The following is a 57,203-nucleotide window of genomic DNA, read 5'->3' on the forward strand; positions in this document are numbered from 1 at the left end:
AGGAAACCCTTCAGCAGGGTGTCGACGGCGTCCTCGTCGGCGACCTGCTCGAGCCGACGCAGGCTGGTGTCGGCGCGGGACGATTCGCGGCGGGTGAGGGTGTCGATGGGGCTGGTGGTGTTCTCCGATGTGTCGGTCGTGTGGATGGTGGTCGGGCTGCGGGTGTCGAGGGTGGTGTGAAGGGACATGGGGGCTCCTGACGGAGTGGCGTGTGATCGAGTCTCCTGCGCGCTGCGGACAGCTGCTGTCCTCGAAGCGCGCAGGAGAGTGCCCGCTGCTCGAGTGCGTCGGGCAGCGGGGATTCTCAGTAGTGCCGGCGGCAGGGCCGCACGGCATGGCGCGGAGCGGTGCGCTCCGTCAGCCGGCCACAGGCGCGGCGTGCCCGGCGGTGCTGCGGCCCCCACCGGCCGCTCGCTGAGCCACGGTGAGTCCGTGGGGCCGGGTGAGGGATGCGGCGAGGCCGAGCGACGACGCGGCCGGGCTGGCCGGGGTCGTGAACGGGGGCTGGTGCATCTCCATACGGAGAGTTGACCACCCTTCTCCGGTGGAGCACAACTGATTAAAAGTTCGCACGACGACGAAGACCCGGCCGCCCTCTGAGGGGCGACCGGGTCCTGGTCAGATGCTCCGCGGTGCGGAGCTGTGCTCAGCGCTCGATGCGGTAGGTGACGCCGATGGAGTGCGACTGGCCGGGCTCGAGGGCCACGTAGCCGTCCTTGGCGATGGCAGGCTCGATGCAGACGAACTCGGGCCAGGCCGTATCGGGGATATCGGCCATGCCGGTCACCAGCGTGTCCCAGGGATTCCAGACCACAGTCTTGGCGGTGCCGCGCGGTGCGGAGACGATGCGGCGGCCGGACTTCTCATCGTGGACAGTCACCACGGCGGTGGAGTCGACGACCCGGTCGGTGGCGGCGGTCAGCCGCAGCGGCCCGGCCGGGAGCACGTCGGGGGCCAGCCCGCGGGTGTTGTCGAGGAAGTCAGCGCCTTCGAGCCCGAGGATCTCGATCTCCCGCACATCGCCGACGGCGAGGTAGGTGTGCAGCGCTGCCTCGAGATCGAGCGGCCGGGGTCCGGCGGTGAGGGTGAGGTCCACCGACAGCTCGGCGCCGATGCGGAACTGGACGGACGCGGTCAGCGCCTTGACGTCCTCGGGGGTGCGGAGGGTGAGCACCACCTCGTCGCCCTCTCGCTCGGCCGAGGCGAGATCCCAGCGGAGGTTGCGCAGCCAGCCGTGCTTGACCTCCATCGCCAGGTCCCGGCCCGGTCCGAACCAGGGGCCGATCAGGGGGATGCCTCCGCGCACGGCCTCCCGCTCGCCGAAGGCGGAGTCCGGGCTCATCCAGAGCAGATCCGCCTCACCGGCGGGGACGTAGCTGGTCAGGTGCGCGCCGTCGAAGAGGAGCTCGGCCGTCGCAGCAGGGGTGTCGATCAGCAGGACGTCGACCCCGTGGGTCTGCCCGAGGCGCACACCTTCGGGAAGCGGGACGGAGGTGGTGGGGGCATCGGTGCCTGAAGAGTTCATGACGTCATGGTCGCACGTCACCGGGCCGCGGATCCGAGGACTCAGCCGGTTGCCGTCCCGGCGCAGCGGCCGCGCGGCTGGACTCTCTGGCCTGGGTCGAGTCCCGTTCCTCCGTGCCCTCCGCAGCCGCCGAGACTGTGCGGATGAACAGCAGCAGCCAGCCGTACACGATCGCCGCCGCCCCCATCTCGAAGGCAGTCATGTTCAGGTAGTCCACGCCCAGGTAGAGCACTGTGACGGTCACCAGCAGGGCGAAGGCCCCGGCGGTGACGGCGATCAGGGCGCCCGGCAGCCGGCGCAGCAGCACCGGCACCACGAGCAGGGTGAGCGCGAAGACGACCACGAGCGACTGGGCGACCACGTCGTGCCAGAAGACGCTCACGGTCCGGGAGATCACCGCGACCAGGGCGACCAGCACTCCGACTGCGCTCAGCAGCGAGCGCACGGCGGTGATCAGCCAGGCCGGCTCGCCGGCGCTGCGGGCCCAGCGGTCCAGATCATGGGCGAGGAACTCGGCCACGGTCACCAGCGCCACCCCGGTCAGCAGCAGGGTGAGGTTGAAGGTGAAGCTCGAGAGGCCGTCACCTTCGCCGAGCTCGGAGAAGTACCGCTCCCACCAGTAGGGATCCGAGGCGTTCATGGCACTGGCGAGCACACCGACCACGAGGAATGCCGCCAGCAGGGTGGCCAGGGACCGGCCGGTGAGCGAGGCCGCCGCCGCGGAGGTGATGTAGGCGGCGGCGCCGGCCGCAAGGGCGACCCAGAAGGTGCCGGCGAGGCGATCGAGCGCGACGCCCTGGAAGGCTTGTTGGAACACACCGAACAGGGCGCCGGTGAGGAACAGGCCGAGGATCCCGAAGACGAGGGAGAGCCCGAGGACATCGATCCCGCGGCGCCACCAGTGCCGGCCCCCGAACCAGGGCAGGGAGCGCCGGGTGAGGGTCGAGAGGGTGAGGGCGGCCGTCGCTGCGCCGCAGCCCAACACCGTCAGCGCGGCGACCTGGCCGATCGATCCCGATCCTGCCAACGGAACGGTCCCGCGCAGGGCGAGCAGTCCGACGACCAGACCCACCAGGGCGCCGGCCACGCCGACGGCGATATGCCGGGACTCCACACGCGAGGCCCGGGAGGAGCGGAATTTCCCGCGCAAGGCACGAGACTCCTGTGACTCCAGACGCGAGCCCCAAGGAGACCGAGACTCGCCGTCCGCGGCAGGGGAGGGATGGGGGTCGCCGCGAGGTATGGGCGCCACCCCGTCCCGGTTTCGGTCGCCCTGCACCGCTCAGCCGATCGCGGCGATCGGGACGGCCACCGGGGTCCCGGAGCCATCCCGGCGCCCGGTGGGCTCGGGCAGATCGATCGGCTGCCCCGCCTCGGACGAGGCGCGAGCGGGGTGAGGGACCACCCAGGCGCCGATCAGCGTGTCCTCGCCGCGCAGGAAGCGATGGCAGCGCATCCCAGCCGTCGCCCGACCCTTCGGCGGGTACTCGGTGAGGGCGGAGACCTTCAGCGAGCCGTTCTGGAGCAGCGGGAGGGTGCCGGAGCTGCCGGCGACGGTCACCACGTCGGCCGGGGCGGTCACATCGATCACCCCGAAGGACACCACCCGGTCGCCGGCGCCGAGCTTGATCCCGGCCACACCTCCGGCGCTGCGGCCCTGCGGCCGGACCCCGGAGGAGGGGAAGTGGAGCAGCTGCGCCTCGGCGGTGATGAAGACCAGGTCCAGGTCCTCGTCCTCCTCGAGGTCCACGACCCCGACCACGGTGTCACCGTCCTTCAGCGAGATGATCTCGAAGCCGTCGGCCTTCGGGAACTCGAGCTGCACCCGCTTGACCACGCCCTGCCGGGTCCCGAGCGCGATCGCCCCGCCCCGCGCGAGATCGTCCTCGCCGAGCCGGATCAGCCCCAGCGCGCGTTCCTCGCGCTCGAGGTCGATGAGGTCCGCAAGCCGCGTCCCGCCGGCGAGCGAGGGCGCCCCGGCAGTCGGTGCGAGCGAGGGCAGATCCACGACCGACAGCCGCAGCACGCGGCCGCTGTCGGTGACCACGCCGACGCTCGAGCGGGTGGTGGTGCGTACCTGGGAGACGACCACATCATGGGAGCTGCGGGCGCCCTCGCGCAGCACCGGGCCCTCACCGGTGACCCGCGCGACCAGTCCGGTCCCGGTGAGCAGCACGTGGCACGGCTCATCCGCCACCTCGAGGGAGCCGGCGGCCGAGATCACCGGCTTCTCCGCCGATTCGAGCAGGACCGTGCGGCGGGAATCCCCGTGCTCGGCGGCCACCGCGGCGAGCTCGTCGGACACCAGCGCACGCAGCACCGCATCCGAGCCCAGAATCTCCTCAAGCTTCTCGATCTCCCGGCGCAGGTCATCGCGCTCGGCCTCGAGATCGATCTGGGAGAACTTCGTCAGCCGTCGCAGCCGCAGCTCGAGGATGTACTCCGCCTGAACCTCGGAGAGGTCGAACACCGTCATCAGGCGGGTCCGTGCGGTCTCGGCATCATCGCTCTGCCGGACGATCTGGATCACTTCGTCGATGTCGAGGATCGCCAGCAGCAGACCCTCGACCAGATGCAGGCGGGCCTGGTGCCTGCTCAGGCGGTGCTCGGTGCGGCGGCGCACCACCCGCAGCCGATGATCGACGAACACCTCGAGCAGCTGCTTGAGGCCGAGCGTGCGGGGCTGCCCCTCGACGAGGGTCACATTGTTGATGCCGAAGGACTCCTCCAGCGGCGTGTACCGGTACAGCTGCTGCAGCACGGCCTCGGGGTCGAAGCCCGACTTCACCGTGAGCACCAGTCGCAGGCCATGGTGGCGGTCGGTGAGGTCCTGGTAGTCGGTGATGCCCTGGACCCGCTTGGCCTGCACTGCATCGCGCAGCTTCTCGGCCAGCCGCTCCGGACCCACCTGGTAGGGCAGCTCGGTGACGACGATGCCCTTGCGGCGGGAGGTGACGTTCTCGATCCGGGTCGTCGCCCTCATCTTGAAGGACCCGCGTCCTGTGCGATAGGCATCCCGGATGCCCTCGAGCCCCACGATCCGGCCGCCGGTGGGCAGATCCGGACCCGGCACGAAGCGCATCAGCTCGTCCAGCTCCGCCTCCGGATGATCGATCAGATGCCGGGCGGCGGCGATCGTCTCCACCAGGTTGTGGGGCGCCATGTTCGTGGCCATCCCCACGGCGATCCCCGAGGCCCCGTTCACCAGCAGGTTCGGGTACTGGGCGGGCAGCACCTCGGGCTGGAGGAGCTGGTTGTCATAGTTCGGGATCATGTCCACGACGTCCTCGCCGAGCGAGTCCGTCATCAGCAGCGCCGCCTTGGCGAGCCGTGCCTCCGTGTATCGCGGGGCGGCAGGTCCGTTGTCCAGGGAGCCGAAGTTGCCGTGTCCATCCACCAGCGGCAGGCGCATGTTGAAGCTCTGCGCCATCCGCACCAGGGCGTCGTAGATCGCGGTGTCGCCATGGGGATGGAGCTTGCCCATCACCTCGCCCACCACGCGCTGGCTCTTCACATGGCCCTTCTCGGGCCGCAGGCCCATGTCGGCCATCATGTAGAGGATGCGGCGCTGGACCGGCTTGAGCCCATCGCGCGCATCGGGCAGCGCCCGGGAGTAGATCACCGAGTACGCGTACTCGAGGAACGACGACTCCATCTCGCTGGTGACATCGATGTCGACGATGTTCTCGTCGACCGCGTCCTCACCGGCGGGCGTATTGGTGCTGCGTGATCGGGCCATGGAGAACATCATGGCGCATGACCGGCCATGATCCCGGGAGCCGGTCACCTGAAGGGACGTGAATCCCGTCAACTCCCCGCAACTCGACGATAGGATCCAGCCATGGCGGAAAGACGCGACGGCCTGCGGTCACTGCGCCGCCGTGCCCGGCCCGAGGATGAGCACGAGCCCAGCTATCCCTCTCACTGGGAGGCGGACATCGCCCTGCGCGACGGTTCCGCCGCACACCTGCGCCCGATCCTGCCGGCCGACGCCGACGCCCTCCAGGACTTCCATCAACGGCAATCGGAGCACTCCCGGTACCTCCGCTTCTTCGCCGCGATGCCGAAGCTGTCCCGCCGCGACCTCGAACGGTTCACGAACGTCGACCATGCCGACAGGGTGGCCCTGGTGGCGCTGGTCGGTGCGGAGATCGTCGCCGTCGGCCGTTACGACCGCACCGAGCCGCACTCCGCCGAGGTGGCGTTCAACGTCTCCGATTCCCGGCAGGGGACGGGCCTGGCCTCGGTGCTGCTGGAGCATCTCGCGGCCGCCGCCCGCGAGCGCGGCATCAACGAGTTCACCGCCGAGGTGCTCCCGCAGAACACCAAGATGATCAAGGTCTTCACTGAGACCGGCTTCGACGTCACCCGGGTGCTCGACGACGGCGTGGTGATGGTCTCCTTCCGGATCGACCCCACCGTCCGCTCTCTCGCCGTGATGTCGGAACGCGAGCACCGCGCCGAGGCGAGGGCCATGGAACGGCTCCTGCACCCGCAGTCGGTGCTGCTGATCGGCGTCTCCTCCCGCGCGGACTCCGCCGGCGGCCGCTTCCTCACCGCGCTGGAGGACTCGGGCTACGGCGGCACCGTGCACCTCATCGCCCGTGATGTCCTCGAGCTGAGGGGGCACCGCACCTGGGCCAGAGTGGGTGATGTGCCGGGCACCGTGGACCTCGCCGTGATCGCGCTGCGTCCCGAAGCCTGCCTGGACGCGATCGACGAATGCGCTGCGATCGGGGTGCGCAGCGTCCTGATCCCCACCGAGGGATTCTCCGACAGCGACGAAGGCCGCCTGCTGCAGCGCGAGCTGGTGGCCCGCGCCCGCCGCCACGGCATGCGCCTGCTGGGCCCTGGCTCCCTCGGCTTCCTGCGCACCGGGGAAGACGCCATCAGCCTCTCGCTGGCCCCTCGGATGCCGCAGCCCGGAACGGTCGCGCTCGCCGGGCAGTCCAGTGCGCTCTCAGCGATGCTGCTGGCAGGCACCGACGCCCGAGGCATCGGCCTGCACGAGTTCGTGGGCGTGGGGAACCGCGCGGACGTCTCCTTGAACGACACCCTCCAGCACTGGGAGGACGACGATCAGGTCGGCGTCATCGGGCTGGCCCTGGAATCGATGGGAAACCCTCGCAAGTTCACCCGGATCGCGCGCCGGCTGACGCGCAGCACCCCGCTGATCGTGCTGCGTCCCCCCGGCAGCGAGTCACACCTGCCGCCCGGTCACGACGTGCGCTCCTCGACCCTGCCCCGTCGCGCCATGGACCAGGTGCTCGACTCGGCCGGGGTGGTCCAGGCAACGGGAGTGGACCACCTGCTCGACGTGGTCGACGCGATCGGACGGCAGGGCCTCCCGCTCGGCCGACGAGTAGGGCTGCTCTCCAACACGGCCGCGCTCGGCGCCTCGCTGAGCGGGGCCGCCGGTCAAGCCGGCTTCGACGTGGTCGCGGAGAACCACAGCGTCCCGCTCTCCCCGGATCCGCGCCTCATCCAGCGCGCCTTCACCACGATGGCGGCGCTGGGCCAGGTCGACCTGGTGATCGCCGGCATGATCGACCCGCAGACGGCCGACATCACCGAGGTGCTGCGGCAGATGTCGATCGTGGCCCGTCATTCCGAGGTCGTGCTCCTGGTCTGCCTGGTAACCTCCGAGGACCGCTTCGCCGAGGTGCAGCGGGCGGTGCGCGCCGACCTCTCGCTGCCGCCGGTGCACGCCACCCCCTACGCGGTGGTGCGCGCCGGTGCAGGAATGCTCGCGGCCGCCCTGCGTCCCGAGGTGGATGACGCGGAGCCGGCCCAGCGGGAGGGCATCGATCGCGCGGCGGCCCGGGAGCTGGTGGAAGCGCTGACTCCCTCGCCCGCCGCGTCCGCCGTGGATCTCTCCACCGCGGAGATCACCGCGCTGCTTGCCGCCTACGGCATCGACCAGCTGAGCAGCCGCCGGATCACCGATGCCGAGGACGCCCTCGCCCAGGCGGCGGAGATCGGCTATCCGGTCGCGCTGAAGTCCACGGACCCCGTGCTGCGCCATCGCGCTGATCTCGGCGGGGTGCGGCTCGACATCCCCGACGCGGTCCAGCTGCGCCACGCCGTCGACTCGATGCGCCGTGACCTGTCCTATTCGAGCGCACCGCTCGAGGTCCAGGCGATGGCCCCCGCCGGGGTGCCGATGGTGGTGCGCAGCGTCGAGGATCCCTCTCTCGGCCCGGTGGTCTCGCTGTCGGTGGCGGGGGATGCCACCGATCTGCTCGATGACATCGCCTATGCGATCCCGCCCTTCAGCGAGAGCGCCGCGGCACGGCTGGTGGACGCTCCCGCCACGGCCGTGAAGCTCCGGGGAATGCGCGGCCTGCCCCCGGCGGATCGGGAGGCGCTCGCCGATCTGGTGGTCCGCATCGGCCTGCTCGCGGAGGACCTTCCCGAGGTGGCCTCCCTCGAGCTGTACCCGGTGCTGGTGGCGCAGGACGGCCTCACCGTGATCGGTGCCCGGGTACGGCTGGCACCCCCGCCCAACCGCACCGATGGGGCCCGACGCACGCTGTCCGGCCCACCGGGGTCCTGAGCCGCGCCGCCCATCGAGTCGGAGCGTGGAACAATGACGGGATGACCACCGCACTTCCCACCGATCTACTCAAGGCTCTCGAGACCGCCGGGTACTTCCCACAGGCGGCAGCCCAGAGCCTGGAGCGTTCGCTGCGAGGCCGCGCTCCGGTCGCCCATCTGGTGCGGCCCGAGACCACCTTCGACGGGCCGGAGGTGCGCCGCCACCTCACCGTCGTGGTGCTGACCCCCACGCACCTCCTGATCACACACCTCGATGACGATCCGGCCGATGCGCTCAACCCCAGCCAGGTGGTCTCCACCACCGAGCGGATCCGGCTGCAGCGGATCACCGCGACCGGCCTCTCGCAGGTCTTCGACACCGATGGGCAGCTCAACCCCGGCCGGGAGTCCGAGATCACCCTGGGCATCACCTGGGACGGCAGCCGCCGCCTGGACCTCGAGCGGGCAGTGTGCGAGGACCCCGGCTGCCAGCTGGATCATGGGTACACCGGCACCATCGCCCCCTCGGATCTCGCCCTGCGGGTCAGCGCCCTGGCCGATGGCGCCGGCGCGGTCGAGGAGGCCCTGGCCTTCCACGACCAGCTGATCGACGCGATCGACGCGGTCGGGGCCTGAGCCGGCGTGCGTGCCACAGGTCCCGGACCCCGCCACCGCGACGCACCCGGAGCGATGGAGGACTGGCCCGCCGACCTGCTGCCGCCGCCCTTCACCGGCGGCGCACGGCCCGGCCTCCTGGATGTCCTGCGCCCGCTGGTCGAGAAGCCGAAGCCCGGCCGGGACCTCGTGGTGCTGCTCGACGGGCTCGGCGCAGATCTGCTGCGTGAGCACCGGTCGCTCACGCCGACTTTGCGTCGCCTGGAGGCGCAGACCCAGCGGATCCGCACCGTGGCCCCCTCGACCACCTCCAGCGCCATGGTCTCGCTGCAGACCGGCGCTGCACCGCTCGAGCACGGGGTCCTCGGCTATCTCACCTACGACCCGCAGACAGGCCGCAGCCTCAATCAGATCAGCGGAGCGAATTGGATCGACCCGCGTGCCTGGATGCCGCTGCCGACCCTGGTCGGCTCCGGCTCTCGCCGGGCGGTGCAGGTGGGGCCGAGCAAGCACGCCGGCTCCCATCTGAGCGGCGTGGCCTACCGGGGCTGGGAGTTCCTCGGCCACGGGCGCACCGACCGTGTCGACGTCGTCCGTGCCGCCCTGCGTCGCGCTGGCGCCGACGGGCTGGTGCATCTCCATGTCGATGACGTCGACCACGCCGGACATCGCCACGGGGTCGACTCCATGCAGTGGCGTGACGCGCTGGCCGAGGTGGACTCCCTGATCGGGACGCTGCTGCGGCGACTGCCTCGCGGCACCCGGATCCACCTCACCGCAGACCACGGCATGGTCGACACGTCACCTGAGCTCACCACGGACCTCGCGGACCACCCGCAGATCCTGCGCCTCATCCATGAGGTCTCAGGCGAGGCCCGCGCGCTGGCGCTGCATGCGGTCCGCGGCGACGGTGCGGCTGAGGAGCTCGCGGCTCAGCTCGCAACGCTGCTGGGGGAGCGGGCCCTGGTGCTGCCGCGCGAGGACATCCTCGCCAGCGCCCTGCTGGGACCGGCCGGAGCTGAGGTGACCGAGCGGGTCGCGGGCCGCGTCCCGGATGTGCTGGTGCTGTCCCGGGGACGCTGGAGCGTCGACGACTTCTCCCGGCGACCGGACTCCGCACGGCAGATGGTCGGCGTGCACGGATCGCTCACCGCGGCCGAGTCCTGGGTGCCGCTGCTGCACACCGAGGTCTGAGCAACCCCTCCAGCTCAGGCCCAGCCCTGTTCGGGCTCAGTCCTGCTTCGAGCCGTTCGACCCGAAGACGATCTCGTCCCAGCTCGGCATCGAGGCGCGCTTGCTCTTCGGTCGCGGCTTCTTCGTGCTCTTCGATGGCGTGCCCGCGGCGTCTCCCGCAGGCTTCTCTGAGCTCGCTGAGCTCGCTGAGCTCGCTGAGCTCGCTGAGCTACCTGAGCCCTCTGAACTCTCCGCCGGTTCCGCGCCCGCGGCGCCGGGGATCACCGTACCGACGGCGTCGAATCCGGGCAGCGGGGTGAGATCGATCGTGTCCTGGTACTGGATCTCGTCTTCGGCCGTGTCGGCAGTGTGCCCTGCCTCAGGATCCAGGTCGCCCTGGTCCTCGTCGGTGCCGTCGGACTCCGGGGTCGCGGTGAGGTCGTCCTCGTGATCGCTCTGGGTGGAGTGCTCCTCCAGCGCCTCGAGGTCGGCGTCGTCGTCGGCGTGTCCCGACTCGACGGACTGGGCTGTGAGGTCCGTCTCGGGCGCCTGGAGCACGGACGTCTCCGTCTCGGACGGCTCGGGCTGGGAGTCCTCGTCGAGCCCGGACCAGACGGTCGCGGAATCGTCAGGTCGCGGCACGGAGCGCAGGCCGCGACGTGCGTTGAGGGCGTCGAGCTCCTGGTCGTCGATCACGGAGGCGTGATCGACGAGCGAGGGATGGTCCTCGGCGACGGGGCGGCGTGCATTCCAGCTGCGGGCGCGCGAGGGCGCCGCCGGGCTGCCCTCGAGGGATCCGTCCGCCTCGAGGTCGTAGACCGCGCTCTTGACGGCCTGGAGCCGTCCCCGGCCGCGCGACGGCTCGGAGGGTGCGTCCTCGTCGCTGATCCAGCGCGCCTCATCGTCCACCGGCGAGACGGTGCGGTTGTCGATGTCGGCGACCCAGTGCGCCTGCCGGGTGCGTCCACCGGCGGAGAAGGTCAGCTCGAGCGTCCAGGTGCCGTCCTGGCGCCGCCAGGCGTCCCAGGCGGTCTCCCCGGTCGCCTCCCGGGCGGCGAGCCGCTCGGCGACGACGTCCTGCAGTGCAGGACCTCCGCGGCCGACGGGGAAGGTGCGTGCGCGGGAGGCGGTCCACTCGCGCTCGGCGAGCACCGGGCCTTCGTAGCGGCGCACCCGCTCGAGCGGGATCTCGGAGGCGTCGGCGATGTCCTCGGCGCTGCGGCCGGAACGGAGCATCGCCTGGATCTCGCGCGGTCGGACGGGGGCGGAGTCCGCGGCCTGGATCATGTTCAGGGCCGGGCGGTCCGAACGGACCGCCGCCCTGAGCGCCCGATCGATGCGCAGCGTGTATCGCTCGCCGTCGGAGTCGACCAGGAGCAGATGTTCCCCGTCGTCATGGATCCCGTCGAGTTCGAGCTCGCGCATCGTCGTCCTCTCCGTCGGAGCCTGGTCGCTTGCATGCAGAAGTCTAGGCCGTGACCATATCGTGCACGGCCCTGCGGTGCCGGTTCCCGGGGGTGCGGACGTCGGCGTGTTGCGGTCTGCGGTGGACGCCGTGTTGTGAGTCGCAGGCCGCTCTGCAATAATGCCGCCGCATTCAGCGTTGAGACCCGGGCCGACAAGAAGTGGCCCGCGAGGACTCACCGGCGCGGAACTGCCCCAGCCACCCAGGTCGGATGAACCCCGATGACAACCAGGAACGGACCGTAGATGGCCACTGATTACGACGCCCCGCGCAAGAACGACGACGAATCGAATGACGACTCCATCGAGGAGCTGAAGGGTCGTCGGAACGAAGCGGCGACCCCCACCGTCGATGAGGATGAGGCGGACGCCGCCGACTCCTATGAGCTCCCCGGTGCCGATCTCTCGGGCGAGGAGCTCTCCGTGCGGGTGCTGCCCCGCCAGGCGGACGAATTCACCTGTGCGAGCTGCTTCCTGGTGAAGCACCGCAGCCAGATCGACCACGTCGAGGGCACTCTCATCATCTGCAAGGAGTGCGCCGCGGCGTGATCCTGCTCGTCCCATGACGACGACGGCGCCACCTCCCGACCGGGAGGTGGCGCCGTCGTCGTTCTACGCGGTGGTGCACCGCGGATGGCACATCGCGGAGCGCTCAGCGGCCCTCGCGCGCCTTCAGCTGCTTCGCGGTCCTCAGCGCGAGGGCCAGGTCCTCGGGACGGCGGGTCGAGGCGACCCAGGCCGTGATCGGATCCTCGGGGTCGAGCACCTCGACCCGGAGCCCGGAGCGGGTCCACCCACGGATGCAGTGATGGGCCAGTGGCTCGAAGCCCTGTCCGATCGTGCGAGCCCAGTCCTCTCCCTGGAGCGGCGTGGGATCGCCGAGCAGCTCGACCCCGATCTGCGCGCGGCCCAGGCGGAAGCGGCCGTTCGCCACCTCGAGCACGGGGGAGTACTGGTGGACCAGCACCAGCAGGGCGAGGATGCACACGGAGGAGAACACGATCGCGACCGTGAGGTTCAGCGGGACCAGGATCAGGCCGAGCGCGGCTCCGATGGCGACCGCGACCACCCAGACCGTGGGGCCGGGGAAGAGGTGCTCACGGAACAGGGCGGTGCTCTCGTCGGAGGCGGCGGGGCCGGCGGCCGCCGGGACGGGGGAGGTGTGATCAGCGGGGCGATCGGCTGCTGCGGACATGCCGCCATGGTCTCACGCAGCACCTGGACGTCCACGGCCCGCCCTGTGAGGCTCCGAGCTCGCTGGGAGCAGGGTGTCGCCACGGCATACCCTGTGCCCATGTCTGTCGATCACGCTGATTCCTCGTCTCACGATGCGACGGCCGCACCTGCGGCCGGAGACCCCGTCCTGCGCATCCGCCGCAGCGGCGCGACGGCGCTGCCGCATCGCGCTCATGCCGACGATGCTGGGCTGGACCTCGCCAGTGCGGAGGACCTCGTGATCCCCGCCGGTGGCCGGGCCCTGGTGGACACGGGCCTCGCGCTCGCGCTGCCGCCCGGCACCGTGGGCATGGTCTGCCCCCGCTCCGGCCTCGCGGCGCGCCACGGGATCACCGTCCTGAACGGCCCCGGTATCGTGGATGCCGGCTACCGAGGTCCCGTCAAGGTCTCGCTGCACAACACCGATCCGACGGAGCCGTTCGCCCTCCATGTCGGAGACCGCATCGCCCAGCTGGTGGTGGTGCCCTTCATCGCCCCGGTGCTGCAGGAGGTCGCGGACCTCGAGGAGACCGACCGGGCGCAGGGCGGCTTCGGCTCCAGCGGCGGTTTCGGAGCCGCCGCGACAGCTGAGCCGATGACGGCGGCTGCGACCGCCACGGCGGCCGTGACCGCCGACGAGACCACGGAGGGATGATCATGGGACTGTTCTCTCGCAAGAAGCAGCAGAAGGTCGAGGAGATCGACGGCCTGGATGCGCACGACTCCCAGGATTCGGGGATCTCGCAGAAGGCGACCGACCGGCCCGATGCCGAGGACGCCGAGAACGATGAGGGCACCGAGCGGGCAGAGGGCCGCGACGGCGACAGCGACTCCGCCGCCCCTCGCGGAGAGCACCTCGAAGACGGCCCCTATGACGAGTCCGAGGCACCCGCGGAAGAGCGGATCGACCTCGGAGCACTACGCGTCCCGGCCATCGACGGCATGGAGCTGAGGATGGAGGTCGATCAGCGCAGCGGCTCGGTCACCGGGGCGAATCTGGTGATCGCCGGCTCGTCCCTGCAGGTCCAGGCCTTCGCTGCGCCCAAGACCCGCGGTCTGTGGGAGGACGTGCGCTCCTCGCTGCGCGACTCCGTGGTCAAGCAGGGAGGGACCGCGGAGACCCGGCCCGGAGCCTTCGGCACCGAGCTGATCACCCGGCTGCCCGTGAAGCGGACCGATGGGCGCACGGGATACCGGCCGGCGCGATTCATCGGCATCGACGGACCGCGCTGGTTCGTCCGGGCGATCCTCACAGGCAAGGCGCTGGGCGACAAGGAGCAGTCACGCCGTTTCGAGACCCTCATCTCCCGCCTGGTGGTGGTGCGCGGGTCCGAGGCGATGGCTCCGCAGGAGCTGATCCCGCTGCATCTGCCCGGGGAGCGGCCGGGCCTGAGCCAGGTCGGTGCCGCACCGCTGGACCCGCTGGCACGGGGCCCAGAGATCACGGAGGTCGGGTGAGTCCCGCGGTGCCCGGCTCCGGCTCTGGCCCCGAGACCCACGGCCCCGAGCACGAAGCACCCGAGACCCAGGGGCCGGAGCCGCGAGGCGCCGAGCGCCCGGCGCCGGCGGCCCGAGGCCCTGAGCGCCAGGGTCCCGCAGCCGGAGGCCCCGGCATCGGTCCAGAGGCGGGCACGGGCCCAGCCGCCGAGGAGCACGAGCCGACGTCCCGCAGCGGGCTGGGTGCCGTGCTGCGGGATGAGGAGTTCTCCGTCTCCGACGCCATCGGCGGCCCCCGCGGCATCGTCGAGTCGGTGCTGCCCACGCTGCTCTTCGTGGTGCTGTTCGTGGTCACGCGCTCGGTCATGGTCGCGGCCGTGGCTGCGGTCATCGTGGTGCTGGGACTGCTGATCGCCCGGATCGTGCAGCGACAGAGCCCGTCCACGGTGCTCGGCGGCCTGCTCGGGGTGGCACTCGGCGCCGTGCTCGCGATCCGCTCCGGCGAAGGCTCTGACTTCTACTGGCCCGGTATCGTCACCAACGCCGTCGCCCTGGTGGTGCTGCTGACCACTCTGGCGCTGCGGCGACCGCTGGTGGGAATCTTCGTCGGCCTGCTCGATCCTCGGGTGAAGGACTGGACCGAGGACCCTGACGCACGCCGTGTCTACACCAGGGCCACGTTGCTCTTCGTCGGGCTCTACGCCGCGAAGCTGGCCGTGCAGCTCCCGCTGCTGCTGACGGATCAGGTCGCCGCCCTCGGCGCCGCCAAGATCGCCATGGGCCTGCCCGCCTTCGCCGTGATCGCGTATCTGGTGTGGCTCATGCATCGCGGACTGCTGGCGCGTCGCGAGCGACGTTGAGCACCTGCTCGGGCCGTGTGCGCAGGAGCGTCATCGGGTCGGGCACGCAGGAACGCCATCGGGCCGGGCGCCAGGACCGTCCACTGGATGAGACAATGGGCGGACGGTTCCCCGCACCCGACCGCAGGTCTGCGCGGGACCTCCCCATAGATCGAGCAGCCACGGTCCGCGTCGTTCCCCGCGCGGACGGGAAGAGAGTGGTCCGATGACCTCCGATGCCGAAACCGCGCCGAGCAGCTCCGCCCTCGGCGGGCGCCTCCTGACCCTCACTGTCGGCCCGCCCGCAGCCGGCGGCACCTTCGTGGCACGCCATGAGGGACGGGTCGTGTTCGTCCGCGGCACGACCCCGGGCGAGACCGTGACCGCCCGACTGCTCGAAGACCCCGAGGAGCGCGCGAACGCACGTTTCTGGCGCGCCGAGGCGCTCGACGTGCTCGAGGCAGGCCCGGACCGTGCACCGTCGGTCTGGGAGGAGGCCGGCATCGACGGCGTGGGAGGTGCCGAGTGGGCGCACATCGCACTGCCCGCCCAGCGCCGGATCGCCACCGAGGTAATGCAGGAGCTGCTCCGCCGCGCCGGGGTGACGAGCTTCCCGATCGAGCAGGTGCAGGTCGAGCCGGCGCCGCACGACGCCGAAGGGCTGGCCTGGCGCACACGCGTGCGCTATGCGGTCGATGCCGATGGCCGGGTGGGCATGCGCGGCTGGCGTTCTCATGAGGTTCGTCCGGTGGGCGCGGATCCCCTCTCGGCCCAGGCCATTCGTGACCTGCAGCTGGGGGAGTGGACCGCCCCCGAGGGGACCGAGGCGATCGATGCGGTCGCTCCGTCGGCCGGTCCTGCCTCCGTGGTGCTGATCGGGCGGGAGCTCGACCCGAGCGCAGTGGTCATCCCGGAGACCTGGGGGGATGCTGACGTCTCTGTCCGCACCGGGCGCGGCCTGGTCCCGCTGCGCGGGGACGGACTGGTCCATGAACGCCTCGGGGAGCGCATGTTCGCCGTCAGCGCGACGGGCTTCTGGCAGTCGCACCGACGCGCCGCGGAGCTCCTGAGCGAGGTCGTCGAATCGACGCTGCGCGCACCGCACGGCGGCAGCGCCTGGGATCTGTACGGCGGAGTGGGGGTCTTCTCCGCAGTCGCAGCGCGGCAGGTCGGGGACGACGGTTCGGTCGTCTCCGTCGAGGGGAACCGGCGCGCCTCGCAGCTCGCCGCCGAGAACCTCGAGGATCTTCCCCAGGTCTCGACCGCGACCGCGGACGTGACGGACTGGGTCCGTGCCCGCCGTGGCGGCGTCGACACGGTGGTGCTGGACCCGCCGCGCAGCGGTGCAGGCACCGAGCTGATGGACCTCCTGGCAGCCGCCGTCCGCCAGCGGATCGTCTACGTCTCCTGCGAGCCCTCCACGCTCGCCCGGGACCTCGCAGCGATCGAGAAGAAGGGGTGGCAGATCGCGGACCTGCGTGCCTTCGACCTGTTCCCGCATACCCACCACATCGAGTCGGTCGCGGTGCTGGAGCGAGTCTCGGCCTGAAGGGACGGGGCGGCGTCGCTCGGCCGCGCCAGGGCCGTCGCACCAGGGCCGTCGCACCAGGGCGCCCGCCGAGACGGCGAGCTTCGACACACCTGCAGATCAGCTGACGAGGTGTCAGGTCGAGGGTGCCTGACATGGTACTATTTATCTTGACTTCAAGATATATGCCGGATCGAGCCGGCGTCCCCTCGGTCGACCTGCATGAGCAGCGGTTCATCGCGAGGTGAGCGTTCGTCCGCCTGTCGCGGATTGCGCGCCTACGATGGAGGGGTCAACCCCACACCAAAGGAGTTCGCCTGATGAGCACTGTCGACTCATTCGCCGCGAAACAGGATCTCAGCGTCGGCGGCACCGACTACGAGATCTTCGCGCTCGACGCCGTGGAGGGCGCCGACAAGCTTCCCTACAGCCTCAAGATCCTGCTCGAGAACCTGTTGCGCACCGAGGACGGGGCGAACATCACCGCCGACCACGTGCGCGCCCTGGCGGGCTGGGAGCCCTCTGCCGATCCGTCGGTCGAGATCCAGTTCACCCCGGCCCGCGTGATCATGCAGGACTTCACCGGCGTGCCCTGCGTCGTCGATCTCGCCACCATGCGCGAGGCCATGCAGGATCTCGGCGGCGATCCCGAGAAGATCAACCCGCTCGCCCCGGCCGAGATGGTCATCGACCACTCGGTGATGATCGACGTGGCCGGTCGCCTGGACGCGCTCGAGAAGAACATGGAGCTCGAGTACGAGCGCAACCGTGAGCGCTATCAGTTCCTGCGCTGGGGCCAGACGGCCTTCGACGACTTCAAGGTCGTCCCCCCGGGCACCGGCATCGTCCACCAGGTCAATATCGAGTACCTGGCCCGCACGGTCATGACCCGTGAGGTGGGCGGCGCCCTGCGCGCCTACCCGGACTCCTGCGTCGGCACCGACTCCCACACCACCATGGTCAACGGCCTGGGCGTGCTCGGCTGGGGCGTCGGCGGCATCGAGGCCGAGGCCGCGATGCTCGGCCAGCCGGTCTCCATGCTGATCCCGCGCGTGGTGGGCTTCAAGCTCACCGGCGAGATCCCGCCGGCCGCGACCGCCACCGACGTGGTGCTCACGATCACCGAGATGCTCCGCGAGCACGGCGTGGTGGGCAAGTTCGTCGAGTTCTACGGCGAGGGCGTCACCCAGGTGCCGCTCGCCAACCGCGCGACTATCGGCAACATGAGCCCCGAGTTCGGCTCCACCTGTGCGATCTTCCCGATCGACGAGGTGACCGTCGACTACATGCGTCTCACCGGCCGCACCGAGGAGCAGCTCGCGCTGGTCGAGGCCTACGCCAAGCGCCAGGGCCTGTGGCACGACGCCTCCAAGGAGGTCGTGTACTCCGAGTACCTCGAGCTGGACCTGTCCACCGTGGTGCCCTCGATCGCCGGCCCGAAGCGTCCGCAGGACCGCATCGTGCTGACCGAGGCCAAGGAGTCCTTCCGCGAGGTGCTCCCGTCCTACGCGCGTGACCACGAGGCCTCCGAGAACGGCGCGGACACCGCTGGCACCTTCCCCGCCTCGGATCCCGCCAGCCAGGGTTCGGACAACGACTCCGGCGGCTCGGCTCCCGAGCACCAGCACGTCACCGGCCGGGCATCGAATCCGGTGCAGGTCAGCGGTCGGGACTTCTCGATCGATCACGGCATCGTCTCGATCGCCTCGATCACGTCCTGCACCAACACCTCGAACCCCTCGGTGATGATGGCGGCGGGCCTGCTCGCGCAGAACGCGGTGGATCGCGGACTGGTCGCGAAGCCCTGGGTGAAGACCTCCATGGCCCCCGGGTCCCAGGTCGTCACGAACTACTACACCAAGGCTGGGCTCTGGCCCGCCCTGGAGTCGCTCGGCTTCCACCTGGTCGGCTACGGCTGCACCACCTGCATCGGCAACTCCGGCCCGCTGGACTCGGAGATCTCCGACGCGATCGCGGAGAAGGATCTCGCGGTCACCGCGGTGCTCTCGGGCAACCGCAACTTCGAGGGCCGCATCAACCCCGACGTCAAGATGAACTACCTGGCCTCCCCGCCGCTGGTCATCGCCTACGCGCTCGCGGGCACGATGGACTTCGACTTCGAGAACGACCCACTGGGGCAGGACAAGGACGGCGCGGACGTCTTCCTGCGCGACATCTGGCCGAACCCCACCGAGGTCGAGAAGGTCATCGCGGAGTCCATCTCCCAGGAGATGTTCACCGAGGACTACAAGGACGTCTTCATCGGCGACGAGCGCTGGCGCAACCTCGACACTCCCGAGGGTGCGACCTTCGAGTGGGATGACGAGTCGACCTACGTGCGCAAGCCCCCGTACTTCGAGGGAATGTCGGCGACGCCGGAGCCCGTCTCCGACGTCTCCGGTGCGCGGGTGCTGGTCAAGGTCGGCGACTCGACCACCACTGACCACATCTCGCCCGCCGGTGCGATCAAGCTGGACTCCCCGGCTGGTCACTACCTCCAGGAGCACGGAGTTGCCCGCAAGGACTTCAACTCCTACGGCTCGCGCCGAGGAAACCACGAGGTGATGATCCGCGGCACCTTCGCGAACATCCGCATCAAGAACCAGCTGCTCGACGGCGTCGAGGGCGGGTACACCAAGAACCTGCTGACCGGTGAGCAGGAGTTCATCTACGACGCGGCCCAGGCCTACGCCGAGCAGGACATCCCGCTGGTGGTCCTCGCCGGCAAGGAGTACGGCACCGGTTCCTCCCGTGACTGGGCGGCCAAGGGCACCAAGCTCCTCGGCGTCGAGGTCGTCATCGCGGAGAGCTTCGAGCGGATCCACCGCTCGAACCTCATCGGCATGGGCGTGCTTCCCCTGCAGTACCCCGTGGGGGAGAACGCCGAGTCCCTCGGGATCGACGGCACGGAGACGTTCTCGTTCACCGGCGTGACCGCTCTGAACGACGGCTCCATCCCGAAGACGGTCAAGGTCGTCGCTGTGAAGGAAGACGGCTCCTCGGTGGAGTTCGACGCGCCCGTGCGCATCGACACCCCCGGTGAGGCGGAGTACTTCCGCAACGGCGGCATCCTGCAGTACGTGCTCCGCTCGCTGGTCGCAGCCTGACTGACGTGCTGCGAGGAACGAGCGGCAGGAAGCCAGGCAGACGGTAGAGCCTGACTGACGTGCTGCGAGGAACGAGCGGCAGGAAGCCAGGCAGGCAGTAGAGCCTGACTGACGTGTTGCGCGCAGCCGCCGCCTGATCGGCGCCATACGACGCCCCGGCCCTGAAGGGTCGGGGCGTCGTCGCGTCATGGCGCGTCCTGAGTCGGGAGTCCGGACCCCTGAAGCCTGAAGCCTGGGTCCTGGGTCCTGAGTCCTGAGTCCTGAGCGCCGATATGCGGCGCGGGCGAGTGCCCGAGTGCACCATTGCTCGGCCCCTCTGCACCGCGATGCACACCGAGGGCGGGACCCGTGAATCACCGGTGAAGATGTGCACAGATGTGATCACCTCGAGCGTCACCACAGGTCACGAGGACATAGGCTGGCCGAGTTCCGGCCCCGTCCCTGAGGGAGGACCACGCGTGTCCACCATTGAGCACCGTTCCGCCACCCCGCACCGCGGGCGAGCTGCAGTGACCCCGTCGGCACCGGCTGCGGATGCTTCCACCCCACCGTCAGAGGTTCCAATTCCGGGCGGCCCCGAGGCGCTGCGGGCGCTCGACGCCGCACAGCTGCCGGGGCTGGCACGCACTCTGCGTCGGCGTCTGCTGGAGATCTGCTCGCGCAGCGGAGGCCACCTGGGACCGAACCTCGGCGTGGTCGAGCTGACGATCGCCCTGCACCGCGAGTTCCGTTCCCCGGACGAGCCGATCGTCTTCGACACCGGTCATCAGGCCTATGTGCACAAGATGCTCACCGGGCGCGCCGATCTGCCGGGGCTGCGCACCGCGGGCGGCATCGCGGGCTACCCGGACCGCGCGGAGTCGGTCCACGATCTGGTGGAGAACTCCCACGCCTCGGGATCCATCGCCTGGGCCCACGGACTGGATCGCGCCCACCGGCTCGCCGGGGCCGACGGGGCCGCGGTCGCAGTCATCGGGGACGGCGCTCTCACCGGAGGGGTGGGCCTGGAGGCCCTCAACCTGCTCGCCTCCGATCAGGGCTCGCGCACTGTCGTGGTGCTCAACGACAACACCCGCTCCTATGCCCCCACCGTGGGCGGGATCGCCGAGCATCTCGCCGAGCTCCGCGCCGGCCGGATCGGTGCCGGAGAGGATCTCTTCACCTCGCTCGGGCTGACCTATCTCGGACCGGTCGACGGCCATGACCTCACCGCCCTCGCCGACGCCCTGACCGCAGCTCGACGTGCCGCGGAGGATCCCACGAGCTCCGGGGTGCTCGTCCACGTCCTGACCCGGAAGGGTGCCGGCTTCGCTCGCGCGGAATCGGACACCGTGGACCATTGGCATGCCACCAGTCCCTTCACCATCCAGGAGCAGGCCGCACCGGGAGCGCCGACGGAGACCTGGACCTCCCGGTTCGGCGCCGCGATGCTCGATGCCGCCCGCGCCGATGAGCGCGTGGTCGCGATCAGCGCCGCGATGATCGACCCCGTGGGCCTCACCCCGATGCAGCAGGAGCTGCCGGGGCGCGTGCTCGATGTCGGGATCGCCGAGCAGCTCGCGCTCGACACGGCCGCCGGACTCTCCGCCGGCGGCCGCAAACCCGTGGTCTCCCTCTACGCGACCTTCCTGAACCGGGCGATCGACCAGCTGCTGCTCGATGTCGCCCTGCACGGCGAAGACGTCACGATCACCTTGGACCGGGCCGGTGTCACCGGCGATGACGGGCCCAGCCATCACGGGATCTGGGACCTCGCCCTGGCGACGAAGGTGCCCGGTCTCTCGCTGTGGGCGCCCCGGGACGGAGTTCGTCTCGATGCCGCGGTCCCCGCCGCTCTCGGGACCCTCGGCCCGTCCCTGGTGCGCTTCCCCAAGGGAGCCTGCCCGCCGGAGCTGCCGGCTCTCGCGCAGCTGCCTGCCGGGGAGGTGCTCGCCGGTGACGCGCACGCACCCGTCGACATCCTGCTGGTCTCCATCGGTGCTCTGGCTGGCCGCGCCGTCGAGGCCGCCGCAGAGCTCGCTGCGGCGCATCCAGAGCTGAACCTCGTGGTCCTCGACCCGGTGCAGTCACTGCCGCTGGGGGAGGAGCTGCTGGACCTCGCCGCGACCGCGCGCGCGGTCGTCACGCTCGAGGACGGCCTGGCCGAGCACGGGATCGGTGCGGCCCTCGGTACGCGGCTCGCCCGGCGTGCCACGCTCTCCGCGCCCGGACCGGTCCTGCGCAGCCTTGGCGTCGACCTGGAGTTCATCCCGCATGGGAAACGCGATGCGATCCTCGCGGCTCAGGGCCTGGATGCCGCGGGCATCGCAGCGAGCATCCGCTCTCTCCTGCAGGGGAGCTGAGCCGCGGGGCTGCACCTTCACCCACGCGTGGGCCGGCGCTCCGTCTCAGCCCAGTGAGCTGCGCGGGGAGGGGTCGTCGGGCCGGGCGGTGAGGATGATCGGTGCGCCGGTGGTGACCTGCAGGGTGTGCTCGGCATGGGCCCCGCGGGAGCCGTCGGCCGAGAGCTGCGTCCAGCCATCTCGCTCGTCGACCTTGAGCTCCGAGGTGGTGGGCACCAGGAACGGCTCGACCGTGATCAGCTGTCCTGCCACCAGCGTGGGGCCACCGCCGGGGGTGCCGTGATTGGGCACGAAGGGTGCCTCATGCATGGTGCGCCCCACCCCATGACCGCCGAAGCGCTCATTGATGGTGTATCCGAGCGCGTGGGCCTCGTTCATCACCGCATGGCCGATGTCGCCCACGCTGTTCCCGGCGGTGACCTGGTCGATGCCGGCCCACATCACCCGCTCGGTGTCGCGGATCAGCTGGAGGTCCTCTTCGCGCGGTGTGCCCACGATGATCGAGAGGCAGGAGTCCGCGACCCAGCCCTCGACCTCGACGGCGAAGTCCAGGGAGAGCAGATCACCATCTTCCAGGAGCCGGTCGTAGGGACGGCCGTGCAACACCCCGTCGTTGACGGAGGTGCAGATCGCGTGCCCGAACGGGGAGGCCCCGAAGACCGGGTGGTACTCGATGTAGCAGCTGGTCGCGCCGGCCTCGCGGATCATGCGATGGGCTTCGGCATCCACTTCCAGGAGGTTCCAGCCGACGTCCACGACGTCGCGCAGGTGCGAGAGCACCGAGGCGACGAACTCTCCGGCCGGCCGGGCCTGGGCCAGGGTCGGCAGCTCCTGCGTGGAGCTGCGGCGGCGCTTGCCGAGGATCATCATGCCTCCGTGCTGAGGGGTGAGTCGCCGGCTGCAGCTGCAGCCGGGTGCGGTTCCTGCCAGGTGACCAGGCGGGCTCCCACCCATGCGATCCCGGCGCCGAACAGCGCCGCACCGATCAGGTGGAGGAACACGATCAGCTCCGGAAGGCCGAGGAAGTACTGGACATAGCCGATGATGCCCTGGACCACGGTCAGGACCACCAGCCACCAGGCCGCGACGATCGCCTCACGCCGCGCCGCGGATCGGTGGAGCACGACCAGCAGGACTGCGAGCAGGGCGCAGAACGCATAGACCGACAGGGCGTGGATCCGGGAGGCGATCATGGGGTTCAGCGCAATCCGGGTGACGTCTCCGGCGTCCCCGGAATGAGGTCCGGTGCCGGTGACGATCGTGCCCAGGACCAGCACTACGAAGCCCACCACCGCGAGGGGTACGAAGACTTGGAGAGCACGCACCGGGACTGCCCGCCGGATCGCACCGTCGCCGTCATAGAGGCGCACCAGCAGCACCATCGAGACCGCGGCCAGCACTGGGGAGAGCAGGAAGTGGGGGCTGACGATGCCCGGGTGTAGATCCGCGAACACCACGACCATGCCGACGATCGCCTGCACAGCGGTGCCGATCAGGGGGACGCAGGCCAGGCGGCGGAAGCCGGTGCCCTTGTGCCCGAGCCAGCGCCAGCTCACCAGCAGCAGTGCGACCGCGAACACGGTCAGCACCCCGGTCAGCGAACGGTTGCCGAATTCCACGAAGGGGTGGATGCCCGCCTCCATGGTGAGCACCGGTGTGAACTGCCCTGGCTCGCAGTTCGGCCAGGTGGAGCATCCCAGCCCGCTGCCGGTCAGCCGTACGGCGGCGCCCGAGAGGATGATCCCGATCTGCGAGAGCAGGTTCCCCCAGAACACCACCGCGGCCACCCGGGCACGGCGCTGCGGGCCCCAGGAGGGCAGGCGGGGATCGGGCAGGGTGGTCAGGCGCCGGTAGCGCTCAGGGGCGCGCGGCGCGGCTGCGACGGGACTGGACATGCTCCGAGTCTAGATTCTGCCGCGGTGAGAACGCTGGGCGCAGCGGACGGATGCGACCGACGACGCATCCTGGGCGTCCCGCAGCCGCTCTGCTGTTGCTCTGCAGCCGCTCAGCTGTCCGTCCAGCGGAACCAGCGCATGACGGCGAGCACCCCGCCGACGGCCCAGACCAGCAGCACCACGACGGAGCCGACGGAGAACGGTCCGGAGGCCAGACATGCGCGCATCAGCTCACCGAGTGCACCGGAGGGCAGCAGATCGACCAGGCCTCCCAGGATCCGCGGATAGGCGGCGGTGGGGAAGGCGACGCCGCCGGCCGCGATCATCAGCACGAACACCAGGTTCGAGACGGCCAGCACCGCCTCGGTGCGCAGCGTGCCAGCGATCAGCATGCCCAGCGAACCGAAGGCGACGGTGCCCACGAGCCACACCGGGATCAGCCCGAGCAGCCCCGACAGCTCGGGCCGCCAACCGATGATCAGCGCGATCAGCCCGAGGACGATCACCTGGAGGACATGGGTGGTCAGTGTCGCGAGGATCTTGCCGGCCAGGTACCCGCCGCGTCCCAGCGGTGTGGTCGCCACCCAGCGCAGCACGCCGTTGCGGCGGTCGAAGCCGGTGAGGATGGCCTGCGAGGTGAAGGAGGTGGAGATCAGCGCCGTGGCGAAGGTCGCGGCGACGGCGGTGTCGACCGCGGCGACGCCCTCGAGCCTGCCCAGCGGCAGCAGCCATAGCCCGATCAGCACCATCGCCGGCAGCGCGACGGCAACGGTGAGCTGCTCCCCGTTGGAGAGCAGAACCCTGGCCTCGAGCCCGGCGTGGGAGAGGATCCGACGCAGCGCGGGCGCAGGACGGGGGCTCCGCTCCGGCCGCACTGGTGCAGGGGAGGCGGGCGCAGGAGAGGTGGGGTTGGTCATCGGTGTTCCTCTCGGGAGGTGGAGAGGCGTGCCGCGGGTTCAGGCATCTCGGGATCGGGCTGTCCGGCGCTGAGGTCCTCGACCCGGTGGCTCTCGACGCTGTGGTCCTCGGCGTCGTGCTGCTGAGCCGCGTGCTCCTCGGCCGCGTGCTCTTCATCCATCAGATCCAGCAGCACGGATTCCAGATCAGCCGCGCCGCCCGAGGTCACTTCCAGCCGCACGCCATGGCGTGCGGCGGCTGTGCGCAGATCGGCTTCGAGCGCGGGTGCCACCTGAGGGTCGACGCCCGAGGCGGTGGCCTGCACGACCATGGCACCGTCGGCCGAGCGGTGGTCGTTGATCACGTCCTGGACGGAGCCGGAGGCGAGGACCTGGCCGCGGGAGATCACCCGGACCGCGTCGGCGAGGCCCACCACGTCATCCATCAGGTGGGTGGTGAGCACGACGGCGGTGCCGGTGCGGGCGAGCCCACGGATCAGCTCGCGCACCCGGCGGCGGATCGACGGGTCCATCCCTGCGGTGGGCTCGTCCAGGAAGACCAGGTCCGGGCGGCCGATGATGGCGAGCGCGAGGGCCAGGCGCTGACGCTGGCCGCCGGAGAGACGCCGCACCAGGGTGCGCGCGAAGGTGTCGATGCCCAGATGCTCGGCCACCTCCTCGACGTCCAACGGTGCGGCGTGGAGGGCCGCGCCGTAGCGCAGCAGCTGCATCGCCCCGGCACCCGAGGCGAGCCCGCCGTCCTGGATCATCACCCCCACCCGGGCGCGATGCTCCGGGCTGGAGCGCCAGGGGTCGACACCCAGCACCCGCACGCTGCCGCTGTCAGGGCGCAGCAGGCCCGTGGCGCAGGAGATGGCGGTGGTCTTACCGGCACCGTTGCTTCCCAGCAGCGCGGTCACGGCACCGCGCTCTGCGGTCAGGGTGAGCCCGTCCAGCGCGCGGACGGAGCCGTAGCTGAGGGAGAGGTCGGTGGCGACAAGGGCAGGGGAGTGGTCGTCCATGGCGCTCACCATCGTAGGCCGCGGCCCGCAGAACCAGCACCCGACGTGAGCGACCGGTCATGCGCGCCGGGCAGAGAGGTTCTCAGCGGCCGGTCACCTGCAGAGGGGTGTGCGCGGGATCGACCACCTCGGCGGCCAGCGGTGCCGCCGGGGCAGTGCCTCCGGGGCCCCAGGTGTCGGTCTCGAAGCGGTCGCGATCGTGGGGGTCCAGCAGCGGTTCGAGGGCCGGGCCCAGCGGCACCACCTGGGTGGGGTTCAGGTCCTCGTGCACGAAGTAGTAGTGGCGCTTGATCTGCTCGAAGTCGACGGTGTCCCCGAAGCCGGGGGTCGTGAACAGGTCCTTGGTGTAGTTCCACAGGTTCGGCATGCTCGAGAGCGTCTGCCGGTTCGCCTTGAAGTGGCCGTGGTACACGGGATCGAAGCGGATCAGGGTCGGGAACAGGCGCACATCCGCTTCCGTGATCGAGGGACCCAACAGGTAGCGGCTGCGGCCCAGGCGCTCCTCGAGCTCGTCGAACGCCTCCCACAGTGCGCGGTACTCCTTCTCGTACGCCTCCTGGGAGCCCGCGAAGCCGACTTTGTACACGCCGTTGTTGACGTGGTGGAGCATCCACTTGTTCAGCGCGTCGATCTCCTCGCGCTGCGCCTCGGGGTAGAGGTCCGGCGCACCCGCGCGGTGGTGATCGCTCCACTCCGTGGCGAAGTCGAGGGTGATCTGCTGGAAGTCATTGGTGACGACCGCCTTGGTGGGGACGTCCACCACGGCGGGGACGGTGATACCGCGGGGGTAGTCCGGGAATCGCGCGAAATACGCCTGCTGGAGTCGCTCGTAGCCGAGCACCGGGTCGACTCCGCCCTCGTCGAGATCGAAGGTCCAGGAGCGCTTGTCGTGGGTCGGGCCGGGCATGCCCACGGAGAGCACGTCCTCCAGGCCGAGCAGGCGACGGGAGATCAGGGTGCGGTTCGCCCAGGGGCAGGCGCGCGCCGCGACCAGGCGGTACCGGTCCTTCTCCACGGGCCAGCCGTCGCGGCCATCACGCGTGATCCGGTCATCGATGTAGTTCATGTCGCGGTCGAAGGATCCGCCGACGGTGACATAGGCGCCCCGCGTCGAATGCTCCTCGGAGGCAGTCGGTGCGGCAGTGGGCGGGGGAGTGGACGAAGCAGCGGGCGCGGCAGTGGACGAAGCAGCGGATGAGGCGGTGGCTGGGCCGGCGGGGTGCGTGCTCTCAGCAGGCATGGGATGGTCCCTTCAGATCGGGGCGGCGTCCCTCGAAGGGTAGTTGAAAACGGCACCAATTGGAAGCGCGGCCCGTCGGCGACGCCTTTCGTGGCAGTTGCGGGCGGCTGCGGAAGGCGTGTCTGCCCAGGTAAGGGGATCCTTCGTGCTGTGGCGCACAGGGGTCCGTACGTATTTGGCAACACTTATGTTGTAAAATCGAAAAGGCGATGGACGGGAGGAGGCAGCAATGACCGCATCAGGCACAGCACCAGGCATCGAGACGGCCGTCACGCAGACCACGCGCGACCGCCTCGTGGATGCGATCTCGACCCACGGCCCGATCACCGCACGTCGGCTGGCCGAGCAGTTCGGCCTCACCAGTGCTGCGGTGCGCCGCCATCTGGCGGCGCTCGAGGCGGAGGGGGTCATCGCCGAGCACGACCTCCCCATCGCCCCGCGCGGCCGCGGGCGGCCCAGCAAGTCGTTCGTGCTCTCGCCCTCGGCCCACGAGGATCTGCCCGGTGGGTATGACGAACTCGCCGTGATGGCGATGGACGAGCTCGCCCGACGGGGCGGAAGCGAGGCGGTGACCGCCCTGGCGGAACGCCGCATCGCCGACTGGGAGAGCGTGCTGGCCGAGCGCGTCGCACAGCGTGAGGAGGCGGGGGAGGACATCACCGTCACCCGTAAGCTCGAGCTGCTCTCCGAACTGCTCACGGAGCGGGGGTACGCCACTTCGGTGCGCCCACTCCATGTGCCGCTGCCCGGCAGGGGCCCCCAGGCGGGAGCCGCTCCGCGTACCCTCGTCACGGCCCAGCTGTGCCACGGGCACTGCCCGGTCCTCGACGTCGCCGCAGATCACCCCGAGCTGTGCGAAGCCGAATCCCGCGTCATCTCCCGAATCATCGGAGCGCCTGTCCAGCGTCTTGCCACGCTGGCGCAGGGGGCTCACGTCTGCACGACTCATATTCCGCTCACCGAGGGAAGGACACCATGACGAGCGCACCAGAAAAGCTCACACAGGACGAGATCATCGACTCCATGGGCCAGTACGCCTATGGATGGCATGACGAGGACTCCGCCGGTGCCAGCGCGCGCCGCGGTCTGTCCGAGGACGTCGTGCGCGACATCTCGGCCCGCAAGGACGAACCGGAGTGGATGCTCGAGCGCCGCCTGAAGGCACTCAAGCTGTTCTATAAGAAGCCGCTGCCCACCTGGGGTCCCGACCTCTCGGGCATCGCCTTCGACCACATCAAGTACTTCGTCCGCTCCACCGAGAAGCAGGTCACCTCCTGGGAGGATCTGCCTGCGGACATCAAGGAGACCTACGACCGCCTCGGCATCCCCGAGGCCGAGAAGCAGCGTCTGGTCTCCGGCGTCGCCGCGCAGTACGAGTCCGAGGTCGTCTACCACCAGATCCGCGAGGATCTGGAGGAGCAGGGCGTCATCTTCCTGGACACCGACACCGCGCTCAAGGAGCACCCGGAGCTCTTCAAGGAGTACTTCGGCACCGTCATCCCCTCTGGTGACAACAAGTTCTCCGCACTGAACACCGCGGTGTGGTCCGGCGGCTCCTTCGTGTACGTCCCCAAGGGCGTCCATGTGGAGATCCCGCTGCAGGCCTACTTCCGGATCAACACCGAGAACATGGGCCAGTTCGAGCGCACGCTGATCATCGCCGACGAGGGCTCTTACGTGCACTACGTCGAGGGCTGCACCGCGCCGATCTACAAGTCGGACTCGCTGCACAGCGCCGTCGTGGAGATCATCGTGAAGAAGGACGCACGCGTCCGCTACACGACGATCCAGAACTGGTCGAACAACGTGTACAACCTGGTCACCAAGCGCACGATCGTCGAACAGGGCGGCGTGATGGAGTGGGTCGACGGCAACATCGGCTCCAAGGTCACCATGAAGTACCCGGCCGTCTGGCTGATGGGCGAGCACGCCCGCGGCGAGACCCTCTCGGTCGCCTTCGCGGGCGAGGGCCAGAACCAGGACACCGGTTCGAAGATGGTGCACATGGCGCCTCACACCTCGAGCTCGATCGTCTCGAAGTCGGTCTCCCGCGGTGGTGGACGCAGTTCTTACCGAGGTCTCGTGCAGGTCATGCCGGGCGCGGAGCACTCCGCCTCGACCGTGCTGTGCGATGCGCTGCTGGTGGACACCATCTCCCGCACCGACACCTACCCCTACGTCGACGTCCGTGTCGACGATGTCCAGATGGGCCACGAGGCCACCGTCTCCAAGGTCTCCGAGGAGCAGCTCTTCTACCTGATGAGCCGCGGCATGGACGAGACCGAGGCGATGGCCATGATCGTGCGTGGGTTCATCGAGCCCATCGCCCGCGAGCTCCCGATGGAGTACGCACTGGAGCTGAACCGCCTGATCGAGCTGCAGATGGAAGGAGCAGTCGGTTGATGACGACCACTGATGTGAAGGGTGCCGAGAACGCTGGGGATCCGGCCGCGAACGAGGCCGTGGGCCACGCCGCAGGAGCCGCCCCCGTCGTCGCCCAGTCCGCCCTCGACGATGTCGAGACCACCGCGGCGCCGGAGCTGGAGGAGGAGAATCTGACCCTGCCGGGACAGGACGTCTCCGCCGCCCATGCCGCGTCGAACCGAGGCGCGCGAAAGCGTTCCTTCGAGGTCTCCGACCACGAGGTCCCCAAGAGCGACATCGAGGAGTGGCGCTTCACCCCGCTGCGCCGTTTCGCGCCCCTGTTCCAGGACGTCGCGACCGACGACCGCGAGGGCGATCCTGCGGTCGATTACCAGGTCACGGTGCCCGAAGGGGCTCCCGAGATCTCCACTCTGGCGCCCGGCGAGGCTCCCCGCGGCACCGTCCTGGTGCCCGAGGACCTGGTCTCCGCGGTCGCGTCGGCACGCACCGAGCAGGCACTGCACCTGGTCGCCGCGAAGAACGCCACCTATGACACGCCGTTCCGCGTGGACATGACCGGCCGGGGCGCCGAGCGTCGCGCCAACGCGCACATCGTGCTCGAGGCGAAGGAGTCGAGCTCGGCGACCTTCGTGCTCAACCACGCCGGTTCCGCGCAGTATGCGCAGAACGTCGAGATGATCGTCGGCGACAACGCGCAGATGACCGTCATCACCCTGCACGACTGGGATGACGACGCGGTGCACATCGCGACCCATCACGCCCGCGTGGGTCGTGACGCGAAGCTCAAGCATGTCGCCGTCACCCTGGGTGGCAGCGCGGTGCGCTTCAACGCGATCGGCGAGTATGCGGCAACCGGTGGCGAGATCGAGAAGCTCGGCCTGTACTTCTCCGATGAGGGGCAGTTCTTCGAGAACCGCCTGTTCATCGACCACAGCGCCCCGCGCTGCACCTCCAACGTGGCCTACAAGGGCGCGCTGCAGGGCAAGAACGCCCGCTCGGTGTGGGTCGGCGATGTGCTGATCCGCAAGGAGGCCGAGGGCACCAACACCTACGAGCTCAACCGCAATCTGCTGCTCACCGAGGGGGCACGCGCCGACTCGGTGCCGAACCTCGAGATCGAGACCGGTGAGATCGAAGGCGCGGGCCACGCCGCTGCGACGGGTCGTTTCGACGACGAGCAGCTGTTCTACCTGCGTTCTCGCGGAATCGACGAGATCGAGGCGCGTCGTCTCGTGGTGCGCGGCTTCTTCGCCGAGATCATCCAGCAGATCGACGTCCCCGAGATCCGTGAGCGGCTCTCGGCCTCGATCGAGGGCGAACTCGCACGGAGCATGAACTGATGTCGGACGCCTTCGTCCCCGTCGCCGCCCTGGCAGACCTCGCCCCCGGCGAGGCGATCGATGTCGTCGTCGACGGCATCGAGATCGCCCTGGTGCGCGCCGAGGACGGGGGCGTCCACGCCCTCGAGGACATCTGCTCGCACGACGAGATCGCGCTGAGCGATGGCGACGTCGAGGGCTGCACCATCGAATGCTGGAAGCACGGCAGCCAGTTCGACCTGGTCACAGGTCGTCCCCTGCAGCTTCCTGCGGTCCTTCCCGTGCGGGTCTTTCCCGTGCGGATCGACGAGAGCAGCGGCGAGATCCTGGTGGATCCGACCGTAGCCCCCGGCACCTGATCACTCCGGGCGCCTCTCCACGGCGCCCTTCCGACTTCACGAACCCACCAGCATCCCTGGTCAAGGAGAACCACCTATGTCGATCCTCGAGATCAAGAACCTCCACGCCACCGTCGATACTCCTGATGGCACCAAGGAGATCCTCAAGGGCGTCGACCTCACCATCAAGGCCGGCGAGACCCACGCCATCATGGGCCCCAACGGCTCCGGCAAGTCGACCCTCGCGTATGCCGTCGCCGGTCACCCCAAGTACCAGATCACCGAGGGCGAGGTCCTCCTCGACGGTGAGAACGTGCTCGAGATGAGCGTCGACGAGCGCGCCCGTGCGGGTCTCTTCCTCGCGATGCAGTACCCGGTCGAGGTCCCCGGCGTCACCGTCTCGAACTTCCTGCGCACGGCCAAGACCGCGATCGATGGCGAGGCCCCCGCGCTGCGCACCTGGGTCAAGGACATGAAGGGCGCGATGGCGGATCTGAAGATGGATCCCGTCTTCGCCGAGCGCAACGTCAACGAAGGGTTCTCCGGCGGCGAGAAGAAGCGCCACGAGATCCTCCAGATGCAGCTGCTCAAGCCCAGCATCGCGATCCTCGACGAGACCGACTCCGGTCTCGACGTCGACGCGCTGCGTGTGGTCTCCGAGGGCGTCAACCGCGTCAAGGAGAACTCCGAGGTGGGCATCATGCTGATCACCCACTACACCCGCATCCTGCAGTACGTGAAGCCGGACTTCGTCCACGTCTTCGTGAACGGCCGGATCGCCGAGCAGGGCGGCCCGGAGCTGGCCGAGCGCCTCGAGGCCGAGGGCTACGACCGCTTCCTCGTCGGCGCCTGACGCCATTCGTCGGTCCGGCTCGGGAGGAACTCCCGGGCCGGACCGGCCCCACCCCTTTCGGGAGCAGCACCTGCGCTCCCTATCCCCTCGGGAGGATGCGATGACCGAACAGAAGACCCCTGACGCGACGGTGAGCTCCGCCGACGTCATCGAGGCGATGAAGGACGTGATCGATCCCGAGCTCGGGATCAACGTCGTCGATCTCGGCCTCGTCTACGGCGTCACCGTCGAGGACGGCAATGCCGTCGTGGACATGACACTGACCTCCGCCGCCTGCCCGCTGACGGACGTGCTCGAGGAGCAGACCTTCGCGGCGCTGGACCCCATCACCGAGACGCACCGCATCAACTGGGTGTGGATGCCGCCGTGGGGCATGGAGAAGATCACCGAGGACGGCCGCGAGCAGCTGCGCGCGATCGGCTTCAACCTCTGAGCTGAGGCTCAGCACGCCAGCGCCGTCCCGCGCCGCCGTGTACTCGGCTGTGCGCTCGGCCGGCAGCAGAAATGTCCCCGGAGGACCGATGCGATGATTCGCATCCGTCGTCCGGGGACATTTCTCGTTGAACCCCGGCCAGTCTCAGGCGATGATCTGCTCCGCTGAGGTGACCTCGAGACCGTGGGCCTCGCCGGTGCCCGCATGGGCGAGCATGCCCTCGTGGGTGTGCAGGCCCTTGGCGAGCGCATCGTCGGAGCGCATCGCGTCGCGCCAGCCGGCCCCGGCGATCTTCAGGATGTACGGCAGCGTGGCATTGTTCAGCGCCGCGGTGGCGGTCACCGGCACCGAGCCCGGCATGTTCGCCACGCAGTAGTAGACGGTGTCGTGGACGCGGAAGGTGGGATCGTCGTGCGTGGTGGGACGGGAGTGCTCGAAGCACCCGCCCTGGTCGATCGCGACATCCACGAGCACCGAGCCCGGCTTCATCGTGGAGACCATCTCATCGGTCACCAGCTTGGGCGCACGCTTGCCCGGGATCAGCACCGAGCCGACCACGACGTCCGCCCGCCTGATCTCCTCGGTCAGGTCCAGGGCCGTCGAATAGCGGGTGCGGATGTCGCCATGGTGCATGGTCGCGATCTGCCCGAGGCGGGAGACGTTCAGATCCATCACGGTGACATTCGCATGTAGGCCGTTGGCCATCATCGCGGCCTGCTCACCGACCACACCGCCGCCGATGACCAGCACGTTCGCCTCGCTCGTCCCGGGGACTCCGCCCATCAGCACCCCGGCGCCGCCGAGCGGCGCCATCAGGTGGTAGGCGCCGACCTGCGTGGCGAGACGACCCGCGATCGCGCTCATCGGCGCGAGCAGCGGCAGTGAGCGGTCGGGGAGCTGCACCGTCTCGTACGCGATCGCCGTGGCCCCCGAGGACAGGAGCGCCTCGGTGAGCTTCTGATCCGCGGCGAGGTGGAGGTAGGTGAAGAGGATCTGCCCCTTCCTCAGGTAGTCGTGCTCCTCGGGGAGCGGCTCCTTCACCTTGATGATCATCTCGGCCTGCGCCCAGACCTCCGCGGCCGAGTCGAGGATCGTGGCTCCGGCGGCACGATAGTCCTCGTCGGTCACTCGCGAACCGATGCCGGCGCCCGTCTCGACCACGACTTCGTGGCCACGGGCCACGAGCTCATGGACGCCGGCAGCGCCCAGACCCACACGATTCTCATTGTTCTTGATCTCCCGGGGTACCCCGATCCGCATGGCGCGCCTCTCTGCTGCGTTCTTCGGTCTCGATCGTGACCGCTCGGGCCAGCATCTCACCAACTCGGCACCTGGGGGAGCTGAGCTGTGGAACGCGGCACCGTCGGCGCAATTCTCGTGCTCTGGGAGAGGCGGCGGCCCTAGAGTGGTCCAGGCTCCGCGCGGGCCCGTCCGTCGCTCCGCGCAGGAGCGTCCGTCCGCTGCGCACCGAGCCGCCGCACCCTCGAACAGGAGCATCATCCAGTGGTCACCGTGCACGACCTCGCCATCCGCGTCGGCGCCCGGCTGCTCATGAGCGACGTCTCCTTCCAGATCACCGCTGGCGACAGGGTGGGGCTGGTGGGCCGCAACGGCGCCGGCAAGACGACTCTGACCAAGGTGCTCTCGGGAACGCTGGACCCGTCCGAGGGCAGTGTCGAGGTCACCGGCGAGCTCGGCTACCTGCCTCAGGACACCCACAGCGGGGAGGACACCGAACCGGTGCTGTCCCGCATCCTCTCCGCCCGCGGGCTCGACGGGATCTTCAAGAAGCTCCGCCGCGCCGAGGAGGAGATGGGGGACATGAGCCTCACCGAGGCTCGCCGCGAGAAGGCCATGAACCGCTACCCGCGGATCGAGGCCGAGCTCGATGCGGCGGGCGGCTACGCGGCCGAGGCCGAGGCCAAGCGGATGTCCGCGAACCTGGGGCTGCCCAACCGGCTGCTCGAGCAGGAGCTGGGCACCCTCTCGGGTGGCCAGCGGCGCCGCGTAGAGCTCGCCCGGATCCTGTTCTCCCAGGCCACCACCATGATCCTGGACGAGCCGACCAACCACCTCGATCACGACTCGATCGTCTGGCTGCGGGAGTACCTGATGGGCTACCGCGGCGGGCTGATCATCATCAGCCACGACGTGGAGCTGGTCGAGCACGTCGTGAACAAGGTCTTCTACCTCGATGCCAATCGCGCCTCGATCGACATGTACAACATGGGCTGGAAGCTGTACCAGCGCCAGCGCGAGGATGACGAGAAGCGTCGCAAGCGCGAGTGGACGAACGCCGAGAAGAAGGCCACCCAGCTCACCGCCCAGGCCGAGAAGATGCGTGCGAAGGCCACCAAGGCGGTCGCCGCGCAGAACATGCTCAAGCGCGCCGAGCGGATGCTCGACGGGCTCGAGGGGGAGCGCCAGCAGGACCGCGTCGCCTCGCTGCGCTTCCCCAAGCCCGCCCCCTGCGGCAAGACACCGCTGATGGCGGAGGACCTCTCGAAGTCCTACGGCAGCCTCGAGATCTTCACCAGCGTGGATCTCGCGATCGATCGCGGCTCGAAGGTCGTCATCATCGGGCTCAACGGCGCCGGCAAGACCACTCTGCTGCGGATCCTCGCCGGAGTCGATGAGCCGGACACCGGCGGGCTGCTCCCCGGCCATGGCCTGCGGATCGGCTACTACGCACAGGAGCACGAGACCCTCGATCTGGACCGCACGGTGCTCCAGAACATGATGACTGCCGCCTATGAGCTGCCCGAGGTCGAGGCCCGCAAGATCCTCGGCTCCTTCCTCTTCACCGGGGAGGATGTCCACAAGCCGACCCGGGTGCTCTCCGGCGGCGAGAAAACCCGTCTCGCGCTCGCGACCCTCGTGGTCTCCAGCGCGAACGTGCTGCTGCTGGACGAGCCGACGAACAACCTCGACCCCGCCAGCCGTGAGGAGATCCTCGGAGCGCTCGCGGCCTTCGAGGGCGCCGTGGTGCTGGTCTCGCACGATCCCGGCGCCGTAGCGGCACTGAACCCCGAGCGGGTGCTGATGATGCCCGACGCGGTCGAGGACCTGTGGAACGCGGAGTACCAGGAGCTCATCGAGCTGGCCTGAGCAGGGCACGGCACGGAAAGCGACACGAGGGACGGCACCCGCATGCCGTGAGTCAGCGATAAATCGCTGTATCGTCACGAACACCTGATATTCATCGTTCCTGACGTCAGTCCTCGAGGAGTCGCCGTGTTCGTCCTGTCCCTCTCCGGCCGTCGCGGCCACGGCCGCGACGAGGGTGATCCGATCCCCGCCCTGCTCGCCGCCCTGGACGGGCTCGACGTGTCGCTGCCGCCCGAGCGCACCATGGGCCCCGACGCCCTGGTCCTCGCCGGGCGGGCCGAGGTCGCGCTCGAGGTGCTCCTGCGCGCGGCGGAGATCGGCCCGCTCGCGGCAGGCCTGGGCATCGGCGCCGTGACCCGCCCGCTGCCCGGCTCCGTGCGCGAGATCTCCGGACCCGCAGTCGTGGCCGCGACTGCGGCGCTGCAGGCGGCAGTCACGACCTCGCAGGTCCCCGTGGCTGTGCGCGCGGCTGATGACCGTCACCGCGACACCGCCGCGGACGCCGAGGCCGTGCTGCGCCTGGTGGTCTGGATGATCCGCACCCGCAATCGCCGCCAGCGGGAGACCGTCGGCGAGCTGCGCGAGGATCCCGGCGCCACCCAGGCGCAGCTGGCCCAGCGCCTCGGGGTCACCCAGCAGACGGTCTCGCGGGCCGTGAAGACCAGCGGTTGGCGCGAGGAGAGCGCCGCGCATCCGCTGGCCGTGAGGCTGCTGAGCATGATCGACCTCACGTCGGCTCGCTGAGTGCCCTTCCGACCCCGGCGCAGCCGTGCCTGCGCGCTATCCTGGGCACGCCCAGACGACTACCGAGGAGACTCATGGCGACGACGAACGATCTGAAGAACGGGATGGTCCTGGTGCTGGACCAGCAGCTGTGGAGCGTGGTCGAGTTCCAGCACGTCAAGCCCGGCAAGGGCCCGGCCTTCGTGCGCACCAAGCTGAAGAACGTCATGTCCGGCAAGGGCGTGGACAAGACCTTCAACGCAGGCCTCAAGGTCGAGACCGCCACGGTCGATCGCCGCGACATGCAGTTCTCCTACCTCGACGGCGACATGTTCGTGTTCATGGACACCAGCAGCTGGGAGCAGACCAGCCTCACCGCGGAGACCGTCGGCGAGGCCAAGGACTTCCTGATCGAGGAGCAGGACGTGGTGATCGCCTTCCACGAGGGTGCGGCGCTGTTCGTCGAGCTGCCGGCCTCCGTGGTCCTCGAGATCAAGTTCACCGAGCCCGGCCTGCAGGGCGACCGCTCCAGCGGTGGCACCAAGCCCGCCACGCTCGTGACCGGACGCGAGATCCAGGTCCCGCTGTTCCTCAACGAGGGCGACAAGGTCAAGGTCGACACCCGCAGCGGCGACTACCTCGAGCGCGTCAAGTGACCTCAGACTCCCCACAGGAGGACTCCGGGGTCCCGGCGATGCGCCGGGTCCCCGGGCTGCCCCACCCCACCCGGGAAGGCGCGGAGGTCACCTTCGAGCGCACGATCCCCGCTCCGTCCGACCGGCTCCACAGCCGTTCGCGTGACCGGATCCGGGCGATCGACGTGCTCTTCGAGGCCGATGCCAAGCAGCGCGAGGTGCTCGGTGTGCTGGAGGAGCGGCTGCGCCGTACGGCGGCGCAGACCCCGCTGCCGCAGCGCTCCCGTGAGCTCGTCGAGCTCTATGCCCCGAATGCGGTGGACATCGACGAGGACCTCGCCACCCACTCCCGGGACTGGCCCCTGCACCGGATGCCCGCGGTGGACCGCGCGATCCTGCGCCTGGGCAGTGCGGAGCTGCTCTACGGCGAGGACGAGTCCGGCCGGGGAGCGATCATCGGCGAGTACACGAAGATCGCCGAGGTGCTCTCCACCGACGACTCACCGCGATTCGTCAACGGGCTCCTCCAGCGGCTGGTCGAAGTGCGCGGCCTGCTCTCCTGAGCTGACGGCGGCGCGACCCGCCCGGGTCGCCGCCGCCATCCCCGCCGTCAGTCCGAGGGGCGGTCACCCGGGCTTCGCCCGCTGCCCGCCCTCTAGACTCGGCACCGCTCGCATGAGCGACAGACCCTTTAACGACACGTCCTGAGAGGCGTCGAAGGGAGACGAACGATGAATGACGATCCCCACGCGGGCCGCTGGCCTGCGACGAACGATCCGGTGCCCGCCGTGGACAGCTCGCGCGTGCTCGGCCCCGAAGAGATCCGGCGGGCGCTCACGCGCATCGCCCACGAGATCCTCGAGAGCGGTCACGGCGCCGATGACCTGGTCCTGCTCGGCATTCCCCATCGGGGAGTGCCGCTGGCCCGGCGCCTCGCGGAGCAGATAGCGCGCGCAGAGGGCCGCCCCGACGGCGAGGACCTCACCGAGCTGTACGGCGCGCTGGACATCACCATGTACCGCGACGACCTGCGGAACAATCCCACGCGTGCTCCGAGCCCGACCCGGATCCCGCGCTCCGGCATCGACGGGCGCATCGTGGTCCTGGTCGATGACGTCCTGTACTCCGGGCGCACGATCCGCGCGGCCCTCGACGCCCTCGGGGCGATCGGGCGGCCCGCCGCGGTACGACTCGCGGTGCTGGTCGACCGCGGTCATCGGGAGCTGCCGATCCGTGCGGATCACGTCGGCAAGAACCTCCCCACCGCGCGCAACGAACGGGTGCACGTCCAGCTCGCCGAGACCGACGGGGTCGATGCCGTCGACATCGTGCGCCCGGTCGGCGCCCGGTCCGAGGAGGTGCAGGCATGAAGCACTTCATCTCCATCGCCGATCTCTCCCGGGATGAGGCGCTCGCAGTGCTCGCCACCGCAGAGCACATGGCACAGACCCAGTCCCGTTCGATCCGCAAGCTGCCCACCCTGGTGGGCACGACCGTGGTGAACCTCTTCTTCGAGGACTCGACCCGCACCCGGATCAGCTTCGAGGCCGCCGCCAAGCGGCTCTCGGCGGATGTCATCAACTTCTCGGCCAAGGGATCCAGCATCTCCAAGGGCGAGTCGCTGAAGGACACCGCGCTGACCCTGCAGGCCATGGGCGCCGATGCGGTGGTGGTGCGCTCCGGTTCCTCCGGCGCCGCGCACCTGCTCGCCCACGCCGGCTGGATCGAGCAGCCGATCATCAACGCCGGAGACGGCGCGCACGAGCATCCCACCCAGGCGATGCTCGATGCCTTCACGATGCGCAGGCACCTGCGGCCGGGGGATCCCACCGCGGACCTCGCCGGGACGCACGTGGTCATCGTCGGCGACATCATCCACTCGCGCGTGGCGCGGTCCAACGTGCTGCTGCTGACCCTGCTCGGCGCGCGGGTGACGCTGGTCGCCCCGCCCGCCCTGGTGCCGGTCGGCGCCTCCGCCTGGCCCTGCGAGATCAGCTACGACCTCGACCAGGCGCTCGCGACCGGGCCGGATGCCGTGATGATGCTGCGGGTGCAGAGCGAGCGCATGGTCGGCGGCGGCTTCTTCCCGACGGTGGGGGAGTACTCCCGCCGCTACGGACTGTCCACCGCCCGGGCAGCGGCCCTGCCCGACCACACCATCGTGCTGCACCCCGGACCGATGAACCGGGGGCTCGAGATCGCCGGGGCGGTGGCGGATTCCCCGCGCAGCGTCATCGTCGAACAGGTCGCCTCCGGCGTCTTCGTCCGGATGGCCGTCCTCTTCCACCTGCTCGCCACCGACGCCCGGGAGGCTCCCCGTGACCACTGAGAACCCCAGCACCATCGACGCCGGAGGCAAGGGCCTGCCCGCCCCGCTCCTGATCCGGGGCGGCCGCCCGTACGGCGAGGACGTCCAGGACGTGCTCCTGGTCGCCGGAAGCATCGAGGCGATCGGCGCCGACCTCGAGGCACCCGAGGGCACCGAGGTCATCGACGCCGACGGCTGCATCGTGCTGCCCGGGCTGGTCGACCTCCACACGCACCTGCGCGAGCCCGGCGGTGAGGAGGCCGAGACCGTCGAATCCGGCACCCGCGCCGCAGCCCGCGGCGGCTTCACCGCCGTGCACGCCATGGCCAACACCACCCCGGTCGCCGACACCGCCGGCGTCGTGGAGCAGGTCGCCCGGCGCGGCGACAGCGCCGGCTGGTGCTCCGTGCGCCCGGTCGGAGCGGTGACCGTGGGTCTGGCGGGCGAGCGGCTCGCAGAGCTCGACGCGATGGCGAACTCCCGCGCGAAGGTCCGGGTGTTCAGCGACGACGGCAAATGCGTGCACGATCCCGTGCTGATGCGCCGCGCCCTGGAGTACGTGAAGTCGTTCGACGGCGTCATCGCCCAGCACGCCCAGGACCCCCGCCTCACCGAGGGCGCCCAGATGCACGAGGGCGCCGTCTCCGCCGAGCTGGGGCTGGCCGGTTGGCCCGCTGTCGCCGAGGAATCGATCATCGCGCGCGACGTGCTGCTGGCGCAGCACGTCGGCTCTCGGCTGCATGTCTGCCACCTGTCCACCGCCGGCAGCGTCGACATCATCCGCTGGGCCAAGCAGCGCGGCATCGAGGTGACCGCCGAGGTCACCCCGCACCACCTGCTGCTGACCGACGAGAACGTGCGGCAGTTCGACGCGGTGTTCAAGGTCAACCCGCCGCTGCGCACCGCCGAGGACGTAGAGGCAGTGCGCGAGGGCCTGGCCGACGGCACGATCGACATCGTCGCCACCGATCACGCCCCGCACCCGCGCGACGCCAAGGACCGCGAGTGGGATCAGGCGGCGATGGGGATGACCGGCCTGGAGACGGCACTCGCGCTGGTCCAGCTGACGATGGTCGACGAAGGTCGCCTCAGCTGGCGGGATGTGGCCCGGGTGATGTCCGAGAAGCCGGCGCAGATCGGACGCGACGAGGAACAGGGACAGGCCCTTAAGCCCGGCGCCCCGGCCCACGTCCTGGTCTGGGATCCGCGGCCGGTGCGCGTCGCGGACCCGGCCCAGCACGCCTCGCTGAGCCGCAACTCGCCCTTCGCCGGCCTCGAGCTGCCCGGCCTGAACCGGCTCACCGTGCTCGCCGGCCGCCTGACCGTGCGCGACGGCGAGGTGGTCGAACGATGAGCGACCAGCTCATCCCCGTCCTGCTGCTCGCGGCGCTGTTCGTGCTGATCCTGGCCGCGATGGCCTGGGGCTGGCACCGACGCGGACGGTCCCAGCAGCATCTTCCCGTCCCGGAGGACGCCACCCTCGAACAGCTCGGGGAGGCCGTGGCCCACGGTCCGGTCGCTGCCGTCTACGTCGACACCGTGCTCGCCGAGCAGCCGCTCGAGCGGATCGTCGCCCATGGTCTCGGGCAGCGGGCCAACGCCATGGTCACCCTCGGCGACCAGGGCTCCTGGCGACTGGAGCGTGAGGGCACCAGCAGCTTCACCATCCCCGGCACGGTCGTCACCGAGCTCACCTCGGGCCCCGGCATGGCCGGGAAGTTCATCGGTGGCGACGGCCTCCTGATCATCCGCTGGCGCCTCGGCGACCAGCTCCTCGACACCGGACTCCGCCTCGCGCGACGTTCCGACCACGACCTCCTGCTCTCCCGGAAGGAGAACGCATGACCTCCCCCGCGTCCCCAGAATCCCTCGCCCCCACCAGGGCCCCCAGCCACCGCCTGCGCACGGAGAAAGCGCTGCTGATCCTCGAGGACGGCACCATCCTGCGAGGCTCCGCCTACGGAGCGCGAGGCTCCCGCCTCGGCGAGGTCGTCTTCACCACCGGTATGACCGGCTACCAGGAGACCCTCTCGGACCCCTCCTACGCCGGACAGATCGTCGTGCAGACCGCCCCTCATATCGGGAACACCGGGGCCAACGCCCAGGACATGGAGTCACGGAAGGTGTGGGTGCGCGGCTACGCCGTGCGCGACGCCAGCCGCATCGCCTCCTCCTATCGCGCCGAGCAGACCCTGGATGAGCTGCTGATCAGCAGCGACATCGTGGGCATCAGCGACATCGACACCCGTATGCTCACCCGCCGGCTGCGCGAGCATGGCTCCCTGCGCGGCGGGATCTTCTCCGGGGACGCCCTGGCGAGCTCCGAGCAGGAGCTGCTCTCCCAGGTCCGTGACCAGCCCGCGATGACCGGCGCGAGCTTCATCGAGGAGGTGACCATCGCCCAGCCCGTGACCCTCGAGCCCGAGGGCGAGGTGGTCGCGACCGTCGCCGCCCTCGACCTCGGCATCAAGAGCGCCGCCCCGCGCAGCATGCTCCTGCGCGGGCTGCGGGTGCACCTCCTGCCCGCCTCGACCTCGCTTGAGGACCTGGTGGCGCTGGCCCCGGATGCCGTGTTCTTCTCCAACGGCCCGGGGGACCCCGCGGCGGCGACCGCACCGATCGAGCTGCTGCGCGGCGTCCTCGACGCCGGCCTGCCCTTCTTCGGCATCTGCTTCGGCAACCAGCTGCTCGGCAGGGCCCTCGGCTTCGACACCTACAAGCTGAAGTTCGGCCACCGCGGCATCAACCAGCCCGTGCAGGACCGCGAGACCGGCGAGGTGGCGATCACCGCCCACAACCACGGCTTCGCCGTCGACCTCCCGATCGAGGGTGAGCACATCGCCCCCCACGACGGCGGCCGCTACGGACGCGTGGTGGTCTCCCATGTCGGCCTCAACGACCAGGTGGTCGAGGGCCTTCGCTGCCTCGACCGGCCCGCGTTCTCGGTCCAGTACCACCCCGAGGCGGCCGGCGGCCCGCACGACGCCTCGCCCCTCTTCGATCGTCTGGCAGAGCTCGCCGTCGCGCACCGCGCCGGCTCTGCATCCAAGGAGTCCTGATGCCCCGTCGCACCGATATCTCGTCCGTCCTGGTCATCGGCTCCGGCCCGATCGTGATCGGCCAGGCCGCGGAGTTCGACTACTCCGGCACCCAGGCCTGCCGGGTGCTGCGCGAGGAGGGCCTGCGGGTCATCCTCGTCAACTCCAACCCGGCCACGATCATGACCGACCCGGAGATCGCCGACGCCACCTACATCGAGCCGATCGACCCGGAGATCATCCGGACGATCATCGAGAAGGAGCGGCCCGACGCGCTGCTGCCCACCCTCGGTGGCCAGACCGCGCTCAACGCCGCCATCGCACTCGCGGAGAACGGGACCCTGGAGGAGTTCGGGGTCGAGATGATCGGCGCGAGCCTCGACGCGATCAACAAGGCGGAGGACCGCCAGCTGTTCAAGGAGGTCGTCGAGCGAGTCGGTGGCGAATCCGCCCGCTCGAAGATCTGCCACTCCGTGGAGGATCTGCTGGCCGGCGCCGAGGAGCTCGGCTACCCGATGGTGGTGCGCCCCAGCTTCACCATGGGCGGGCTCGGCTCCGGCATGGCCTATGACGAGAAGGACCTCCGCCGCATCGGCGGGGACGGCCTGCACTACTCGCCGACCTCCGAGGTGCTGCTCGAGGAGTCGATCCTGGGCTGGAAGGAGTTCGAGCTCGAGCTGATGCGCGACAGCGCCGACAACTGCGTCGTGATCTGCTCGATCGAGAACGTCGACCCGGTCGGCGTGCACACCGGCGACTCGGTGACCGTCGCCCCCGCCCTCACCCTCACCGACGTCGAGATGCAGACCCTGCGGGACCTCGGCATCGCGATCATCCGCGAGGTGGGGGTCGACACCGGCGGCTGCAACGTCCAGTTCGCGACCCATCCCGAGACCGGCCGCGTGGTGGTCATCGAGATGAACCCGCGCGTCTCGCGCTCCTCGGCACTGGCCTCGAAGGCCACCGGCTTCCCGATCGCGAAGATCGCAGCCCGCGTCGCGATCGGCTACACGCTCGACGAGATCCGCAACGACATCACCGGCACCACCCCGGCGAGCTTCGAACCCGCGCTGGACTACGTGGTCGTCAAGGTGCCCCGCTTCGCCTTCGAGAAGTTCCCGGCGGCGGATCCGACGCTGACCACGACCATGAAGAGCGTCGGCGAGGCGATGGCCATGGGCCGCAACTTCACCGAGGCGCTCGGCAAGGCGCAGCGCTCGATCGACGTCAAGGGCGCTTCCCTCTCGTACCTGGGGACCCCGCCGTCACCCGCGGAGGTCACCGAGCTGCTGGAGGCCTCGCGCACCCCCACGGCGGAGCGGCTGGTCGACATCGCTCGGATCCTGTGGTCCGCGGCCGAGGGGATCCTCGATCCGGCCGAGACGCTCGACCGGCTGGTGGAGGCCACCGCGATCGATCGCTGGTTCCTCGATCAGATGCTGCTGGTCGCAGAGATCGCCGCGGAGATCCGCGGCGCGGAGGTGCTGGACGCGCAGCTGCTGTCCCTGGCGAAGCGCCACGGGCTCTCGGACGATCAGATCGGTGCGCTCACCGGGCGCAGCGGTGACGTGGTCAAGGGCGTCCGTGAGGCGCTGGGCATCAACCCCGTCTACAAGACGGTCGACACCTGCGCCGCGGAGTTCGCCTCCGCCACCCCGTACCACTACTCCACCTATGACCAGGAGACTGAGGTCGAACCGCGCGAACGTCCCGCGGTGCTGATCCTCGGCTCGGGCCCCAACCGCATCGGTCAGGGCATCGAGTTCGACTACTCCTGCGTGCACGCTGCGATGGCGCTGGGCAACCCGGAGCTGCCCGGCGGCGGCTACGAGACGGTCATGATCAACTGCAACCCCGAGACGGTCTCGACCGACTACGACATCGCCGACCGCCTCTACTTCGAGCCGCTCACCTTCGAGGACGTCGTCGAGGTGTACGAGGCGGAGAAGGCTGCCGGCCCCGTCGCCGGGGTCATCGTGCAGCTCGGCGGCCAGACCCCGCTCTCGCTCGCCCGCCGCCTCGAGGCCGAGGGACTGCCCATTATCGGCACCAGCCCGTCGGCCATCGACAACGCCGAGGACCGCGGTCACTTCGGAGCGGTGCTCGCCGAGGCGAATCTGCCGGCTCCGCCCTATGGGACCGCCTGGGGGCTCAGCGATGCGACCGAGGTCGCCGCGAGGGTCGGCTATCCGGTGCTGGTGCGCCCGAGCTACGTGCTCGGCGGGCGCGGCATGGAGATCGTGTTCGACGAGGCGGGGCTCGTGGACTACGTGGCCCGCAACCTGCCCGACGGCGGCCGGGCCGAGGCCCCGATCCTCATCGACAGCTTCCTGGACACCGCGATCGAGATCGACGTCGACGCCCTCTACGACGGCACCGACCTCTACATCGGCGGCGTGATGGAGCACATCGAGGAGGCCGGCATCCACTCCGGCGACTCGGCCTGCACCCTCCCGCCGATCACCCTCAGCGATGCGGTCATGGACCGCATCCGCACCTCCACGCTCGCGATCGCCGAGGGCGTGGGCGTGCGCGGACTGCTCAACATCCAGTTCGCCCTCTCCCACGGGGTGCTCTATGTGCTCGAGGCCAACCCGCGCGCCTCCCGCACGGTGCCCTTCGTCGCGAAGGCCACCGGGGTGCCGCTCGCGCAGGCCGCGGCGCTGCTGATGGCCGGCACCTCGATCGCGGACCTGCGCCTCGGGGGAGTGCTCCCGCTCGAGGGCGACGGCATGGACCTGCCCGACGACTCTCCCATCGCGGTGAAGGAGGCGGTGCTCCCGTTCAAGCGCTTCCGCACCCGTGAAGGCAAGGCGGTGGACTCCGTGCTCGGGCCGGAGATGCGATCCACCGGTGAGGTGATGGGGCTGGACTCGACCTTCCCCCTCGCCTTCGCGAAGTCTCAGCTCGCGATCTCCGGTCAGGGCCTGCCCACCTCCGGCACCGCCTTCGTCTCTGTCGCGGACCGGGACAAGCGGTCGCTCGCACTCCCGGTGGCGCGCCTGGCGGCGCTCGGATTCGAGATCCTCACCACCGCGGGCACCGGAAGGGTGCTGCGCCGCTACGGCATCCCCTGCCGGGTGCTGCGCAAGGCCTCCGAGGCCGGCGACGAGGCGAGCGTCATCGAGCTCATCGAAGACGGCACGGTGGACCTGGTGATGAACACACCTTCCGGCTCCAACGCCCGGGTGGACGGCTACGCCATCCGCGCCGCCGCGACCAGCATGGACGTGCCGATGATCACCACCCTCCAGGAGTTCCAGGCCGCGGTGCAGGCGATCGAGGCACGACCGGTCGAGCCCTTCGAGGTGACGAGCCTGCAGGACCACACCGCACGGCTGAACGCGGTGCGTGCCGCCCAGGTCGGCGCATGACGCTGCAGGGGAGGAGCTTCGGCTCCCGGCTGCAGCAGTCCGTCGCGGAGCACGGCCGGCTGGTCGCCGGCATCGACCCCCACGCCTCGCTGCTGGAGGCGTGGGGGCTGCCGGACACACCGGAGGGCCTGCGGGAGTTCTCCCGGATCGTGCTGACCGCGGTGACCGGCAGGGTCGCCGCGATCAAGCCCCAGTCCGCCTTCTTCGAGCGCCATGGCTCCGCCGGGGTCGCAGTGCTCGAGGAGCTGCTGCAGGCCGCGCGAGAAGCCGGGGTGCTCAGCATCCTGGACGTCAAGCGCGGAGACATCGGCTCGACCATGGCCGCCTATGCGGACGCCCACCTGCTCCCGGGTGCCCCGCTCGAGGCCGACTCGATCACCGTCAGCCCCTTCCTGGGCACCGGGTCCCTCGACCCGGCGGCGCAGCTCGCGACCCAGCACGGCAAGGGCCTCTTCGTGCTGGCGCTGACCTCGAACCCGGATGGTCCCCAGGTCCAGCACGCCCTCACCTCTGCAGACACGCCGGTGGCGCAGGAGATCGCGCGACACGCCGAGGCGCTCGGAGCTGCGGCGCCGGGGGAGTGGTCGAGCATCGGCCTGGTCGTGGGCGCGACCGTCGGCGACAGCTATCGCCGGCTCGGCCTGGATCGCGTCGCACCCTCGGTCCCGCTGCTCGCACCGGGCTTCGGGGCACAGGGCGCCGGTCCCGCCCAGATGGGTGAGGTATTCGGCGAAAGTGCAGGTCACGTCCTGGTCTCACTCTCGCGAGGACTCTTGGCGGCAGGCCCTGACCCGGACGCCCTGAGCCGACGGGCCGAACAGCTGCGCTTCGAGTACGCCGGTCCTGCCGACGCCTCCTGAGGAACCGTCCGGGTGGGGGTCACGACCCCCGCTCGGACCCCCTCGGGAGTGACCGATCTGCACCGGACCAGCGACGAAGCCTGTCAAAAGTGCGCTCGACCACGAATATGGGGTTACGCTCTTCCCACATCGAGGTCCTCCCGGATCTCCCCGTCACCAGCAAGAGAACAAGAGGTAAGAACTGTGGCTCTCCCTCCCCTCACCCCTGAGCAGCGGGCCGACGCCCTGAAGAAGGCAGCCGAGGCTCGTCGCGAGCGCGCCGCCATCAAGGCCCGGCTCAAGGACAGCGCCGGACACCGCGGCGAGGAGATCAAGAAGGTCCTCAAGGAGGCCGAGACCAACGAGGTCGTCGGTCGTCTGCGCGTCTCCGCCCTGCTGGAGGCCCTCCCGGGTGTCGGCAAGGTCAAGGCCCAGCAGATCATGGAGGAGATCGGCATCTCCCCATCCCGCAAGATCCGCGGCCTCGGCTCCCATCAGGCTGAGAAGCTCGTCGCACACTTCTCCGAGTGATCGACCACTCCACCACCGGGGCCGGCGCCGTGAAGGCGTCGGCCCCGGTGACTGTGCTCGCCGGGCCCACGGCCGTCGGCAAGGGCACCGTCTCCGCAGCGATCCGCGCGCGATACCCGCAGATCTGGTTGTCCGTCTCCGCCACCACCCGCGCCCCGCGCCCCGGTGAGGTCGACGGCGTGCACTACCGCTTCGTGAGCGAGGAGGACTTCTCCTCGCTGATCGAACAGGGGCAGATGCTCGAGTGGGCCGTGGTGCACGGTCGCAACAAGTACGGCACCCCGCGGGGCCCTGTCGAGCAGAAGGTGTCCGAAGGGCGCCCGGTCCTGCTCGAGATCGATCTTGCCGGCGCCCGCCAGATCCGCGAGTCGATGCCCGAGGCACGCTTCGTGTTCCTGGCCCCGCCGGACTGGGACACCCTGGTGGACCGACTCGTCGGGCGTGGCACCGAGGACTCCGAGGAGCGCGAGCGCCGCCTGCAGACGGCGAAGATCGAGCTCGCCGCAGAGGGCGAGTTCGACGTCACCATCGTCAACGACACCGTGGACCGCGCCGCCGATGAGCTCGCCGGGCTGCTCGGCGTGCGCGACCTCACCTGACCCCGCACGCTCTCGCCCTCGCCCCTGAGCTCACAAGGGCGTATCCTGAAGCGTCGCACGCCGAAACTCATGAAGGGACATCCGTGGCCGGAACAGTCGCTCAGCCCGAAGGCATCACGAACCCCCCGATCGACCGTCTCCTCGAGACTGTCGATTCCAAGTACGCCCTGGTGCTCTACGCCTCCCAGCGCGCTCGCCAGATCAACGCGTACTACTCGCAGCTCTCCGAAGGGCTGCTCGAGTTCGTCGGTCCGCTGGTGGATGTCGACAACCAGGAGAAGTCGCTCTCGATCGCACTGCGTGAGATCGATGAGGGCCTGCTGACCGTCCGCGAGATCGACGAGGAGGAGTACGCCGCGCAGAACGAGCCGGATCCGAATGCTCCGGCCCCGCTGATGCTCGGCGACGACGCTCCTGAGGTCCCGCCCTCCGGCTTCACGCTCTGACTCGGCCATCGCCGGGTTGAACCGATGAGCATCCTGTCGCGCCCCCTCGCCGGGGCCCGCGTCCTGATCGGAGTCGGCGGCGGCATCGCCGCATACAAGACCGCGCACCTGGTGCGCGGTCTTGTCGGCGAAGGGGCGGACGTCCGCGTCCTCCCCACTCCCGCCTCCCTCGAATTCGTCGGGGCGGCGACCTGGGAGGCGCTCAGCCACCATCCGGTGCTCACCTCGGTCTTCGAGGACGTCGACGAGGTCGCGCACGTGCGCTTCGGCCAGGAGGCCGACCTGGTGGTGATCGCCCCTGCCACCGCAGATCTGCTCGCACGGATGCGGATGGGTCGTGCCGATGACCTGCTGACCGCCTCATTGCTGGTGACGCGTGCGCCCGTGGTGGTCGCGCCCGCGATGCACACCGAGATGTGGGAGCACCCCTCGACCCGCGAGAACGTGGCAGTGCTGCGCGCACGCGGCGTCACCGTGATCGAGCCCGCCGTCGGCCGCCTCACCGGCCCGGATTCCGGGCCCGGCCGGCTCCCGGAGCCGGCGGCGATCCTCGAGGCCGCGAGAGCGGCGATCACGGCCCCGCGCGACCAGCACGGAGCCGTGCGAAGGGACCTCAGCGGCCGCGAGCTGCTGATCACCGCCGGCGGCACCCGCGAGGATCTCGACCCGGTGCGCTTCCTCGCTAACCACTCCTCGGGCAAGCAGGGCTGGGCCCTCGCGCATGCGGCCCTCGTCCGCGGCGCCCGGGTGCGCCTGGTCGCCGCCAACGTCGACCTCGACACCCCGCCCGGTGCCGAACGTTTCGATGTGGGCAGCGCCGCCGAGCTCGCGAGCGTCGTCGCGGCGCATCGAGGTGAGGTGGATGCGCTGGTGATGGCCGCAGCAGTGGCCGATTTCACCGCTGCCGCGCGCGCGGACGCGAAGATCAAGAAGGACGACGGCGATGACGAGTCCGTGCCGGCCATCGCCCTGCGCCGCACCGAGGACATCCTGCGTCACAGTGTGCTCGACCGCGCAGACTCCCAGCGGCCCGCGATCGTCGGCTTCGCGGCCGAGACTGGCGGCGACGGCTCCACGGCTCTCGACCTGGCGCGCGCCAAAGCGCGACGCAAGGGCGCGGACCTGCTGGTCTTCAACGACATCAGCACCGGAGTGTTCGGCGCGCCCGACAACTCCGTGCGCATTCTCGACCGCGACGGTCAGGAAGTTGCCCGTGCCGAGGGCAGCAAGACCGCCGTCGCCCACGCGGTGCTCGACGAACTCGTCACCGCCCTCCCGGAAGTACCCTGATCCTCATGACCTCCAGCGAGCTGCGCACCTTCACGTCCGAATCGGTCACCGAAGGGCACCCAGACAAGATCTGCGACCAGATCTCCGACGCGATCCTCGACGATCTGCTGGCCCAGGACCGCGATGCGCGCGTCGCGGTGGAGACGCTGGTCACCACCGGGCTCGTCCACGTCGCCGGGGAGGTCCGCACCTCCGGATACAGCGACGTCTCGACGATCGTGCGCAATGTGATCCGGGAGATCGGCTACGACTCCTCCGAGAAGGGCTTCGACGCCGATTCCTGCGGTGTGCAGGTCTCGATCGGCGCGCAGTCCCCGGACATCGCCCAGGGTGTCGACAACTCGCTCGAAGCTCGCGGTGATTCCACGGCAGAGGCCTTCGCGCGGCTCGGCGCCGGAGACCAGGGACTGATGTTCGGCTACGCCTGCCGGGACACCCCGGAGCTGATGCCGCTGCCGATCCACGCCGCGCACCGCCTGACCCGCAACCTCTCGACCGCTCGCCGCGACGGGGTGCTGCCCTACCTCCGCCCCGACGGGAAGACCCAGGTCTCGATCGGCTACGACGAGGACGGCGTGGCCCGCAGCGTCGAGGCGATCGTGGTCTCCACTCAGCACAGCGAGGAGGTCGACCTGCTCACCCAGCTGGCACCGGCGATCTCCAAGGTTGTCATCGCCCCGGTGCTCGAGGATCTCGAAGCGCTGGGCCTGGACACCACGGATGTCACCACCCACATCAACCCCTCCGGCCGCTTCGTGCTCGGCGGGCCCAAGGGCGATGCGGGTCTGACCGGCCGCAAGATCATCGTGGACACCTACGGCGGGATGGCCCGGCACGGCGGGGGCGCGTTCTCCGGCAAGGACCCCTCGAAGGTCGACCGCTCCGGTGCCTACGCCATGCGCTGGATCGCGAAGAACATCGTCGCCGCCGGTCTCGCGGACCGCTGCGAGGTGCAGGTCGCCTACGCGATCGGGGTCGCCGAGCCGGTGGGTCTGTACGTCGAGACCTTCGGCACCGGCCACGCTCCCTCGCACCAGATCGCCGCTGCGGTGCGGAAGGTCTTCGATCTGCGCCCCGCCGCCCTGATCGACGCTCTGGACCTGCTGCGTCCGATCTACTCGCTGACCTCGGTGCACGGCCACTTCGGCCGTGAGCTGCCGGAGTTCACCTGGGAACGTGCCGACCGTGCCGAGGAGCTGGAGCGCGCACTGTGAGCACCGCTGATCGCGCCTCCGCTGACGGTGCCCTGCCCGTCTCCGGTCTCGACCGCGCCCTCGCCTCCCGCCTCAAGCGGGACGTCGACGGCCTGCTGACCGCTGTGGTGCAGGACGCCACCGACCAGCGGGTGCTGATGGTGGGCTGGATGGATGACGAGGCGCTGCACCGCACCCTCAGCACCGGCCGCGTCACCTACTGGTCCCGTTCCCGCGGGGAGTACTGGCGCAAGGGCGACACCAGCGGTCACGTCCAGTGGGTCCGCTCCGTCGCGCTGGACTGCGACGCCGATACCCTGCTGATCCGGGTGGACCAGGTCGGCGCGGCCTGCCATCGCGGGACCGACACCTGCTTCGACGGCGGCGATCTCGATGCCGTCGTCCTCGACCCCACGGAGCGCAGGCATGACTGACCTTCCCCTGACCGGCCCGGGCACCGACGGTACTGCCGAGCCCGCCGAGCCCGTCCGCGCGGCTGCCTATCCGGAGCAGGTCGGCGGCCGGGAGGGGGACGCGCTCGGCGTGATCACCCCGGACCGGGCGACCTTCCGTGAGCTCGCCGCCCGGCAGCGGGTAGTGCCGCTCAGCGTCCGCCTGCTGGCCGATGAGGACACCCCGGTCTCGCTCTACCGTCGGCTCACCGCCGATGGTGACACCCGTGGCACTTTCCTGCTCGAATCGGCAGGCGAGGGAGAGGCATCGCGGTACTCGATCATCGGCACCAGGGCGCGCGCCGTCCTCACCGAGCGCGACGGCGAGGCGCACTGGCGCGGCGACGTCCCGGCCGGGGTCCCCACCGCGGGCAGCCCGGTGGAGGCGCTGCGTGCGGTCACCAGCGCCTTCCACGCCGCCCGGCAGCCGCATCTGCCGCCATTCTCGGGTGGGCTGGTCGGCTTCATCGCCTACGACGCCGTGCGGCACTGGGAGAAGCTGGACGCCTCCCCACCGGACGAGATCGGGTTGCCGGACCTCTCGATGTTGCTCGCCCAGGACGTGGTGGTCCATGACGCCCATGACTCGACCGTGGTGCTGGTCGCCAACGCCCTGAACCTCAACGCCACGGCCGACGGGGTCGACGCCGCCTACGACGACGCGCTCGCGAGGCTCGAGAGGATGCGCGAACGGCTGCGCACCCCGGTGAGCACCGGGCCGATCGTCTATGACGCGTTGCGCGAGCTCGAGCCCAAGGCCCGCACCTCCCAGCTCGAGTACGAGCGGGCCGTCCACGAGGCCGTCCAGGACATCATCGACGGCGAGATCTTCCAGGTGGTGCCCTCGCAGCGGTTCTCGCTGCCGGTCTCCGCCGACCCGCTGGACGTGTACCGCGTGCTGCGGCGGATGAACCCCAGCCCGTACATGTACCTGCTGCGGACCGTCGACGCCGAGGGCGAGCCGATCGACGTGGTCGGAGCCAGCCCCGAATCCTTGGTGACGGTGCGCGGGACCACCGCCACCACCCACCCGATCGCGGGCTCGCGTCCGCGCGGCGCGACGCCGGAGGAGGACGAGCGCCTGGGCAGCGAACTGCTCGCCGACCCGAAGGAACGCTCCGAGCACCTGATGCTGGTCGACCTCGCCCGCAATGATCTGCAGAAGTTCTGCGCCCCGGGCACCGTGGTGGTGCGCGACTTCATGCACATCCAGCGCTTCTCCCACATCCAGCACATCGTCTCCACCGTCACCGGCCATCTGCGCGAGGGTGCACTGGCCTATGACGCGCTGCGCGCGACCTTCCCGGCCGGGACCCTCTCCGGTGCGCCGAAGCCCTCGGCGATGCGGATCATCGACCGCCTGGAGCCCGTGCGACGCGGCGTCTACGGAGGCACCGTCGGTTACATCGACTTCGCCGGTGACATGGACATGGCGATCGCGATCCGGACCGCGGTGATCAAGGACGGCACCGCTCACGTCCAGGCCGGTGGGGGAGTGGTCGCAGATTCCGACGCGACCATGGAGCACCGCGAGACCCAGTCCAAGGCCGCCGCCGCGCTGCGGGCCGCGGCCTCGGCCGAGACCCTCCGCCCGGCATGAGCGAGCAGCCCCCGGCCCGGCACCCTGCCCGCCTCGGTCGCCGCGCCACCGTGCTCGCCGCGACCGCAGCCTCCGCGCTGCTGGCCGGGGCGACCCGCACCACCTGGATCCACGCCACCGCACCCGATCTGACCGGCACCGCCCAGCAGGTCGAGGTGCTGGGGTCGGAGGCGGCTCCGGCAGTGCTCGCGCTCTCCCTGGCGGCGATCGCGGCCTCCCTCGCCACCTCGCTCTCGTCGGCCTGGCTGCGGTTCCTCACCGGACCGGTGCTGATCGTGACCGGCGTGGGAGCGGCCTTCGCCGCCTTCTCTGCGGCGCAGGCCCCGCAGGACGCCGCGGGCTCCGCAGTGGCTTCCGCGACCGGGGTGCTGGGAGCCGCGGTGCAGGCAGAGGCGACCTCCTGGCCGCTGCTGACCCTGATCCCGGCTCTCGCCGTCGCCGTGATCGGCGTGCTCGTACTCGTGGTCGGCCGGTCCTGGCCGACCGGCAGCCGTTATCGCAGCGCGGCACTGGCGGCGCCTGTGCGTCGCGGTGATCCCGCCGAGGACCCTGCCGCAGCGTGGGACGCGCTCACCCGCGGTGAGGACCCGAGCCTCAGCAGCGGTGAGGTGGACAGCGAGGACACCGCTCGCGGTGAGGGCGAGGGCGAGGACCGTCCCGAACCTCCCGTTCAGGGGCGGCCCGGCACTGCCGGGTGATCCTCCTCACCGGATGCGACGGGGCCTCGCGCCACGCCGCGGACCGGGCGCCTCGGACGGCGGATGACGTGGCACAATGGCCCCGACCGGGACCCTGACTGGAGAAGGATCATGCCGAAGACCTACGCTGTGCCGCCGCCCCCTCATCACAACGAGGGCAAGACCGTTGCGGGCTGGACCATGAACCTCGGCATCGTCCTCGGTTCGATCCCCATCGCGGCCGGCATGATCCTGTCGGACATGACGATTCTGATCTGGATCGGCGCCGGCATCATCGTGCTGGCCATCGTGGTCGGTGTTGTGCTCTCCCTGGCCGGGCTCGGCCAGCCCCGCGGCTACAGCCAGCTCTCCGCCGAGGTCACCGCCGATGGCGGCGCGAACGCGCGGGGACATGTGCCCGCCGATGGCGGCACCAACGCACGGGGCAATGTGCCCGCCGAGGCCGACGCCAGGTGATCGACGCGGCGAGGAGTGGGCACGGCGGCGCCGTGCTCCACGCTCCCGCCCGCAGCCCTCGTCGGGCTCTCCTGCCGCTCGCGATCGGCATCGGCGGCGTGGCCGTCGCGGCCGGGGTGCAGCTGGTCTTCGACCCGTTCCGCACCCACATCCCGCTGTGCATCCTGAATCACCTCACGGGGCTGGAGTGCCCCGGCTGCGGAGCGATCCGTGCCGTGCACTCCCTGCTCGCCGGTGATCTGTTGCTCGCGTTGCGGAGCAATGCGCTGGTGACCATTGCGATCCCTCTGGTCGCGGCCGGGCTCCTGACCTGGGCGGTGCGTCGTGCCCGAGGACTGCGCACCGACCTGATGCCCTCGAAGCCGGTGCTGCTGGGTCTGGTCGGCATCGCAGTCCTGTTCGCGGTGCTGAGGAACCTGCCAGCTTTCTGGTTCCTCGCCCCGATCTCCTTCGTCGGCGGCTGACCCCGCCCGCCGGCCACCCTTGCGGAACCCGCGGCACAGCGTGCCGTACCGCTCCGACCTGCTGCAGGAGGCATGCGTGACCACCACCGGAACCGTCCTCGATGAGATCATCGACGGCGTGCGCGAGGACCTCGCGCCGCGTCGCGCCGCCGTGCCCGATGTCGAGATCCAGCGCCTGGCCAGGGCTGCCGGTCCGGCTCTGGATGCCCGGGCGAGCCTGCGCGGTGATGGCACCACTATGGGCCTGATCGCCGAGGTCAAGCGTGCCAGCCCCTCCAAGGGAGCTCTCGCCGAGATCCCGGAGCCGGCCGAGCTCGCCGCCGTCTATGCCCGCGCAGGCGCCTCCGCGATCAGTGTGCTCACCGAACAGCGCCGCTTCCGCGGAACCCTCGCCGATCTCGATGCGGTCCGTGCCCGGGTCGAGGTGCCCGTGCTGCGCAAAGACTTCGTGGTCGAGCCGTACCAGGTGTTCGAGGCCCGTGCCCACGGTGCCGACCTGGTGCTGCTGATCGTGGCCGCCCTCGACGACGCCCAGCTGCGCGAGCTGTACGAGCTCATCATGGAGCTCGGCATGCAGGCGCTGGTGGAGGTCCACACCGACCAGGAGCTGGACCGTGCACTCGCGCTCGGAGCGGACATCATCGGAGTCAACGCCCGCAACCTCAAGGACCTCAGCGTCGACCTCGGGCGGGCCGCGGACCTGCTGCGCCGCATCCCGGCGGGGCCGCTCGCGATCGGTGAGTCCGCCGTCCTCTCGGTGGCGGACGTCGAGGCCTACGCCGCCGCCGGCGCCGACGCGGTGCTGGTCGGCGAAGCGCTCGTCACCTCGGGAGACCCGGCCGCTGCAGTGACGTCGTACCGCCAGGTGGCCCGTCGCGGCCGCCCCCTCACGGAAGGAGCTCAGGCATGAGCAGCCCCGACCACGAACGTTCCCTCTCCGAACGAGTCGTCACCGACCTCACGCGCCCGCTCTCCGAGCTGCGCTCCGAGGCGGGTCCCTACTTCGGTGATTTCGGTGGCCGCTTCCTGCCCGAGGCGCTGGTGCCCGCCCTCGATGAGCTCACCGAGATGTACGAGAAGGCGATCATCGACCCCGAGTTCATCGCCGAGCTGCAGCACCTCGCCGCCGAATACACCGGGCGGCCCTCCCTGCTCTCCGAGGCGCCGCGCTTCTCCCAGCTCGCCGGCGGTGCCCGCATCCTGCTCAAGCGCGAGGACCTCAACCACACCGGCAGCCACAAGATCAACAACGTCCTCGGGCAGGCGCTGCTGACCAAGCGCATGGGCAAGACGCGGGTGATCGCCGAGACCGGTGCCGGCCAGCACGGGGTCGCAACGGCCACCGCAGCAGCGCTGTTCGGCCTCGACTGCACCATCTACATGGGCGGCGAGGACACCGAGCGCCAGGCGCTCAACGTCGCACGGATGCGCCTGCTGGGTGCGGAGGTGATCGCTGTCGAGCAGGGTTCACGCACCCTCAAGGACGCGATCAACGAGGCATTCCGCGACTGGGTCGCGAACGTCGAGACCACCCACTACCTGCTGGGCACCGTCGCCGGCCCGCACCCTTTCCCGGCCATGGTGCGCGACTTCCACCGCATCATCGGCGAGGAGGCCCGGGCGCAGACCCTCGAGCGGGTGGGCCGCCTGCCCGACGCGGTGGTCGCCTGCGTGGGCGGCGGCTCCAACGCGATGGGGATCTTCCACGCCTTCCTCGACGACACCGACCCGCTGGTGCGCCTGATCGGCTGCGAGGCCGGCGGCGACGGGATCTCCACCGGTCGCCACTCCGCGACCATCACCGGCGGCACCCCCGGCGTGCTCCACGGAGCCCGCAGCTTCGTGATGCAGGACGAGGACGGCCAGACGATCCCCTCCCACTCGGTCTCCGCTGGCCTGGACTATCCCAGCGTCGGCCCCGAGCACGCCTGGCTGGCGGACATCGGCCGCGCCGAGTACCGCGCGATCGACGACGGCCCCGCCATGGAGGCCTTCGCCCTGCTGTCCATGACCGAGGGCATCATGCCCGCGATCGAGTCCGCCCACGCCCTGGCCGGTGCGCTGGTGCTGGGCCGTGAGCTCGGCGAGGACGCCGTCATCCTGGTGAGCCTCTCCGGCCGCGGGGACAAGGACGTGGACACCGCCTCGCGCTGGTTCGGCCTGGTCGGGGACGAGCCCGCCCGCGCCGATCTGTCCGCGCTGCGCGCTGCGGCCCGTGAGACCACCGACCCGGCAGAGGAGTCCCGATGACCACCGCTGAGAACCACCGCCTGCGCGCAGACGAGGTCCTGGACCGCGCCCGCGCCGAGAACCGGGCCGCGCTGATCGCCTACCTCCCCGTCGGCTTCCCGGATCTGGAGCGCTCGATCGAGGCCGCGCGGATCCTCATCGACCACGGCGCCGACATGATCGAGCTGGGACTGCCCTATTCCGATCCGGTCATGGACGGAGCGGTCATCCAGGAGGCCGCCGCCGCCGCACTCGAGGGCGGGACCCGCACCCGCCACGTGCTCCAGGCCGTCGAGGCGCTCTCCGGCCGCGGCGCCGCGATCCTCGTGATGAGCTACTGGAACCCGATCCTCGCCTACGGGCCCGACGCCTTCGCCCGCGATCTCGCCGCAGCCGGCGGCGCCGGCGTGATCACCCCGGATCTGATCCCCGATGAAGGCGCGGACTGGATCGCCGCGAGCGAGAAGCACGGCGTGGACCGGGTGTTCCTGGTCGCGCCCAGCTCGCCCCGTGATCGGCTCGAGCATGTGGTCTCGCACACCCGGGGCTTCGTGTACGCAGCGAGCACCATGGGCGTGACCGGAACCCGCGCGAGCGTCTCCGCAGCGACGGAGGGCCTGGTCGAGCGCACTCGCGCGGCCGGCGCGAAGAACGTCTGCGTGGGACTCGGCGTCTCGAACGGTGAACAGGCCTCCCAGGTCGGCGCGTACGCTGATGGAGTTATCGTCGGGTCCGCGTTCGTCCGTGCCCTGCTCGAGAACCAGGACGACGACGCCGCAGCCCGCACCGCGCTCGCGGCCGTGGCCGATGACCTCCGCGCCGGCGTCGAACGCGCCCGCGCGTGACCGCCAGCGAATGACCTGAAGCCCCGATAGCCCGATGAGCCGAGAACAGGAGATGCCGCGATGATCCCCAGCTCTCCGATCTCTGCGCTCTCCCTCGGCCCGCTGACGATCCACTTCTACGCCCTGTGCATCCTCTCCGGGATCGCGGTGGCGATGTGGTGGGCGACCAAGCGCTGGGAGAAGCGCGGCGGAGACGGCGACACGCTGTTCGA

At 70.1% G+C, this 57,203-nt stretch carries 53 protein-coding genes (1 of these 53 running past the window's edge); 41 read left to right on the forward strand and 12 right to left on the reverse strand.

Annotated features, from left to right (window positions below; genetic code table 11):
* The 4 genes from ACT3SQ_RS06715 to ACT3SQ_RS06730 all read right to left on the reverse strand — a co-directional run.
* Positions 1–188: hypothetical protein (locus ACT3SQ_RS06715; protein WP_444592118.1), on the reverse strand; the 188-nt coding region annotated here is incomplete at its 3' end.
* A 458-nt stretch (positions 189–646) separates the two neighbouring features.
* The gene (locus ACT3SQ_RS06720; RefSeq protein ID WP_441445437.1) at positions 647–1,525 is read right to left on the reverse strand and encodes a D-hexose-6-phosphate mutarotase; all 879 of its coding nucleotides are present in this window, start codon (positions 1,523–1,525) and stop codon (positions 647–649) included.
* 4 nt (positions 1,526–1,529) lie between these two features.
* Positions 1,530–2,675, reverse strand: coding sequence for a hypothetical protein (locus ACT3SQ_RS06725; RefSeq protein WP_441445438.1), 1,146 nt, complete (start codon positions 2,673–2,675; stop codon positions 1,530–1,532).
* Positions 2,676–2,807: 132 nt separating this feature from the next.
* The gene (locus tag ACT3SQ_RS06730; RefSeq protein WP_441445439.1) at positions 2,808–5,264 is read right to left on the reverse strand and encodes a DNA gyrase/topoisomerase IV subunit A; all 2,457 of its coding nucleotides are present in this window, start codon (positions 5,262–5,264) and stop codon (positions 2,808–2,810) included.
* 102 nt (positions 5,265–5,366) lie between these two features.
* On the opposite strand from ACT3SQ_RS06730, the gene ACT3SQ_RS06735 reads away from it, so the two are divergent.
* From ACT3SQ_RS06735 to ACT3SQ_RS06745, 3 genes are read left to right on the forward strand one after another with little or no spacing between them, the layout of a single operon-like run.
* Positions 5,367–8,081, forward strand: coding sequence for a bifunctional acetate--CoA ligase family protein/GNAT family N-acetyltransferase (locus ACT3SQ_RS06735; protein WP_444592117.1), 2,715 nt, complete (start codon positions 5,367–5,369; stop codon positions 8,079–8,081).
* A gap of 41 nt (positions 8,082–8,122) precedes the next feature.
* Complete coding sequence (locus tag ACT3SQ_RS06740) at positions 8,123–8,698, forward strand: DUF5998 family protein (protein WP_441445441.1); 576 nt, start codon at positions 8,123–8,125, stop codon at positions 8,696–8,698.
* A gap of 54 nt (positions 8,699–8,752) precedes the next feature.
* Entirely contained in the window at positions 8,753–9,871 is a 1,119-nt protein-coding gene (locus ACT3SQ_RS06745; protein ID WP_441445442.1) for an alkaline phosphatase family protein, read from the forward strand.
* Between the two features lie 36 nt (positions 9,872–9,907).
* Here ACT3SQ_RS06745 and sepH read toward each other — a convergent pair whose 3' ends face one another.
* Positions 9,908–11,275 (reverse strand): septation protein SepH, encoded by a 1,368-nt coding sequence (gene sepH, locus ACT3SQ_RS06750; protein WP_444592116.1) that lies wholly within the window; start codon positions 11,273–11,275, stop codon positions 9,908–9,910.
* A 285-nt stretch (positions 11,276–11,560) separates the two neighbouring features.
* On the opposite strand from sepH, the gene ACT3SQ_RS06755 reads away from it, so the two are divergent.
* Positions 11,561–11,863, forward strand: coding sequence for a DUF4193 domain-containing protein (locus ACT3SQ_RS06755; protein ID WP_345080488.1), 303 nt, complete (start codon positions 11,561–11,563; stop codon positions 11,861–11,863).
* A gap of 103 nt (positions 11,864–11,966) precedes the next feature.
* On the opposite strand, the gene ACT3SQ_RS06760 is transcribed toward ACT3SQ_RS06755, so the two are convergent.
* Positions 11,967–12,509: a DUF3093 domain-containing protein gene (locus ACT3SQ_RS06760; protein WP_442332396.1), complete on the reverse strand. Its 543-nt coding sequence runs from the start codon at positions 12,507–12,509 to the stop codon at positions 11,967–11,969.
* Between the two features lie 99 nt (positions 12,510–12,608).
* On the opposite strand from ACT3SQ_RS06760, the gene dut reads away from it, so the two are divergent.
* The 6 genes from dut (at position 12,609) to ACT3SQ_RS06790 (ending at position 21,782) form a co-directional block, all read left to right on the forward strand.
* Positions 12,609–13,184 (forward strand): dUTP diphosphatase, encoded by a 576-nt coding sequence (dut, locus tag ACT3SQ_RS06765; protein ID WP_441444112.1) that lies wholly within the window; start codon positions 12,609–12,611, stop codon positions 13,182–13,184.
* Between the two features lie 2 nt (positions 13,185–13,186).
* Positions 13,187–13,987 (forward strand): DUF3710 domain-containing protein, encoded by an 801-nt coding sequence (locus ACT3SQ_RS06770; protein WP_441444111.1) that lies wholly within the window; start codon positions 13,187–13,189, stop codon positions 13,985–13,987.
* Entirely contained in the window at positions 13,984–14,826 is an 843-nt protein-coding gene (locus ACT3SQ_RS06775; RefSeq protein WP_441444110.1) for a DUF3159 domain-containing protein, read from the forward strand. Before ACT3SQ_RS06770 ends, ACT3SQ_RS06775 begins: the two co-directional genes overlap by 4 nt.
* A 205-nt stretch (positions 14,827–15,031) precedes the next feature.
* A complete protein-coding gene (locus ACT3SQ_RS06780) occupies positions 15,032–16,354 on the forward strand; it encodes a class I SAM-dependent RNA methyltransferase (RefSeq protein WP_444592115.1) in 1,323 nt (440 codons plus the stop codon).
* Positions 16,355–16,653: 299 nt separating this feature from the next.
* Complete coding sequence (gene acnA, locus ACT3SQ_RS06785; RefSeq protein ID WP_444600974.1) at positions 16,654–19,440, forward strand: aconitate hydratase AcnA; 2,787 nt, start codon at positions 16,654–16,656, stop codon at positions 19,438–19,440.
* Between the two features lie 458 nt (positions 19,441–19,898).
* On the forward strand, positions 19,899–21,782 hold the full coding sequence (locus ACT3SQ_RS06790; protein ID WP_441444106.1) for a 1-deoxy-D-xylulose-5-phosphate synthase: 1,884 nt from the start codon (positions 19,899–19,901) through the stop codon (positions 21,780–21,782).
* A gap of 45 nt (positions 21,783–21,827) precedes the next feature.
* Here the strand turns inward: ACT3SQ_RS06790 and map are convergent, their stop codons facing one another.
* The 5 genes from map to ACT3SQ_RS06815 form a co-directional block, all read right to left on the reverse strand.
* The gene (gene map / locus ACT3SQ_RS06795; RefSeq protein ID WP_441444118.1) at positions 21,828–22,649 is read right to left on the reverse strand and encodes a type I methionyl aminopeptidase; all 822 of its coding nucleotides are present in this window, start codon (positions 22,647–22,649) and stop codon (positions 21,828–21,830) included.
* Positions 22,649–23,677, reverse strand: coding sequence for a COX15/CtaA family protein (locus ACT3SQ_RS06800; protein WP_441444105.1), 1,029 nt, complete (start codon positions 23,675–23,677; stop codon positions 22,649–22,651). Before ACT3SQ_RS06800 ends, map begins: the two co-directional genes overlap by 1 nt.
* Positions 23,678–23,787: 110 nt before the next feature.
* Positions 23,788–24,594, reverse strand: coding sequence for an ABC transporter permease (locus ACT3SQ_RS06805; RefSeq protein WP_441444104.1), 807 nt, complete (start codon positions 24,592–24,594; stop codon positions 23,788–23,790).
* Positions 24,591–25,595: an ABC transporter ATP-binding protein gene (locus ACT3SQ_RS06810; protein WP_441444103.1), complete on the reverse strand. Its 1,005-nt coding sequence runs from the start codon at positions 25,593–25,595 to the stop codon at positions 24,591–24,593. Before ACT3SQ_RS06810 ends, ACT3SQ_RS06805 begins: the two co-directional genes overlap by 4 nt.
* An 82-nt stretch (positions 25,596–25,677) precedes the next feature.
* On the reverse strand, positions 25,678–26,835 hold the full coding sequence (locus ACT3SQ_RS06815) for a glutathione S-transferase family protein (RefSeq protein WP_444600975.1): 1,158 nt from the start codon (positions 26,833–26,835) through the stop codon (positions 25,678–25,680).
* Between the two features lie 229 nt (positions 26,836–27,064).
* Between ACT3SQ_RS06815 and ACT3SQ_RS06820 the strand changes: the two genes are divergently transcribed.
* From ACT3SQ_RS06820 to ACT3SQ_RS06845, 6 genes are all read left to right on the forward strand, one after another.
* Positions 27,065–27,814 carry a helix-turn-helix transcriptional regulator gene (locus ACT3SQ_RS06820; RefSeq protein WP_444600976.1) on the forward strand — a complete coding sequence of 250 codons (750 nt, stop codon included), beginning with the start codon at positions 27,065–27,067 and terminating at the stop codon, positions 27,812–27,814.
* On the forward strand, positions 27,811–29,238 hold the full coding sequence (sufB, locus tag ACT3SQ_RS06825; protein ID WP_441444100.1) for a Fe-S cluster assembly protein SufB: 1,428 nt from the start codon (positions 27,811–27,813) through the stop codon (positions 29,236–29,238). The genes ACT3SQ_RS06820 and sufB overlap by 4 nt, the downstream gene beginning before the upstream one ends.
* Entirely contained in the window at positions 29,238–30,560 is a 1,323-nt protein-coding gene (gene sufD / locus ACT3SQ_RS06830) for a Fe-S cluster assembly protein SufD (protein ID WP_444600977.1), read from the forward strand. The genes sufB and sufD overlap by 1 nt, the downstream gene beginning before the upstream one ends.
* Positions 30,560–30,898 carry a non-heme iron oxygenase ferredoxin subunit gene (locus tag ACT3SQ_RS06835; RefSeq protein ID WP_441444098.1) on the forward strand — a complete coding sequence of 113 codons (339 nt, stop codon included), beginning with the start codon at positions 30,560–30,562 and terminating at the stop codon, positions 30,896–30,898. The genes sufD and ACT3SQ_RS06835 overlap by 1 nt, the downstream gene beginning before the upstream one ends.
* Before the next feature lie 76 nt (positions 30,899–30,974).
* Positions 30,975–31,730, forward strand: a complete 756-nt coding sequence (sufC, locus tag ACT3SQ_RS06840; protein WP_444600978.1) for a Fe-S cluster assembly ATPase SufC — start codon at positions 30,975–30,977, stop codon at positions 31,728–31,730.
* Positions 31,731–31,830: 100 nt separating this feature from the next.
* A complete protein-coding gene (locus ACT3SQ_RS06845; protein ID WP_441444096.1) occupies positions 31,831–32,163 on the forward strand; it encodes a metal-sulfur cluster assembly factor in 333 nt (110 codons plus the stop codon).
* Between the two features lie 144 nt (positions 32,164–32,307).
* Here ACT3SQ_RS06845 and ald read toward each other — a convergent pair whose 3' ends face one another.
* Positions 32,308–33,423 carry an alanine dehydrogenase gene (gene ald / locus ACT3SQ_RS06850; protein ID WP_442331791.1) on the reverse strand — a complete coding sequence of 372 codons (1,116 nt, stop codon included), beginning with the start codon at positions 33,421–33,423 and terminating at the stop codon, positions 32,308–32,310.
* Positions 33,424–33,666: 243 nt separating this feature from the next.
* Here ald and ACT3SQ_RS06855 point away from each other — a divergent pair, with 243 nt between their 5' ends.
* The 25 genes from ACT3SQ_RS06855 to lgt all read left to right on the forward strand — a co-directional run.
* Positions 33,667–35,271 (forward strand): ABC-F family ATP-binding cassette domain-containing protein, encoded by a 1,605-nt coding sequence (locus tag ACT3SQ_RS06855; RefSeq protein WP_444600979.1) that lies wholly within the window; start codon positions 33,667–33,669, stop codon positions 35,269–35,271.
* Positions 35,272–35,397: 126 nt separating this feature from the next.
* The gene (locus ACT3SQ_RS06860; protein WP_441444093.1) at positions 35,398–36,015 is read left to right on the forward strand and encodes a winged helix-turn-helix domain-containing protein; all 618 of its coding nucleotides are present in this window, start codon (positions 35,398–35,400) and stop codon (positions 36,013–36,015) included.
* 74 nt (positions 36,016–36,089) lie between these two features.
* On the forward strand, positions 36,090–36,650 hold the full coding sequence (gene efp, locus ACT3SQ_RS06865; protein ID WP_441444092.1) for an elongation factor P: 561 nt from the start codon (positions 36,090–36,092) through the stop codon (positions 36,648–36,650).
* A complete protein-coding gene (gene nusB / locus ACT3SQ_RS06870; protein ID WP_441444091.1) occupies positions 36,647–37,192 on the forward strand; it encodes a transcription antitermination factor NusB in 546 nt (181 codons plus the stop codon). The genes efp and nusB overlap by 4 nt, the downstream gene beginning before the upstream one ends.
* 168 nt (positions 37,193–37,360) lie before the next feature.
* Positions 37,361–37,999, forward strand: a complete 639-nt coding sequence (gene pyrR, locus ACT3SQ_RS06875; RefSeq protein ID WP_442331792.1) for a bifunctional pyr operon transcriptional regulator/uracil phosphoribosyltransferase PyrR — start codon at positions 37,361–37,363, stop codon at positions 37,997–37,999.
* Complete coding sequence (locus ACT3SQ_RS06880; RefSeq protein WP_441444089.1) at positions 37,996–38,958, forward strand: aspartate carbamoyltransferase catalytic subunit; 963 nt, start codon at positions 37,996–37,998, stop codon at positions 38,956–38,958. The genes pyrR and ACT3SQ_RS06880 overlap by 4 nt, the downstream gene beginning before the upstream one ends.
* On the forward strand, positions 38,948–40,291 hold the full coding sequence (locus ACT3SQ_RS06885) for a dihydroorotase (RefSeq protein ID WP_442331793.1): 1,344 nt from the start codon (positions 38,948–38,950) through the stop codon (positions 40,289–40,291). The genes ACT3SQ_RS06880 and ACT3SQ_RS06885 overlap by 11 nt, the downstream gene beginning before the upstream one ends.
* Positions 40,288–40,782, forward strand: coding sequence for a PH-like domain-containing protein (locus tag ACT3SQ_RS06890; protein WP_441444087.1), 495 nt, complete (start codon positions 40,288–40,290; stop codon positions 40,780–40,782). Before ACT3SQ_RS06885 ends, ACT3SQ_RS06890 begins: the two co-directional genes overlap by 4 nt.
* Positions 40,779–41,996 (forward strand): glutamine-hydrolyzing carbamoyl-phosphate synthase small subunit, encoded by a 1,218-nt coding sequence (gene carA / locus ACT3SQ_RS06895; protein WP_441444086.1) that lies wholly within the window; start codon positions 40,779–40,781, stop codon positions 41,994–41,996. The genes ACT3SQ_RS06890 and carA overlap by 4 nt, the downstream gene beginning before the upstream one ends.
* The gene (gene carB, locus ACT3SQ_RS06900) at positions 41,996–45,349 is read left to right on the forward strand and encodes a carbamoyl-phosphate synthase large subunit (RefSeq protein WP_444600980.1); all 3,354 of its coding nucleotides are present in this window, start codon (positions 41,996–41,998) and stop codon (positions 45,347–45,349) included. The genes carA and carB overlap by 1 nt, the downstream gene beginning before the upstream one ends.
* Positions 45,346–46,209 carry an orotidine-5'-phosphate decarboxylase gene (gene pyrF, locus ACT3SQ_RS06905; protein WP_441444084.1) on the forward strand — a complete coding sequence of 288 codons (864 nt, stop codon included), beginning with the start codon at positions 45,346–45,348 and terminating at the stop codon, positions 46,207–46,209. The genes carB and pyrF overlap by 4 nt, the downstream gene beginning before the upstream one ends.
* 183 nt (positions 46,210–46,392) lie before the next feature.
* Positions 46,393–46,719, forward strand: coding sequence for an integration host factor, actinobacterial type (gene mihF / locus ACT3SQ_RS06910; RefSeq protein ID WP_345080401.1), 327 nt, complete (start codon positions 46,393–46,395; stop codon positions 46,717–46,719).
* Positions 46,719–47,318, forward strand: a complete 600-nt coding sequence (gene gmk / locus ACT3SQ_RS06915) for a guanylate kinase (RefSeq protein WP_441444117.1) — start codon at positions 46,719–46,721, stop codon at positions 47,316–47,318. The genes mihF and gmk overlap by 1 nt, the downstream gene beginning before the upstream one ends.
* An 83-nt stretch (positions 47,319–47,401) precedes the next feature.
* Entirely contained in the window at positions 47,402–47,764 is a 363-nt protein-coding gene (rpoZ, locus tag ACT3SQ_RS06920; protein WP_299303474.1) for a DNA-directed RNA polymerase subunit omega, read from the forward strand.
* A 24-nt stretch (positions 47,765–47,788) separates the two neighbouring features.
* The gene (gene coaBC / locus ACT3SQ_RS06925; protein WP_442331795.1) at positions 47,789–49,054 is read left to right on the forward strand and encodes a bifunctional phosphopantothenoylcysteine decarboxylase/phosphopantothenate--cysteine ligase CoaBC; all 1,266 of its coding nucleotides are present in this window, start codon (positions 47,789–47,791) and stop codon (positions 49,052–49,054) included.
* A gap of 5 nt (positions 49,055–49,059) precedes the next feature.
* Positions 49,060–50,268: a methionine adenosyltransferase gene (gene metK / locus ACT3SQ_RS06930; protein WP_442331796.1), complete on the forward strand. Its 1,209-nt coding sequence runs from the start codon at positions 49,060–49,062 to the stop codon at positions 50,266–50,268.
* Positions 50,265–50,681, forward strand: a complete 417-nt coding sequence (gene hisI, locus ACT3SQ_RS06935; protein WP_444600981.1) for a phosphoribosyl-AMP cyclohydrolase — start codon at positions 50,265–50,267, stop codon at positions 50,679–50,681. Before metK ends, hisI begins: the two co-directional genes overlap by 4 nt.
* Positions 50,674–52,299: an anthranilate synthase component I gene (locus ACT3SQ_RS06940; RefSeq protein WP_441444080.1), complete on the forward strand. Its 1,626-nt coding sequence runs from the start codon at positions 50,674–50,676 to the stop codon at positions 52,297–52,299. The genes hisI and ACT3SQ_RS06940 overlap by 8 nt, the downstream gene beginning before the upstream one ends.
* Positions 52,296–52,997: a Trp biosynthesis-associated membrane protein gene (locus ACT3SQ_RS06945; RefSeq protein ID WP_441444079.1), complete on the forward strand. Its 702-nt coding sequence runs from the start codon at positions 52,296–52,298 to the stop codon at positions 52,995–52,997. The genes ACT3SQ_RS06940 and ACT3SQ_RS06945 overlap by 4 nt, the downstream gene beginning before the upstream one ends.
* Positions 52,998–53,108: 111 nt before the next feature.
* Positions 53,109–53,453 carry an HGxxPAAW family protein gene (locus tag ACT3SQ_RS06950; protein ID WP_441444078.1) on the forward strand — a complete coding sequence of 115 codons (345 nt, stop codon included), beginning with the start codon at positions 53,109–53,111 and terminating at the stop codon, positions 53,451–53,453.
* Positions 53,454–53,485: 32 nt separating this feature from the next.
* Positions 53,486–53,917 carry a DUF2752 domain-containing protein gene (locus ACT3SQ_RS06955; RefSeq protein WP_441444077.1) on the forward strand — a complete coding sequence of 144 codons (432 nt, stop codon included), beginning with the start codon at positions 53,486–53,488 and terminating at the stop codon, positions 53,915–53,917.
* A gap of 76 nt (positions 53,918–53,993) precedes the next feature.
* Positions 53,994–54,827 (forward strand): indole-3-glycerol phosphate synthase TrpC, encoded by an 834-nt coding sequence (gene trpC, locus ACT3SQ_RS06960; protein ID WP_441444076.1) that lies wholly within the window; start codon positions 53,994–53,996, stop codon positions 54,825–54,827.
* A complete protein-coding gene (trpB, locus tag ACT3SQ_RS06965) occupies positions 54,824–56,167 on the forward strand; it encodes a tryptophan synthase subunit beta (protein ID WP_441444075.1) in 1,344 nt (447 codons plus the stop codon). Before trpC ends, trpB begins: the two co-directional genes overlap by 4 nt.
* Positions 56,164–56,991, forward strand: coding sequence for a tryptophan synthase subunit alpha (gene trpA / locus ACT3SQ_RS06970; protein ID WP_441444074.1), 828 nt, complete (start codon positions 56,164–56,166; stop codon positions 56,989–56,991). Before trpB ends, trpA begins: the two co-directional genes overlap by 4 nt.
* Before the next feature lie 60 nt (positions 56,992–57,051).
* Positions 57,052–57,203, forward strand: partial view of a prolipoprotein diacylglyceryl transferase gene (lgt, locus tag ACT3SQ_RS06975; protein WP_441444073.1) — the 5' portion only. The gene runs 778 nt beyond the window's last position; the window shows 152 of its 930 coding nt (coding positions 1–152); its start codon is at positions 57,052–57,054; its stop codon lies off the right edge, out of view.

Source organism: Brachybacterium sp. AOP42-C2-15 (assembly GCF_052377065.1).
GTDB lineage: Bacteria > Actinomycetota > Actinomycetes > Actinomycetales > Dermabacteraceae > Brachybacterium.

Bases quoted from the DNA above. Each gene is read 5' to 3' on its own strand.
- ACT3SQ_RS06720 (WP_441445437.1), bottom strand. From the start codon at position 1,525: ATGAACTCTTCAGGCACCGATGCCCCCACCACCTCCGTCCCGCTTCCC.
- ACT3SQ_RS06730 (WP_441445439.1), bottom strand. From the start codon at position 5,264: ATGGCCCGATCACGCAGCACCAATACGCCCGCCGGTGAGGACGCGGTC.
- ACT3SQ_RS06735 (WP_444592117.1), top strand. From the start codon at position 5,367: ATGGCGGAAAGACGCGACGGCCTGCGGTCACTGCGCCGCCGTGCCCGG.
- ACT3SQ_RS06740 (WP_441445441.1), top strand. From the start codon at position 8,123: ATGACCACCGCACTTCCCACCGATCTACTCAAGGCTCTCGAGACCGCC.
- ACT3SQ_RS06745 (WP_441445442.1), top strand. From the start codon at position 8,753: ATGGAGGACTGGCCCGCCGACCTGCTGCCGCCGCCCTTCACCGGCGGC.
- sepH (WP_444592116.1), bottom strand. From the start codon at position 11,275: ATGCGCGAGCTCGAACTCGACGGGATCCATGACGACGGGGAACATCTG.
- ACT3SQ_RS06755 (WP_345080488.1), top strand. From the start codon at position 11,561: ATGGCCACTGATTACGACGCCCCGCGCAAGAACGACGACGAATCGAAT.
- ACT3SQ_RS06760 (WP_442332396.1), bottom strand. From the start codon at position 12,509: ATGTCCGCAGCAGCCGATCGCCCCGCTGATCACACCTCCCCCGTCCCG.
- dut (WP_441444112.1), top strand. From the start codon at position 12,609: ATGTCTGTCGATCACGCTGATTCCTCGTCTCACGATGCGACGGCCGCA.
- ACT3SQ_RS06770 (WP_441444111.1), top strand. From the start codon at position 13,187: ATGGGACTGTTCTCTCGCAAGAAGCAGCAGAAGGTCGAGGAGATCGAC.
- ACT3SQ_RS06780 (WP_444592115.1), top strand. From the start codon at position 15,032: ATGACCTCCGATGCCGAAACCGCGCCGAGCAGCTCCGCCCTCGGCGGG.
- acnA (WP_444600974.1), top strand. From the start codon at position 16,654: ATGAGCACTGTCGACTCATTCGCCGCGAAACAGGATCTCAGCGTCGGC.
- map (WP_441444118.1), bottom strand. From the start codon at position 22,649: ATGATCCTCGGCAAGCGCCGCCGCAGCTCCACGCAGGAGCTGCCGACC.
- ACT3SQ_RS06800 (WP_441444105.1), bottom strand. From the start codon at position 23,677: ATGTCCAGTCCCGTCGCAGCCGCGCCGCGCGCCCCTGAGCGCTACCGG.
- ACT3SQ_RS06805 (WP_441444104.1), bottom strand. From the start codon at position 24,594: ATGACCAACCCCACCTCTCCTGCGCCCGCCTCCCCTGCACCAGTGCGG.
- ACT3SQ_RS06810 (WP_441444103.1), bottom strand. From the start codon at position 25,595: ATGGACGACCACTCCCCTGCCCTTGTCGCCACCGACCTCTCCCTCAGC.
- ACT3SQ_RS06815 (WP_444600975.1), bottom strand. From the start codon at position 26,835: ATGCCTGCTGAGAGCACGCACCCCGCCGGCCCAGCCACCGCCTCATCC.
- ACT3SQ_RS06820 (WP_444600976.1), top strand. From the start codon at position 27,065: ATGACCGCATCAGGCACAGCACCAGGCATCGAGACGGCCGTCACGCAG.
- sufB (WP_441444100.1), top strand. From the start codon at position 27,811: ATGACGAGCGCACCAGAAAAGCTCACACAGGACGAGATCATCGACTCC.
- sufD (WP_444600977.1), top strand. From the start codon at position 29,238: ATGACGACCACTGATGTGAAGGGTGCCGAGAACGCTGGGGATCCGGCC.
- ACT3SQ_RS06835 (WP_441444098.1), top strand. From the start codon at position 30,560: ATGTCGGACGCCTTCGTCCCCGTCGCCGCCCTGGCAGACCTCGCCCCC.
- sufC (WP_444600978.1), top strand. From the start codon at position 30,975: ATGTCGATCCTCGAGATCAAGAACCTCCACGCCACCGTCGATACTCCT.
- ACT3SQ_RS06845 (WP_441444096.1), top strand. From the start codon at position 31,831: ATGACCGAACAGAAGACCCCTGACGCGACGGTGAGCTCCGCCGACGTC.
- ald (WP_442331791.1), bottom strand. From the start codon at position 33,423: ATGCGGATCGGGGTACCCCGGGAGATCAAGAACAATGAGAATCGTGTG.
- efp (WP_441444092.1), top strand. From the start codon at position 36,090: ATGGCGACGACGAACGATCTGAAGAACGGGATGGTCCTGGTGCTGGAC.
- pyrR (WP_442331792.1), top strand. From the start codon at position 37,361: ATGAATGACGATCCCCACGCGGGCCGCTGGCCTGCGACGAACGATCCG.
- ACT3SQ_RS06880 (WP_441444089.1), top strand. From the start codon at position 37,996: ATGAAGCACTTCATCTCCATCGCCGATCTCTCCCGGGATGAGGCGCTC.
- ACT3SQ_RS06890 (WP_441444087.1), top strand. From the start codon at position 40,288: ATGAGCGACCAGCTCATCCCCGTCCTGCTGCTCGCGGCGCTGTTCGTG.
- carA (WP_441444086.1), top strand. From the start codon at position 40,779: ATGACCTCCCCCGCGTCCCCAGAATCCCTCGCCCCCACCAGGGCCCCC.
- carB (WP_444600980.1), top strand. From the start codon at position 41,996: ATGCCCCGTCGCACCGATATCTCGTCCGTCCTGGTCATCGGCTCCGGC.
- pyrF (WP_441444084.1), top strand. From the start codon at position 45,346: ATGACGCTGCAGGGGAGGAGCTTCGGCTCCCGGCTGCAGCAGTCCGTC.
- coaBC (WP_442331795.1), top strand. From the start codon at position 47,789: ATGAGCATCCTGTCGCGCCCCCTCGCCGGGGCCCGCGTCCTGATCGGA.
- metK (WP_442331796.1), top strand. From the start codon at position 49,060: ATGACCTCCAGCGAGCTGCGCACCTTCACGTCCGAATCGGTCACCGAA.
- ACT3SQ_RS06940 (WP_441444080.1), top strand. From the start codon at position 50,674: ATGACTGACCTTCCCCTGACCGGCCCGGGCACCGACGGTACTGCCGAG.
- ACT3SQ_RS06945 (WP_441444079.1), top strand. From the start codon at position 52,296: ATGAGCGAGCAGCCCCCGGCCCGGCACCCTGCCCGCCTCGGTCGCCGC.
- ACT3SQ_RS06950 (WP_441444078.1), top strand. From the start codon at position 53,109: ATGCCGAAGACCTACGCTGTGCCGCCGCCCCCTCATCACAACGAGGGC.
- trpB (WP_441444075.1), top strand. From the start codon at position 54,824: ATGAGCAGCCCCGACCACGAACGTTCCCTCTCCGAACGAGTCGTCACC.
- trpA (WP_441444074.1), top strand. From the start codon at position 56,164: ATGACCACCGCTGAGAACCACCGCCTGCGCGCAGACGAGGTCCTGGAC.